This window comes from Aestuariivivens insulae, assembly GCF_022662195.1.
Lineage (GTDB): Bacteria > Bacteroidota > Bacteroidia > Flavobacteriales > Flavobacteriaceae > Aestuariivivens > Aestuariivivens insulae.
Genome location: NZ_JAKMCS010000005.1, coordinates 230,687 through 288,357 on the forward strand (window position 1 = coordinate 230,687; position 57,671 = coordinate 288,357).

A 57,671-nucleotide genomic window follows, 5' to 3' on the forward strand; every position below is an offset into this window, starting at 1 on the left:
TAAAAACAAAAAAGAATCAGCCTTAGAGGAAACTCAAGAGCTAGTGTCTATTGTTAACTCCAGTTACCCTAAAAACATCTCTAAAGTATTAGAGGCACATGGTGGATTGGATCTTTGGAATAGTATGCAATCCCTTAAGTTTACTAAAGGAGAAGAGGTAACAAACGTTAATTTAAAAAGCAGAAAAAGTTTAATTGAGACCCCAAATCATCTTATTGGATTTAACGGAAAAGAGGTTTGGACTAAGGAAAAGGATACGGTTAAGTATAAGGGTAATGCAAAGTTTTATTATAACTTAATGTTTTATTTTTATGCCATGCCCTTCGTATTGGCAGACGATGGAATAATCTATAAAGAAGCAAAACCCTTAACATTTGAAGGCAAAACGTATCCCGGAATTAAAGTTGCTTATAAACAGGGGATAGGCGAGTCGCCAGACGATGAATACATATTGTTCTATGACCAGGAAACCAATAAAATGGCTTGGTTGGCCTATACGGTAACCTATTTTTCTAAAGCAAAAAGCAAATCATTACATTTTATAAACTATCGTGAATGGCAAACAGTAAGCGGGTTGCTATTGCCCCAATCATTAGTATGGTATAATACCGAAAATAACCAGCCTACGACACAGCGAAGTGAGGTATTGTTTACTCATGTTAATGTATCCAAAGAAAGAGATGATGACACCATTTTTGAAATTCCAGAGGGAGCGGTTGTTGTGGAATAGTTAAATGGGATGGTTTTCTAAATAATTAACCAAAAGAGCCACTACATAGCTATAACTTTCCATACCTTTAGATTGATTGTTGGCCTTTAAAAAGTTGCCATAAAACATTTTGAATATGGGCTCCAAAGGATTTTCATGAGCTTCCCAAAACTCCCGGCTTTCTTTATAGTTGTTCAAAATACCTTGGTTTACATCGGCAACCATATCTTCAAAAAGACATTCATCGCGCCTATAAATTTCGTTAAGGCAAAACCGTAAGCCAAAGGTATAGCCACAATATTTAAAATAGATATCGTTATGGTTAGAAGCCGCCATAAAACCGATAAAATTAGCTTCGTTTTCGGCAGCATACCCTAGTTGGTGTGCCGTTTCGTGGGAGGCCGTTGTAGGAAACAAAAAAGCCGGGATAATACCATCAACCTGGGCTTCGTTGGTAAACGGATTTAAATAACCGCTAAAGCCCATATAAGTAAGTGGATAGCTGTATAATGATTTTTTTATGCTCTTGGCATCGTATTCCAAATGCGGAAAAGTCCTTTTTAAATGTTCATAGCCTTGAGGGACTAAAGATAGAATTTCGTTTTTCGTGTATGGTAAATCAACTTTTAGAGTATCATTTTTTACAATGCTTAGGTGTAGGCTGTTTGTTTTTTCAATCAGCTTTTCGGTAATAAGTATTAACTGTTCCGTTGTATAATCGGCATTCAAATTTAAGTTCTTATGAAGCGGTAAACGGTAATAGTTAAAGCCCCATAATATATGGAAGGCAAAATAAAAAACCGATACGGCGGCAAACACGTCAACAAACCAACTCTTGGTATCTTTTCTTAGTCGTTTGCGGTTTTTGTAAAGCCAACGTAAAGCATATATAGCGGTAATAGTATAAACCATATCACCAAACGAAAATGGCAACCAACCTAAAATATATCGAAAGCATTTTGAAATTATTGGGTAAACTCCGTTGCTGTAATATTGCTCTACAAATTCAGGGAAGTGCGATAGTAGCTTGATAAAAATGTACTGTGGAATGATTCCTAAGGCTATAAGTAGTTTTGTGTTTTTCAGCATGAATCAAAAGTACATGAATTTTTTCATTTGAAAATTCATAAAATCAAAATGAAAAAATTATTTGGACTAACGAAGTGGTTACTGAAGTAAAACTAAATTTTGTATTTTGAGACTCAAAATTTAGTTTTTACAGAAGAAAAATAGGAAAATGTTTTGCAATTTTTTAGACCTGCCAGGTTTTTAAAACCTGGCAGGTCTTGTTATATTTGTCTTCTAATATAAAAATAGATGAATTCAGAAATAAGACAACTCGAGCCTAAAGCAGTATGGAATAAATTTGCCGATTTAAATGCTGTGCCAAGAGCTTCAAAAAAAGAAGAACGGGTAATCGCTTTTATGAAAGCTTTTGGTGAAGATTTAGGATTGGAAACCATAGTAGACGAAGTTGGAAATGTGATTATAAAAAAGCCAGCCACTAAGGGCATGGAAAATAAAACCACGGTGGTGATGCAGTCACATTTAGATATGGTGCACCAAAAAAATAATGATACTGTTTTTGATTTTGATACCCAGGGTATTGAAATGTTTGTAGAGGGTGATTGGGTAAAAGCAAAAGGTACTACACTAGGAGCCGATAATGGCTTAGGTGTAGCGACCATAATGGCTGTTTTGGAAAGCAAGGACATACCACACCCAGCTATTGAAGCCTTGTTTACTATTGATGAAGAAACGGGTATGACAGGAGCTATGGGCCTAAAAGGAGATGTGTTGTCGGGGGGTATTTTACTCAATTTAGATACCGAGGAAGATGATGAAATAGGAGTAGGTTGTGCCGGTGGTATAGATGTAACGGCAACAAGAATTTATAAGGAAGAAGAAACCCCGGAATTTAAAATAGGTTTTCAAATAACGGTTAAAGGCTTGCAAGGTGGACATTCTGGTATGCAAATCCATGAAGGTTTAGGGAATGCCAATAAAATTATGAATCGCTTATTGTTTGATGGTTTTGAAAACTATGGATTACGTATTTCTGAAATTGATGGCGGAGGCTTGCGCAACGCCATTCCTAGGGAGAGTAAAGCAATTGTTGCCATTGATGCTATTCATGAAAACGCCTTTTTAATGGAAATAGCTTTATTGTCCAATGTCATTAAAACGGAATTTAAAACCACGGAACCTAACTTAACTATTGATGTTACTAAATGTGATACGCCAAAGGCTATAATGGATTTGGGGGTTCAAGAAGGAATAACTAGAGCGCTCTATGCAGCATTTAATGGTGTTTATCGTATGAGTGCAGATATCCCCAATTTGGTAGAGACTTCAAATAATATTGCGCGGGTATCGATTAAGGAAGGTCAGATTAATATCGCGTGTTTAACACGTTCCTCTGTAGAAAGTTCTAAGATGGACTTGGCAAATACGCTTCGTGCAACCTTCGAATTAACAGGGTGTGAAGTGGAATTTTCTGGAAGTTATCCAGGGTGGCAACCTAATATGGATTCGTCCATTTTAAAGGTTATGGCCAAGCTTTATGAGGATATGAATGAAGAAAAGCCTCATGTTGCTGCATGTCATGCAGGTTTGGAATGTGGCATTTTAGGGCAGAATTATCCTAATATGGATATGATTAGTTTTGGACCCAATATTAAAGGAGCGCACTCCCCAGATGAACGGGCCCAAATCTCTTCGGTACAAAAGTTTTGGACATTTGTATTAGAAATATTGAAGCAAATTCCGGAAAATTAATCGACTCATAAAAAACATTTTGTCGATAAAATTTGCTTTTTGTCGATGTTTTTGTATATTTGACTAGCATTTTATGCAAAAAGCATTTTTTTGAATGAAACATAAAGTAAGCACCCCAATCTGCCTCTAAAAAGAAACATTCATAATAATGCTTTTTTTATTAAAACTCAATTTTGAAAAGCCTTTGGCGCATTCAAAATTGGTAGTTGAACTAATCCCACTGTTGAATGGTTTTTTATATTAACATCATTTTTAAAAATAAAATAAGAATTTAGGGGATTGCTTCTCTACACTGAATTTTCCTGATACTTATTAGGACAGAATTTTATTTGAAGTTGACGTTTATTCTATCGATTAGGTTAGATATTATTCGGCTTTCCTTAATTTTACAGTTGTACACTTTTTGAGGTGCATTTTTTATTACTTTAATACAGGTATTAATACTATAATCTAAAATTTGAAATTATAATAAAGTGATCGGAAGGGAAACCGCCTGGCCATTCGGAAATTATTTTGGTAGATATATTTTTGAGACCTTTGCCCTTATAATATAGTTGATCGATTCTTTCCCCTGCTGTATGTGTGAAACCTGGATAAAGACTAATATCAGGGTATAAGCTACGGTACGCATCAGTGAAACCGTTTTGAAGTAGTTTTTTAGAGGCAGGACTATCCCCTCCATCAGTATGTGGAACATTATTAAAATCGCCACCAAAGAAAACAGGAACACTATCGGAGTGTTTGAACCTGTCTTTATGGAAATCGTATACGTTAGCAAAAGCACTCATACCGTACCAATTGGACATTACATAGATATCCTGTGTACTACTTATGGTAAGTTTTGCTCCAATATTCATAAATGAAGCATTTTTTGGCACAAAAACTTCTTTTATAGGATATTTACTGATAATAGAGATGTTAGATTCCTGAAAACAGTAGTCCCAATCAGATACTTCTACTAGGTAATAGCCCAGTTCGGCAGCAATGAAGTCACCTGACGAATAGGTTTCTTGTAATAGTATTACGTCGATGTTTAATTTTTTGATCATTTCAACAACTCTCATTCGTGAATCCCAAAGATCTTTTTTAAGCGTAAAATGTTTGCCACCGTGCCAAATATTCCAATCACCAATACATAAAGATTTTAGTTTTTTGGGATGTTTAATAGATTTTGTTTTTTTGAACTTTGTATATTCATTAAAAACTTCTTCAGCGTCAAGAGCTTTTGAGATAATGGACAGGTCGTCCATTGCAAATGTAGATGGGTAAAGTCGGGTTAGTTGAGTAAACAATTGTGCAGCATCTTTATTTATTTTGACTGTTCCGTTATCTAAATAATAAATGGAACTTATGGGTTTTAGGTTTGTTAATATTAGATTTTGGAAAACAGTATATGGATTTTTGAGTAATACTTTTCTTATTTCTTTTAAAGAATCAATTTTTGTTTTGGATACTTCTAAGCCTTTGTCTCGTGTACGTATTAATTCATTGGGGTCAACTATAAAGTCGATAAACTCATTGTTTTCTAACTTTTCAATATTTAAACTATTAAAGGCATCAACCAATTTTTGCAATTGGATGCCTCCAGCCTTAATTTGCGGTAAAATATTGGTGTTGTACTCAAAGCTGTTGCCTTTCGAACCTATGACCAATGGGTTGTTGTTAGAGAAGTCGAAATCTACTTTGTATATGGCTTTGTTTTGCCCATCGTAATATAAACGAAATTCATTTAACCTATTACTATAAGTCATTGTTAATAGATGCCATTTACCATCACATAGGGGCAATTTATTTCCGTTTTCCCTTTCATAGTTTAATCTTCTGGTGCCCGATCCCACGTTCCAAGCAAACGTTCCTCCAGAGGTATATAGTACCCATCCTTTATTCTTTTGTGAAGATATGCTCTTATCTGTAAATTGTTTTTGGGACAATAAAACCATAGGTTGTTTGGATAGAGTTTGAACCCAAAACTGAACGGTAAAATCTTTAGAATAATCAATTATAGAACGGTTTAATGTTAAATAGTGGAATCCTCTGTCGGGTTTAAAGACTAGGGCTTTACCGTTTATGCCTTCTGTAAAATGGTATTCATCGCCTTTAAATTCGTATTTATTACTATTTGTATTGTCGTCAAAGTAAAACTGAATAGAAGCATTGGAGAGGGGTGTGCTTTGGGCAATGGAAAACATTGACCAAAATAGGATTAAGGCCAGAATAAATTTTTTAAAAAAAATCATGATCATTCTATAAAATGTAGTCCCAAATATAGCATATTAAATTAATTTTCTTGTAGAGAAATTAGTTTAGAAAACTTAAGGAACAGGATCGTAACCCGATCCACCCCAAGGATGACAGCTAAAAATACGCTTTAGAGCCAACCAGCCTCCTTTAAATAGGCCATGCTTTTGTAATGCTTCTTTTGAATAATGGGAGCAGGTAGGCGTAAATCTACATGTAGCAGGTGTTAGCGGTGATATCAAGGTTTGATACACCTTAATTAAAAACAAAAACGGAGCTATGAGTAGTTTTTTCATGTTTTTGTCATTCCTGCGTGTTGCCCTGAGCTTGTCGAAGGGAAGGCAGGAATCTATTTATAGTTTCAAAGTGGATTCCGCATCAAGTGCGGAATGGCAAGATGTTCTAATTAACAGAAAATGTTGTCCCGTCTTTACCATCTTTAAGCTGAATGCCCACTTCGGCCAATTCATCTCTAATCTTATCAGATAAAGCAAAGTCTTTATTGGCTCTGGCTTCTTGTCTTAATTTGATTAAGACTTCCACAGCACCCGATAATTTATCACTTCCCGTAGCTGTTTCGGTAACATTTACCAAACCGAGAACATCAAAAATAAAAGTGTTCATTGTTTGCTTTAACAACTCTAAATCTTCAGAGGAAATGGTTTCGGTTCCTTCCTTTATTTGATTGATATACTTTACTGCTTCAAATAAATGGGCGATTAGAATGGGTGAATTGAAATCATCATTCATGGCATCATAGCATTTTTGCTGCCATGCATTGATGTCTAATGATGAGGTGTTCGAAGCTTTTAGGCTCTCCAAAACTCCTAAAGCATCCATAAGTCTGTTAAAGCCTTTTTCAGCAGCTAATAATCCATCATTCGTAAAGTCTAAAATGCTTCTGTAATGGGCCTGTAACATAAAAAAGCGGGCAACACTAGGAGAAAAAGCCTTAGTGATATGAGGGTTCTCTCCAGTGAAAATTTCACCAGGTAAAATATAATTGCCTGTAGATTTAGCCATTTTTTTACCATTCATAATCAACATATTGGCATGCATCCAATAGTTTACAGGTGTTTGTCCTTTGGCTGCTTCGTTTTGGGCTATTTCACACTCGTGGTGCGGGAATTTTAAATCCATTCCGCCTCCATGAATATCGAAGTGTTCTCCTAGGTATTTGGTGCTCATGGCGGTGCACTCTAAATGCCATCCAGGGAATCCGTCGCTCCATGGTGAAGGCCAGCGCATAATATGTTGCGGTTCGGCACGTTTCCAAAGTGCAAAATCCTGCGGATTTTTTTTGTCACTTTGCCCATCCAATTCACGTGTGTTATGTATTAAATCCTCTAGCTTACGCTTACTTAACTTTCCGTAGTCATTGGTCTCGTTAAATTTATGCACATCAAAATAAACCGAGCCATTAACCTCGTAAGCAAAACCGTTATCTATGATATTTTTAATTAATTCTATTTGTTCAATAATATGTCCCGTAGCTGTAGGTTCTATGCTAGGGGGTAAAAAATTAAAGGCGTTAAGGATGTTATGGAAGTCTACTGTGTACCGTTGTACCACTTCCATAGGTTCTATTTCTTCCAATCTTGCTTTTTTGGCAATACGGTCTTCGCCTACGTCTGCATCGTTTTCCAAATGCCCGGCATCGGTTATATTACGTACATAGCGTACTTTATATCCCAAGTGTTTCAAGTATCTAAAAATAACATCAAAAGACATAAAAGTCCGTACATTGCCCAAATGTACATTACTATAAACTGTGGGTCCACAAACATACATGCCTATATGCCCTTTATTGATGGGTTCGAAGGTTTCTTTTTGTCCTGTTAATGAATTGTATATTCTTATGCCTTGTGATTGGTATAGTTGCATGGGGTGTAAGGTTGTTTGTTAATGAGTCGTTGGTTTTATTTTAATACAACTAAACGACTTAACATCAAACATAATTAAAACTTAGTATCCAGTTTAATATAATCTAAAAACTCTCGTCTTGTAGCCTTGTCTTTAAAGCGTCCGCCAAACTCCGATGTTACGGTGCTACTTTCAATATCTCTAATGCCTCTTGAGTTTACGCATAAATGTTTGGCATCGATAACACAAGCCACGTCTTTAGTTTCTAAAACGTCCTGCAATTCCCTAACAATTTGAATGGTTAAGCGCTCTTGTACTTGTGGACGCTTTGCAAAATAATCTACAATACGGTTCATTTTGGAAAGTCCCACAACGGTGCCGTTTGAGATATAAGCAATGTGCGCCTTTCCAACGATGGGTAAAAGGTGGTGTTCGCAAGTTGAATACACTGTAATGTTCTTTTCAACGAGCATTTCACCATATTTGTATTTGTTTTCAAATGTGGAGGCGCTAGGTTTTTTATTGGGATCCAGGCCACCAAATATTTCCTTAACAAACATTTTGGCTACACGCATGGGCGTCCCTTTTAAACTATCGTCGCTAAGATCTAATCCTAAGGTTTCCATAATGTGGCGTACATCGTCTTTTATAATGTCGATTTTCTCTTCTTTCGACAGTTTAAACGCATCGCTACGCATAGGTGTATCTTGAGATGTGCCAATATGATCGTTACCTAAAGCATCAAACTCTTCGAAGTCATTATTAATTTTCATCTGTAAGAAATCAAATTTTAGTCTGCAAAGATAAACATTTCCCTTTTTTAATGCTTAGTCTTTATCTAACAATTAACTATTGGGCCATTAGTCTCTTCTATACAGTATAAATTAGAAGAAAAATGAGCTTGAACATTATATTGGTTCAAGCTCATTGATTATGGAGATTTAAGGCGTTTATATATTAAAACTTAAAGAAAGCGATACGTTAGAATTGGTTCTATCTATTGAAGCGCTATCGATTAGACCTACATTGTAAAGTGGGGTTTCGAAGCTTCTGTTGGCTTGATCGAAAGTGAGGTCTAATTTGGTATTGCCAAAATTATAACCTAAGCCTAAGGAAAAACCATTTAAATCGCCTACAGTTACACCGTCTTTATATGGGCTTTCCTCAAAACGGTAACCACCTCTAAAGCTAAATTGCTTGTATATGTATTCGGCACCTAATCTATAAGTAGCGGCACTGGTAAAGACATCGTTTGCATCGGCATTTAAATCGGTGAAGTCTGCATCCGGCTTAAATTTGGTTTTACTGTAGTCTTTTGTGGAATAATCGAAACTAATTAAGCCTTGTTGACCAAAAACATAGGCCAAACTACCAGTGATCTTTGCGGGTGTTTGTAGTTTGTATTCAGGATAGATATTTATAATATCTGAAATATATACGATGTCCTCTTCTGCCAAGTTAGAATTTATGTATTGAGTTGTTTCTTCTTCAATGGTATACCAGGTAGGAGAATCGTATGTTAAACCAACTCTAAATTCCTGACTTAATTTTAAAATACCACCTAACTGAAACGAAAACCCGCTACCTCTGGTGGATAAAGTATTGTCGAAGTCAATATATTCAATTGTGCCCCCATTGTTATTGTCTTCTAAGAGTGAAGTTTTACGATCATAATTAATAAAATGGGAATTTAAATTTAATCCTAAATATAAATTATCTTCATATTGAGTAGCGAAATTAAAAGCTACTTTACCATTATAACCTGTAGATGTGTACAAATAGTCATGGGAAAAGTTTCCTGTATTAACATTGGCTATATACTGAGTGTTATTATTATCATCAGAAACAGGGTCAAGTATATATGCTTGGTATCCTAAAAAAGCTTGTTGGTGGGCAAAGCCAAAAGCATTTCCAATCTCGTTATAGGCCTCTTCAACAAATCTGCCATTTAACGAAATATCTTGAAGTCTAATACCATCTGCATAATCATAAAAGTAACTAGCTATAGAGTTGCTAAAATTTCCATCATCATTTGTATTGGTTCCTACGGCATTCCAACTATCATCAAAATTATTGGTTCTGTCGTAAGCAATGCCAATGGAAAATTTGCGCCAAGGCGAATTGTCTTTACTGGCAAAAACAAAAGCAGCACCACCTTGATGGACATCAAAATTGGAGTTGCTGGTTGATGTAGCGCCATTAAAATAGCGGGTATCGTTATTTGTATCGGCATTAGAAAAACTAAACGAAGCATGGCTTTGGGCAAAGATGGCTGAACCGGCAGGATTAATACTCACCGCACTCATATCGCCACCAAGGGCTCCAAAAGCACCACTTAAGGCCCTAAAACGGGCTGTGCCTTGAATTTCACTTTGCGAATAGCGCAAGGCGTCACTTAGGTCTTGCGCATAAAGCACCGATAAAGAAAATAGAGCTATAAGGAATAAATTTAACTTTTTCATCTGTTTGTTTTTATTTGTTTTTAATTGGTCAGATGCAATTCGCCAACAATGATCATGGATGGTGTCAAGATCCGTTATGGCTCATTTCATGTGTTATTTTTTTAAGTAGGGATGTAACTATCTAGGTATCAAAATTAATGATATTGTTTAAAAGGATTTTAAAAATTTTATTTTGATTGTTATCGCCTTCTTCCACTGCTGCTTCTAGAGGAACCAGAACTTCCTGAGCTTCTGCTACTACTGCTGCTACTAGGGCGGGAATAAGAGCTAGAAGACCTAGAGCTGCTACTGCTGCTACGGTAACTACTGTTATTGGATGAGCTGGAACTTCTTCTGTTATAGGAAGAGTTGCTGTTGTTAGATCTGTTATAAGATGGCGACGAACGATATACCGTACTGGAGTTTCTTCTTACTGCTGAAGATGATGAGCGTCGTGTTGAGTTCGCCGAGGGCGATACCGATGAGCTTCGTCTTACTGTGCTCGAAGATGGTTTTTGACTGTTAGAGTTATACGCTCTATTTGAAGGGGTATATGCCCTACGGGATGTATTAGCGTTTGTATTTGATGATGTGGACCTACGATTTGTTAATGAGGCCACACTACTACGTCTTGAGGTGTATTTTGAATTTGTTACGCTAGAAGCACTGGATGTACGTCTATTGGTTGCATAGCTTCCGCGTCTGCTTGCACTATATGAAACCCTAGGACTATAATATCTGTTGTGGCTATAGTAGCGCGATCTGTATGGATAGTTGTAATACCCATAATATCTGTAGGGACTGTAATATGCCCAACTGTTATAATAGCTGTAATAAGGGGAGCACCAAAACGGATCGTAATAACCCCAGCTATTCCATCCCCAATTGTTCCAACTGTTCCATCCCCAATTGTTCCATCTATTCCATCTCCAACTGTTCCAGCCATAATTCCACCCCCAGTAGGAGTTCCATCCATTATCTATATAATTAATGGTAACACTGTTGCTGTCTTGTCCCCAACCGGCATAGCCTTGGTAATCGTTGGTTATGGAATCATTTTCAACAAAATTATCGCTAGTGTAAGAGTCTATATCGGTAAAGATGGCATCTTCGGCAGAAATTTGCTCGGCCTCCAGGGATTTATTCCTAAAGTAGTTTTTATAGTAATTGCTATTTGCCTGGTTTGGTATTTCAACAACAGCTTCTTCATATACTGTATGCGGTTCAGTGGTTCCGTAAATACCATCGTTATTCGCGCCAACATATTGATATGAACCACATGACGTTAAGCCAATCACTAAACCTAAAACGGCTAAAATTGGCATTTTTCTTTTTAGGTAGTTGTTAAATCGCATATCTCTAGAATTTTATTGTTGAACATAACAAAAATAGTTAGTTTTGCCAAACTATTTTATATTTATAATAGTCACAATATTTGTGCCAAAACATTTATATGAGCAAAAAACTTACAAGTAGAGCAGAGGATTACTCGAAATGGTATAACGAATTGGTGGTTAAGGCAGACTTAGCAGAGAATTCGGCAGTTAGAGGATGTATGGTTATAAAACCTTATGGATATGCCATTTGGGAAAAGATGCAGGCCGAATTGGATAGGATGTTTAAGGAAACAGGGCATCAAAATGCATATTTTCCACTGTTTGTGCCCAAAAGTTTGTTCGAAGCAGAGGAGAAAAACGCCGAAGGTTTTGCTAAGGAATGTGCCGTTGTAACGCATTATCGCTTACAAAACGATCCAGATAAACCAGGGAAGTTGCGTGTTGATCCAGAAGCCAAATTAGAGGAAGAGCTTGTGGTAAGACCAACGAGTGAAGCCATTATATGGAATACTTATAGAAATTGGATACAATCTTATAGGGATTTACCCATCTTAGTTAATCAATGGGCCAATGTGGTGCGTTGGGAGATGCGTACCCGATTGTTTTTACGTACAGCCGAGTTTTTGTGGCAAGAAGGACATACCGCCCATGCCACTAAGGCTGAGGCTATGGAAGAGGCCAGGTTAATGAATAATGTCTACGCTACATTTGTAGAAAATTTCATGGCCATTCCAGTTATTCAAGGAGTGAAAACCGAAAGCGAACGCTTTGCGGGCGCCGAAGAAACATTTTGTATTGAAGCACTAATGCAAGATGGAAAAGCGCTACAGGCTGGAACTTCCCATTTTTTAGGACAGAATTTTGCTAAAGCCTTCGATGTAAAATTTGCTACTAAAGAAGGTAAGCAAGATTATGTTTGGGCGACTTCTTGGGGCGTATCTACGCGATTGGTGGGGGCCTTAATTATGACGCATAGTGATGATAAGGGCTTGGTGTTGCCACCAACTTTAGCACCTAACCAAGTGGTAATAGTACCTATTTATAAGGGAGAAGAACAACTGGAAGCCATTACCGAAGTTGTAAATGGTGTCGTTAAGGATTTACGTAGTAAAAATATTTCTGTTAAATATGACGATAGGGATACGCTAAGGCCAGGGGCTAAGTTTGCCCAGCATGAATTGCAAGGAGTGCCTTTACGTATTGCCATTGGACCAAAGGATTTGGAAAACGGTACGGTAGAATTGGCCAGACGGGATACCTTGACAAAAGAAGTGGTGGCTTTAGAGGCCTTAAATGAAAAAGTAGAGGGTTTGTTGGCCGAAATACAAGAATCTTTATTTAATAAAGCTAAGGCGTTTAGAAACAGTCATATTACAGAAGTGGATACCTTTGAAGATTTTAAGACTGTATTGGAAACCAAAACAGGTTTTATTTCTGCACATTGGGATGGCACTAATGAAACTGAAGAAAAAATAAAAGAATTAACCAAAGCGACTATACGCTGTATTCCGTTGGAAATGAAAGCAGAAGAAGGCGTTTGTGTGTATAGTGGAAAACCTTCTAAAGGCAGGGTGTTATTTGCAAAAGCGTACTAAAAGTAATTTTTTTCAAAAAAAAATATTTTGTGCTTGCAGCATTTAAAAATAGTTGTATTTTTGCATCCGCAATGGAAACGTTGCCAAGTTAATTGAAAAAGTTTTTAAAAGATATTTGCAGATTTAAAATTAAACTTTAAATTTGCGCACTCAAAAAACAATGGCCCGTTCGTCTATCGGCTAGGACGCCAGGTTTTCATCCTGGTAAGAGGGGTTCGATTCCCCTACGGGCTACAATATTTTAATAAGAAAAAATAAAATGGCAAATCATAAGTCAGCATTAAAAAGAATTAGAAGTAACGAAGCAAAACGCTTAACTAATAGATATCAGCATAAAACTACACGTAATGCTATTAAGAAATTACGTGAGTTAACTGATAAAAAAGAAGCAGAAGCTTTATTCCCTTCTGTAGTTTCAATGTTAGACAAGTTAGCTAAGAAAAATGTTATTCATGCTAATAAAGCAGCAAACTTAAAATCTGGTTTAGCTAAGCATGTAGCGGCGCTTTAATAAGAGCTTAAATAAAATTTAAAAGCCTTTCAGAAATGAAAGGCTTTTTTTATGGTTTTTGATTGTCGAATTTATATTAAAGGAATTGTATTTTCAAAAACTAAAATTGAAGTATGAAGCATAGTATAATGATATTATTTTTTTTGTTCTATTTTGAGTTTATGATGCCACAAGCCCCTAATATGGTGGTGGATGTTATTGAAGAGGGGTTTATTTATGAACGGGCTATTTTTCCACAGTGCCATGCTCCTACATTAGTGGAGTTAAATAATGGGCATATTATGGATCATGCCCAAATGTTGTGTTTAAGCATAAATTTGGGTCAGTCTGAAAAGGAAGAACTCGGTGTTTTTTACGCCTCTAAATTGAGTCCTGAAGGCCTTGATCTTTGCATTGAAAGATTCAGGTTCAAAACAGGTAGTTGTGTTTACTGGCTAAAGCATGTATTAACCCAATAAGAAGAAATGGGTGTTCTCGATTTATTGCCCTTAACAGTGCCTTGATAGTTTTGGTCATGGCATTAAAATTCAATGGTAATGTTAGTGCTTCTATTTATAAAACAGTTCACAATCGAATTTGGTTAAAGCCTTGTATTTATAATATTATTAAAGGCAGACCCAAATGTATAGGTAACTCCCATAGCAAAGCCTAAATCTAAATCGGTGGCTATTTGTTTTTGTTTGAGAAGAACATCTTCTAAAGAAGCGTCGCCAGCAGGTAAATTTATTTGATCGTTAATAAACTCTAAGTTGCTGGAAAACCTAACAGAAAACCCTTTTATTATGCGAACAGATAGGCTATTATAAACTTGTAGTCTGTTTTTAGCAAAATGTTTTAAAAAGCTAGAGGCTCTAACCCTGGAGTAGATATTGCCCCATGGTTGTCTGTATCTTGCTTGAATGTCAAAGGAATGGTTAAATATGGTTTCGTTATCCTCGCCAAAAATGGTTGTTTCCAGATAATTGTTATAAAGGCATCCTATTTTGTAAGCAAAAACAATTTCCTTTTTTAATACTTCGCTATATGGATAGATATTGTATTCTATCGCTGGTGAAATCCCCATAGCCAAATCTATGTTGGTATAGGTATCGTGCCTAGCGCTTACAAATATCCCTGTAGACCAATGGTCTGAAAGACTGCGAACCACACTCGCAGATCCCCATATTCTATCTCTGTTACTTGTAAATTCTTCGTTATCCCGTATAAACTTACTATTGGTTTGGCTCATTTGCATATCTGCTCGTATACGCCACTTTTCCGTTACGCGGTCACTTTCTAAGCCAACTTTGTACTCAAATCTTTTACGGCTGGATTCTTTGTTGTATTTTGCATCTCCGTAAACCTCAAATATCCAGTTTTTCCAAGGGTCTTCAGTTTTAGTTTCATCGTTTACAGTTTCCCCTTTTATTTTATAAACGATTCTGTCTGCCAAGTCGGATTCAACAATAAACTTGATTAATCCCTTTTTTATCAGTGAAACCAATTTTTGGCGTACCTCATCGGCAGTCATATTAGGGTTTGAGTCAAAAGACAAAGTCTCGGTAATATTGCTAAATGAAGAACTGCCATTAAATTCAAGTTTATAAGTTCTTCCGCCACTACCATTTATTATATCGTATATAAATAGCTGTACATTGGCTAAGCCCTGGTCACGAACGTGATTAATATGTTTAACTTCCTGTCTAATGTAATTCTTGTCACAATTGCAGCCTACGTATAGTTTTATTGATTCTTTATCCTGGGATTGCCCTGTTAAGTTTAGTGGGATAAAAAAAATAAAGATTATAAAAAAGCGAACAAAATTGGGTGCTAACATGAAAACATACTTTTTAGTATTAACTGTAAATATATGTTTCCTAAAGGAAAAGGAAAACTCTTGTGGCTATACAACATTGATTTGTAGACGAATGTGTTATTTGTGTTGCATAAAAAAAGCTTTAGCAAATAATGGCTAAAGCTTTTTATAGAATTAGAATTAGAATTAGTTATATGGTTTATCCGTTCATAGAAATTAAAAACTCTTCGTTGTTTCTGGTTTGCTTAAAGCGGTCGTTAATAAATTCCATAGCTTCAACAGGGTTCATATCGGCTAAATACTTACGCATCACCCACATACGTTGAATGGTGTTTTCGTCTAAAAGTAAATCATCACGACGCGTACTTGAAGAAGTTAAGTCGATAGCAGGGAAAATTCTACGGTTAGATATTTTTCTATCCAACTGTAGCTCCATGTTACCAGTTCCTTTAAATTCTTCAAAAATAACTTCATCCATTTTCGATCCGGTTTCGGTAAGTGCCGTTGCAATAATGGAAAGCGAACCGCCATTTTCAATATTTCTGGCAGCTCCAAAGAAACGTTTTGGTTTATGTAGTGCATTAGCATCAACACCACCACTTAATATTTTACCTGAAGCAGGTTGTACAGTGTTATATGCCCTTGCTAAACGGGTAATAGAATCCAATAAGATTACAACATCGTGTCCGCATTCTACCAAACGCTTGGCTTTTTCAAGAACGATATCGGCAATTTTAACATGCTCGTGGGCTTCTTTATCGAAAGTAGAAGAAATTACTTCGCCTCTAACGTTACGTTGCATATCGGTTACCTCTTCTGGGCGTTCGTCAATTAATAAAATCATGAGGTAAACTTCAGGATGGTTAGCAGCAATAGCATTGGCTACATCCTTTAGCAACATAGTTTTACCTGTTTTAGGCTGGGAAACAATCATACCACGTTGTCCTTTTCCAATAGGGGAAAACAAGTCCATAATTCTAGTAGAAATGGTACTTTGTTTTTCTGCAATATTGAATTTTTCCTTTGGAAATAATGGTGTTAAATGTTCAAAGGCAACGCGGTCGCGAACTACCTCTGGTTTTTGCCCATTAATTTTGGTTACCTTTATTAAAGGGAAATATTTTTCACCTTCTTTGGGTGGACGTACTTGACCTAGAACAGTATCTCCTTTTTTTAATCCAAATAATCTAATTTGCGATTGCGATACATAAATATCGTCTGGAGAAGATAAATAGTTATAGTCTGAGGAGCGTAAAAAACCATAACCATCTTGCATGATGTCTAAAACCCCTTCGCTTTCAATAATGGCATCAAACTCATAATCTGGTTCTCGGTAACGGTTTCTGTTGTCTTTGTTGCCGTTATTTTGGTTGCCCTTCTGACTCTTGTTTTGACCTTTATGTTGTTGACTTTGCTCTCTTTTTTGGGGAGGTTGCTGTTGCTGTTGTTTGTCTTTAGGAGCCTTGGCGTTCTCTTCCTTACTCTTATTGTCTTCAGCGCCCTTATTTGGGGTAGCTTCTTTTTGTGCTACTTGCTTTTGTTGAGGTTTAGGAGTGGCTTCTTTTTGAACGGCTTCTTTTTGAACGGCTTGTTTTTGTTGAGGTTTAGGAGCGCCTTCTTTTTGAATGCGCTTTCTTGGTTTTCTAGCAGCAAGCTTTTCTTTTGGTTCTTGAGAAGTCTTAGTGATTTCTTTTGCTGTTTCAGGATTAGCTGCTTGTACATCGAGGATTTGATATACTAAATCTAATTTTTTGAGAGAACGGTACTTAGGAACGTTTAATTTTTTTGCAATCTCTTGTAAATCAGAGAGCTTTTTCTCCTTTAATTGTGAAATTTCAAACATTGATGTTTAATTGAATATTTTTTTACTTTTAATTTTGGGTTATTCTGAAAAAAATGAATTTTTATTCTGAAGAATTAACAATCTGCAATTGTGATTGTTGTGTATTATTATTGCAATTATACAACTTTATTTTAATTTTTACAGCCTAAATTATAAAAGAAACTATTATTTTTGCGTTCCATAATTAAAATTATATGTTACAACGCATACAATCCATATATCTTTTAGCCGTAGCTATAGTATCTGCTGGGGTAATTTTTATATGTCCTTTATTCCAAATTGAAGGAAAAGATGGGCAATGGGTTTATGCAACAGACAATCTTGTGTATTTGAGTTTGTTTTTAGGGTCTGCGTTGTTAGCATTAACTTCAATTTTTAGGTATAAAAACAGGAAGTCTCAATTTGTATTGGGGCGACTTAACATCATATTAAACTTTTTTTTACTAGGATTTTTCGTGTATCTATCTCTAAACGTATCTGGAGAAACTGTAGTTTCAGAGAAAGGTATTGGGATGTTTCTTCCTATTATTTCTATCGTATTTTTGGTTTTAGCCAATAGAGCCATTAAAAAGGATGAAGATCTTGTAAAATCTGTAGATCGATTGCGATAAACCTATCATCTTAGTAGTATTAGTGCGTGAAACCCTGACGAATTCGTCAGGGTTTTTTTGTTACCGTTTATTAAACTCAACAACTTCCAAATTATCAATTCTGTTACCATCTATGGTAAAGCGTAGCATGGTACGTGTTTTATGGAAGCCGTGTTTACCAACCGCTCCGGGATTCATGTGCAACAGGTTTAATTTTTTATCGGGCATTACTTTAAGGATGTGCGAATGGCCACAGATAAACAGTTTGGGCGGGTTATTTCTAATAGCGTCACGTACCCTAACATTGTAGGCTCCTGGGTAGCCCCCAATATGGGTTATCCAAACATCAACTTGTTCACACTTAAAACGATTGTGTTCTGGGAATTCCTGTCTTACGTTAGTGTTATCAATATTGCCATATACGCCTTTTAATGGTTTTAGGGCCTTAATGGCATCAGTTACTTTTAAATCCCCAATATCGCCGGCATGCCAAACTTCATCGGCCTGTTTTACATATTTTAAAATATCGTTATCGATATAGCTATGCGTATCTGAAAGTAATAGTATTTTGGTCATTTATGCCGAATTTGTTTCAGTGTCTTTTTAATATATAATTAAGAGTCGTGTTTGTGCAAGAATCACAAAACTATCTATCTTTGTTGTTTAAACAAAAGTATAAAAAGCGTTTGAGGTATTTTATTGAATTGTCTTATAATGGTAGGGCGTATCATGGGTGGCAAAATCAGCCCAATGCCATTTCGGTTCAGGAAGTTATAGAGAAGGCCCTGTCCACACTGTTGGGAGAGCCTGTTGCAATTGTTGGCGCAGGACGAACAGATGCTGGGGTACATGCCAAACAACTATTCGCCCATTTTGATTCTGAAGTTGCTTTTGATGAAAGTAATCTAGTATATAAGCTCAATTCTTTTTTGCCCAACGATATAGCCATTCATGATCTATTTAGAGTAAAACCCCATGCCCATGCACGGTTTGATGCGTTAAGCAGAACATATTTGTATCGAATAGCCTTAAGGAAAGATGCCTTTACATTTAATAATGCCTATTATGTAAAGCAAGCTTTGGATGTAGCAAAGATGCAAGAAGCTTCAAAAGTGTTATTCGGGTATAAGGATTTTCAATGTTTCTCGAAGAGTAATACCGATGTAAAAACGTATCATTGTACCATGATGCAATGCGACTGGAATTTAGAAGGAGGGGAGCTGCAACTAACAATTAAGGCCGATAGGTTTTTAAGAAATATGGTTAGGGCCATTGTGGGAACTATGATTAATATAGGTTGTGGAAAATTGGAAACTGAAGATTTGCACCGTATTATTGAATCTAAAAGTAGGAGTGAAGCAGGGTTTTCGGTACCTGCCCATGCTTTGTATTTAGTAGAGGTAGCCTATCCAAATGATATAAAATTATAAATGAACGAGAAAAAAGAAAATATTTTCGATTTTAAACTTTTTAAGCGCTTGTTTCAATATATCAAGCCTTATAAATTAGTCTTTTCAAGCTTGGTATTTTTGGTTGTTTTTTTGGCATTGTTTAGTGCTTTAACACCAAAAATAACAGAGTATGCCATCGATAATAGTATAGCTACGAAAGAGGAAAAGGATTTTATGTTCTATATTATGCTTATGCTGGTGGTCTTGTTCCTGCAAACAATTTTTCAGTTGTTGTTTATTTATTATGCTTCTTGGTTGGGACAAAACCTGGTTGTAGATGTTCGGGTAAAGTTATTTGACCATTTGCTTAAATTTAAAATGAAGTATTACGACAACTCCTCGGTAGGTGTGCTTATTACCCGGGCTGTTACAGATATGGAGCGTATTGCCGATATTTTTGGACAAGGTCTGTTTATGATTATTAGGGATTTACTCACTATGGTCGTGGTGTTTAGTTTTATGGTTTATTCTAACTTAAAGCTAAGCTTAATAGTCTTTATCATGCTTCCTGTATTGATTTATGCAACGCGTGTTTTCCAAAAATATATGAAGAAGGCGTTTGAGGAAGTACGTACCGAAGTGTCTAATTTAAATTCTTTTGTACAAGAGCGCTTAACGGGAATGAAAATCCTTCAGCTTTTTACCCGGGAAGCCATAGAATATAAAAAATTTCAAGCTATAAATGAACGCCATAAAAAAGGCTGGTTAAAAACAGTTTGGTACAATTCTATATTTTTTCCTATTGCCGATTTGGCTTCATCGGTAACCGTAGGCTTGGTGGCTTGGTATGGCGGATTGAACGTGGTATTGGAAGGTAGTGTAAGCCAAGGGGTGCTTATTGCGTTTATTATGTATATTCCTATGTTATTTAGGCCTTTACGGCAAATAGCCGATAAGTTCAATACCTTACAAATGGGGATGGTGGCTGCCAATAGGGTGTTTAAAGTATTGGATACCACATCACAGATTGATGATAGCGGCACTTATATAGCGCAACACTTTAAGGGAAATATAAAGTTTAATAACGTTCATTTTAGCTACGTGGAAGACGAAGAGGTCCTAAAAGGGGTTTCTTTTGCTGTGAATGCTGGTGAGACCGTGGCTATTGTTGGTGCAACAGGAGCAGGGAAATCAACTATTATTAATTTATTGAACCGGTTTTATGAAATCAAAGATGGGTATATTGCCATAGATAATATCAATATAAAAGATGTCACCTTGGCGTCTTTGCGTACACAAATAGCGGTAGTATTACAAGATGTGTTCTTATTTGCCGATACCATTTTAAATAACATTACGCTTAACCATCCAGAGATTACAGAAGCTGAGGTTATAGAAGCAGCAAAGGCTATTGGTGTTCATGAGTTTATAAGTAGCTTACCAGGAGGCTATCATTATAACGTTAAGGAACGCGGGGCTATGTTGTCTTCTGGGCAACGACAGTTAATCTCATTTTTAAGGGCTTATGTTACCAACCCTAGTATTTTGGTGCTGGATGAAGCAACTTCTTCGGTCGATTCGTATTCCGAGCAACTTATCCAAAATGCAACCGATAAAATAACCAAGGGAAGAACCTCTATTGTTATTGCCCACCGTTTGGCAACAGTAAAAAAAGCCGATAAGATTTTGGTTATGGAATCGGGCAAACTTGTAGAACAAGGCACCCATAAGGAGTTGCTTAAAAAGAAAGATGGGTATTATAAAAACCTTTACGAAGTGCAGTTTTTGCAAAAAGAAGAGGTGTTTTAACAGGTACTCGATAGATATTAATTTTTTACAGATATTTTTTAGGGCAAATGGCAAGCCACCGCGCTATACGCTATAGTTTTATAAAATATTCAAGGTTTTTCAACTACTATAATTATTAGCCATCTTGGTTCTTGATTCTTTGAGTCTTAGCTCCCTTGCTAGATATTTTAAAAAAGCTGCCGCTCCTATCGCTTTTGCGGGTTTAGTCGTTAGAGATTAGTATGCTTTTAGTATTTTCAATTGCTTCAGCCAATTTGTTTAACCATAAATCGAAGCCGTTAAGATGCTATGATATCCTTAAAAAATTCAGGGCCCTTGAGTAATATTAAAATGCCAGCAAAGACTAAAATAACAAGTATATATATAACTATAAAAACAATAAAAAACCACAGGGTTCTTAAAATAATACCAATTAGGCTAAGGTTATACAGTCTTCTTAAACAATATGCCGAAAAAATAACTTGGAAGGGTAAATTTATGTAGGCTAGCTTGCCCAAGGAAATACCCAAGAAGGCCCCAGTAATATTCAATGCGGTACTTATTATGGCAAGTTGGGATAATATGTACATGAAAATGACTAAATGCTCGGTATAATTGTATTCTTTCCTATTAAAAAAAACCAATCTGGACATTAATGCATAAACAGGAACAAAAAGCATCATTAATAGCGAGCTATGTTCTTGAACCAATTTATAAGTGCTATTGGCCAGAAAATGGTTGCCATTGCCCAAATATAAGTTTGAAATGTCTACAACATTGGGAAAATAAGTATTCAAAAAAAACCATTCCAATCCCGTTATGGTTAAGGCTAACGCAAAGAAACTAATAACGTTAACGTATTTTTTCCTCACTCCATTAATATAGCCACCAATAACAGCTTCTGGTTTTTTAAAAAGCGTTATAAACGTTTGAAAGAACGTATTGTCGTAGTTAAAAAAAGTTGCAGTGAAATACTCAAACAGATTTCTAAGGGTTAACCGCTTTCTAATGACCTTGCCCCCACATTTATAGCAGTAATCGCATTCTGCATTTAACGTGGTATTGCAATTTTTACAGGTCATTACACCAAATCACTTTTAATTAGGTTAATTAACTCATTGGTATCTTCAAAAACCACAAACTCACCATCTTTAAAATAAGAAATATGTCCGGTTTCCTCACTAACTACCAGGGCAACGGCATCGGTTTTTTCGGTAATACCAATAGCTGCCCTATGGCGCAGGCCAAAACGTTGCGGAATGTTTTTTTCGTTATTTACTGGAAGGATAACCCGAGTCGCTTTTACAATATTATTGCTAACTATAATGGCGCCATCATGTAAGGGGCTATTTTTAAAAAAGATACTTTCAATAATGGGTTGGGTGACCTTAATATTCATTTCGTCTCCAGAAGAGGATAAAAAATCAAGGTTGTTATTGCGTTCAAAAACCACTAAAGCTCCAGTTTTAGACATGGACATTTTGTTACAGGCAGAAACAATGGCATCGACATCAGTAGTATTGGTGGCTTCAGTTTTTAAGAATTTAAATTGCTTTATAAATTTGCCCCGCTTTCCAAAATTGGTAGAGCCTACCATAAGCAGAAACTTCCTTATTTCCGGCTGAAAAACAACAATTAAAGCAATAATACCAACCTTCATAAAACCACCAAAAATACCCGTTAACAGTTCCATGTTAAGAAAATCGGTTAATCGCCAGGCACCATATATAATAATGATTCCTATAAAAATATTAATGGCAACCGTACCTTTAACCAGTTTGTATAAATAGTAGAGTAGTAGGGCGACCAGTATAACGTCTATAACGTCTACAACAGTAAATTTTAAAAGGTCTTTAAAGATGTCCAAAGGCTTGTGGTTTTGGTAAATTTAGTAAAAAAGGGTTAATAAATGAATTCGTTATTAGAAACGAATAAAGAATCGTTTTCTGCGTTTAAAAATAATGACTTAAAAGTGATATAATCCTGAAAAGATAAGTTTGGACTAAATGAAAATTTTAAGTTTAATTTTCCAGAACTGGTAAGACCTTTTAATTCAATCAATAAATCGTCAATCCTTTTGTAATTTTCAATAACTACAGAGTCTAAAGATGTGGTTTCTAATTCAATTCTTTCAAGAGAATATAGTTTAACTAGACAGTTAAAAGTAACTAATGAAAAATCTTTTCTTGTACTGTTTACTATATTATTTTTAAATGTCACATCCGTAAACTCCACAAATCCCAAACTGTTCCTGCTGGTATCGTGGCAGGTGAAGTAGTTTTTGGCATTGACATTTTTATGACCTGCATTTTGCTTTTTCTCTTGCAAGAATTTTATATGAGGAATAACCTGCTTTAAGGTTAATCGCTTATCAACATTAATTAGCCAGTTGGTGGTACTGATCAGGTTTTTTCTGTTAAGCTCCACACTATCGGGTTGGGTTTCATCATAAAATAAATAAGCGGCAGAAACATCATTGATTTCCGTGATTTCAGAATGACCGATTTCTGGTAATTGAACGGCCTTTTTATTTCCGCAGGAAAACATAAATAGGGTAATTGCTAGCAAAAAAATAGATTTCATATAACTTCTAACTTCTAACTTCTAATTGTTCAACAAGCTTAATACATTCCATGGCCTCCTTTACATCGTGTACACGTAAAATAGAGGCGCCTTTTTGCAAGGCTACAGTATTTAAAACCGTAGTACCATTCAGTGCTTCTTGCGCCGAAGTGTTTAAAGCCTTGTAAATCATCGATTTTCTGGAAACGCCTACCAACAGCGGTTTTTCAATCATGTTGAACAGTTCCAGTTGGTTCAATAATTCAAAATTTTGCTCTAGGGTTTTGGCAAAACCAAATCCAGGATCAATAATTACATCTATAATGCCTAGGGCTGTAGCGGCAGCAATGCGCTCGGAGAAATAAAACAAAATATCTTTTACCAAATTGTTGTAGTGGGTATGTTGCTGCATGGTTTGGGGCGTACCACGCATATGCATCATAATGTAGGGTACCTGCAAATTAGCTAGAGTTGGTAGCATGTTTTCATCTAACTTTCCCGCAGAAATATCATTTACTAAGGCCGCTCCAGCTTCAATGCATTGTTTGGCAACTGTACTTCTAAAGGTGTCGATAGATAACAGGGTATTAGGAAACTTGTTTAAAATTGACTTAACAATAGGCAGTATGCGCTTTAGTTCTTCCGCTTCGCTTACAAAATCGGCGCCAGGGCGTGAGCTATAAGCACCAATATCAACAAAGGAAGCGCCTTCATTGAGCATTTTTTCAACTTGGCCCAAAATAGTTTTTTCGTTTTTATAGGCACCACCATCGTAAAACGAATCGGGAGTAACGTTTAAAATACCCATCACCTTGGGAGATGATAAATCTACGAGCTGTCCTTTACAGTTAATTGTCATACATTTTAAAATTAGCTACAAAAACACGAGTGTTTTTTCAAAATAGATGTAAAAAATTATATTCAAAAATAAGGATTAGTGAGTTCGTAGCAACAATAAAGAAAACTTTAAACCGTAAACTTTGAACTTTCTAATAATTTATGCGAAATTTACCCCAAATTGAATTTTATTTATGCAAGATACCTCAAAACAATACGACGCTGTTATAGAGACATGTAAAAATTTATTTATTAAGAAAATGAGTGACTATGGTAGTGCGTGGCGTATACTAAGGTTACCATCTTTAACCGATCAAATTTTTATTAAGGCACAGCGCATACGCGGTTTGCAGCAAAATGGTGTTAGAAAAGTAGACGAAGGTGAAGTAAGCGAGTTTATAGGCATTATAAATTACTGCGTTATGGCGTTGATACAGTTAGAAAAGGGCGTTGTAGAGCAACCAGATTTATCGACAGAGGAAGCCACGACATTGTATGAAGAGCAAATAGCGATTACCAAAAAATTAATGGAGGATAAAAACCACGATTATGGTGAGGCGTGGCGCGATATGCGGGTAAGTAGTTTAACCGATTTAATTTTACAAAAGCTTTTACGCGTTAAGCAGATTGAAAATAATAAAGGCAAAACATTGGTGAGTGAAGGTATTGATGCCAATTATCAAGACATGATAAATTATGCGGTTTTTGCTTTGATACATCTAAATGAAACATAGTTAAACCACCCGATAAGGTCATATGCTATTTTGCATATTGTAGCGTTTCCGGGGTTGGTCGCTGAGGTTCTCGAAGCGACGTTTATGATATAACAAGGTGACTTCGAGAGCCTCAGTCACCAAAAGGATTAAAAGTTTTATGAAAATTTTTATTACAATATCACGATTAATAGTAGGAAGTCTATTTATAGTTTCCGGGCTTATAAAATGTAACGATTCAATAGGGTTTTCTTATAAGCTCAACGATTATTTTGCCGCCGATGTATTAAACCTAGAGTTTCTAATACCTTATTCCTTGATGCTTGCGGTAATGATATGTGTGGTTGAGATTGTACTTGGTATAGCAGTACTATTTGGATTTAAGAGCAAGCTCACTTCAACATTGATATTATTGATGATGTTGTTTTTTACATGGTTAACATGGTATACGTCTAGCTGTTTGCACGAACAGGAAGTGATGGCAAAACTGGGCGAAGAGTTTACTAAAAACTGTGTAACCGATTGTGGTTGTTTTGGGGATGCTCTAAAACTAGAACCTATCGAATCGTTTTATAAGGATTTGTTTTTACTGTTGTTTACAGTTCCATTGTTCTTTGCCAGTTTTAAAGGGATGATACCTGTTAATACGCCCAAACAGGATAAGTTTTATATGGCAACATCCCTAGCGTTAATTTTAGGTTTTGGGGTTTTGGTTATTGGCTGGTGGTTTACCGTATTGTTTTCAATTGTTACATTTTTGGTTGTTTATTTACTAAAAAGTAAAATAAGCAATCAATGGGTATTATTGTTAATGCCTTATGTGTTGGCCTTAGGATTTACCTGGTACTGTTTACAGCATTTACCTTTAAAGGATTTTAGACCCTATAAAGTGGGAGCCAATATTCCTGAAGGTATGGCCATTCCCGAAGATGCACCAAAAGCAGTAATTGAATATACTTGGAAGTTTAATGTGGATGGCAATGAAAAAGTAGTTGTAACAGATGGTAGCTACCCAAATATTGAAGGTGAGTTTGTGGGGGTAGAAACTCAGGTGGTTAAAGAAGGGTATGAACCGCCTATCCACGATTTTTCTATTGAAACAGATAGTACTAACCTAACGGATGAGTACATGCAAACAGAAAAATTGCTAATGGTGGTATGCTACAGTTTGCAGTCGGCCGAAGATGGTGGTTTAGATAAACTAAAAGACATATCCAATGAAGCTTCAAAAGCAGGCTATACGGTAATTGGTGTAACGGCTTCCGGAGATGATGACAAAAAGGCTTTAAAAGAGAGGTATAAATTGAATTTTGACTTTTATATCTGTGATGAAAAAGCTTTAAAAACGGTTGTGCGTTCCAATCCGGGCTTTGTAGTATTAAATAATGGAACCATAACACAAAAAGCACATTGGAACGATGCCGAAGGTTTAGAGTTTTAGTTTTCAGTAGGCAGCGTCCTTTAAAACCAAGAAAAACAACAAAAACATAAATGATATAGCTTATTGAACACTGAACACTAAACACTGAACACTAAACACTGAACACTGATACAATATCTATTAAATAAAATCACTTATGCCTTACTCACACTATGGGGAGTGGTCACCGTTATATTCTTTTTGTTTAATGTGCTTCCGGGAGATCCGGCACAAATGATGCTGGGGCAGAATGAAGACAGTGAACAACTGGCATTGGTAAAGCAAAAATATGGATTCGATAAGTCTGCAACTACCCAATATTTATATTATTTAAACGATTTATCACCGCTTTCTTTTCATTCCCAAAAACCAGAAGATTATACATTTTTAAATAAGGACAAGTATAATGCGATAGCCTTGTTTTCAATAGGAAGTATCACTACGGCTTTAAAAACACCATACCTTCGCGAATCATTTACCAAGCAAGGTAAAAAAGTAACACAAGTATTGGCTGAGACTTTACCTAATACTTTTGTTTTGGCGATTACAGCGATTATTATAGCGATAATTGTAGGGTTATTGCTGGGCATTGTTTCGGCATTATTTAAAGATAGGTGGTTAGATAAAACCATTCAGGTTATAAGTACTTTGGGCATGAGCGTACCCTCGTTTTTTAGTGCCATTTTATTTGCTTGGGTATTTGGATTTGTTTTGCACAAATACACGAACTTGGAAATGACGGGTAGTTTGTTCGAATTGGACGATTTTGGCGAGACCATGCATGTCAAATGGAAAAATTTAATATTGCCTGCTATCGTTTTGGGGATTCGTCCGTTAGCGGTAGTCATTCAATTGATGCGGAATTCCCTGTTGGAGGTTTTTAACCAGGATTTCATCCGTACGGCCAGGGCAAAGGGACTAAGTGAATTCCAAATCATAAGGCGCCATGCGGTAAAAAATGCTTTAAACCCCGTAGTAACTGCCATTTCTGGATGGTTCGCTTCCATGTTGGCAGGTGCCGTTTTTGTAGAGTACATTTTTGGGTGGAACGGTTTGGGAAAGGAAATTGTAAACGCCCTCAATACATTGGATTTACCAGTGATTATGGGAGCTGTTTTGGTCATTGCCACATTGTTTGTAATGATTAATATTTTAGTCGACTTAATATACGTTTGGTTAGATCCAAAGGTTAAGTTGCAATAAAGAAATAATTAAATAGATGAAATGAGCCATAACAGATTTAGGTACCAGTCGAGATGATTGTTGGCGAATTGCACCTGCCTGCCGGCAAGGCTGGTCTGACCAATTAAAAAGAAGTAAAAATAAGCAGATGAAAAAAATGAATTACCTACTAGTGTTATTAATCAGTATTTTCAGTTGTAATATAGATAAGGCCCCTAAGCATTTTAGTGAAGGCGCCCTAAATGATACATTTACGACTTTGCAAGGCGAAAGTATTGATTTTAAGACCATATTAGAGAAACACAAAGGCAAGACCATTGTCATAGACATATGGGCCTCATGGTGTAGGGATTGTATTATAGGCATGCCCAAGGTTAAGGAGTTACAATCCAAGCATAAAGATGTAGTTTTTGTCTTTTTATCGCTAGATAGAGGAGTGGTTGCTTGGAAGCGTGGTATTGAAAAATATAAGGTAAAAGGCGAGCACTATTATATGCCTTCCGGAAAAAAATGTCCTTTTGCAGATTTTGTAAAAATAGACTGGATTCCAAGATATATGGTAATAAATAAAGCAGGAAAGATAGAATTATTTAATGCCATAAAAGCCGATGATAATAAGTTGGTAAAGGCTCTAAAAAAGTAGTATTTTTGACAACCATACCAGTTCTCATTTAGAATTGCCCAAAATAAAAGTAGCAATTTTTAGTCTAGGCGAAAAAGTGCAAATTTTAGCGAGTCAATTTAAGTTAGAAATGGTAATAAAATCACAATAAAACCTTTAAAGCGTTTAACAACAGTCTTATGAGAAAACAAATTGTTGCCGGAAACTGGAAAATGAATAACGATTTGGCGGAAACCCTAGCGTTATTAACCGATTTACAAAAACAAACCCAAACGTCGAATGCAGAAGTTATGGTGGCACCCGCCTTCACTAACCTTTATAAAGCTTTCGAAGCGTTAAAGGATTCTAACATAGAAGTTATAGCACAAAACATGCATTATGCAGAAAATGGAGCTTATACAGGAGAGATTAGTGCCAGTATGCTAAAAAGTATTGGTATAAACACCGTTATTTTAGGACATAGCGAACGTCGTGAATATTTTAATGAAACCGACGAATCTCTTGCCAAAAAGGTGGATGCCGCTCTAGAAAAAGGTATGCGCATTATTTTTTGTTTTGGCGAAGAATTGGCCGATAGAAAATCTGGAAATGAAGGAACAGTTGTAGAAAACCAAATTAAGAATGCTCTTTTTCATTTGAGTGCTGCGGCTTTTCAAAACATTATTTTAGCTTACGAACCCGTTTGGGCGATAGGTACAGGGGAAACTGCAAGTCCAGAGCAAGCACAAGATATGCATGCTTTTATAAGAAAAACACTTGCCAATAAGTATGGGGCAGACATAGCAGAAGAAGTTTCTATTTTATATGGCGGAAGCTGTAAGCCAGGAAATGCCCAGGAAATATTTTCAAAACCAGATGTAGATGGTGGGTTAATTGGAGGAGCTTCATTGAAAGCAGAAGATTTCTATGCAATAGTTAATGCATTTTAATTATTAAAACGTTTTTTTGGCGTTACCCTGACCGTAAGCGTCAGGGTCGCGCTTTCCATTATATCTTTTTTATGGGAGTTTAAGAGGCCAATAGTCTTGGGTGGATAGGATTTTAAGAATATTTAAAACCATAAAAAAGGATGCCATTCCAATCGCTAACGCAAGCAAAATCTAAATAATTAAGTATACCATGTCAAACATTATATACATTGGCTACCAATTTAAAGTAAGTCCATTACAGCCGGCAGTAGAAATTCTTATAGCCGAATTGGGTTATGCTGGTTTTGAAAGTTTTGTGGAAACAGACGAAGGTGTTACGGCATATATTCAAAAGGAAGAATGGTATGAAACAATCTTGGATGATGTTCAAATTTTAAAATCCGATGAATTTGAGATTACCTATACCTTCGAAGACATAGAGCAAACCAATTGGAATGCCGAGTGGGAAAAAAACTTTAATCCCATAGTAGTAGATAATGTCTGTACAGTTCGAGCGCCTTTTCACGATAAACCCAATACGACATACGATATTGTTATAGAGCCTAAAATGAGTTTTGGTACAGGGCACCATGAAACTACCCACATGATGATTCAACATATACTAAAAAACGATTTTACCAATAAATCGGTGTTGGATATGGGGTGCGGTACAGGGGTCTTGGCCATTTTGGCCGAAATAAAAGGCGCTAAACCTATAGATGCGGTCGATTACGATAATTGGTGTTACTTAAACAGTCTAGAGAATGTGGAGCGTAACGATTGCAAGTATATTACTGTAATAGAAGGTGATGCATCGGTTTTAAAGAATAAGAAATACGATATCATAATAGCCAATATCAATAGAAACATCCTGCTTCAGGATATGGCTACTTATACAACTAGCCTAAATCCTAATGGTATGTTGTTTTTAAGCGGATTTTACAATGATGATATTCCGATAATACAAAAAGAATGCGAAAAGCATTTGTTAAAATTTGAAGAAAAGTTGGAACGAAACCAATGGGTATCGTTAAAATTTTTAAATTAGTATACGTAAATTGCTAAAATAGGGATTAGATTATGGGCTCAAAAGAAAAAGCATTAGAAGAATTATTGCTTGAAGAAGAGGTGGTTACGCAAAATGAAATTGTGTTGTACAATGACGAAGTTAATACTTTCGATCATGTTATTGAAACCTTAATTTATGCATGCGACCATACCGCGGAGCAAGCAGAACAATGCTCTATAATAGTGCATTATAAAGGAAAGTGTACGGTAAAAACAGGACTGTACGACGATTTAAAACCACGTTGCACCATGCTCTTGGATGCTGGATTAAGTGCAGAAATTATATAAAAAAAGCTCTGGAATTCCAGAGCTTTTTTTATATAGTAAAATTAATGTTCTTATTTTTTAGCCTTCCCGTAAAAAATTTACTAAAATATTACTTTGAATTAAAGTCGCTTTAAGCATAATTACAATGTAGTAGGGCAAACATAATCGGTTTTAGGCAAATTGGTATTTTTTAATGCCGCATAGCCACCTGCGATATCAATAACATCAAAACCTCTGGCTTTTAAGATAGATGCCGCTATAACAGAGCGGTAACCACCTGCACAATGTACATAATAGGTTTGGTCCTTGCTTATCGCATTCATATGGTTGTTAATATAATCTAAGGCAAAGTGCTGGATGTGTTCGCCTTTTAAATGTTCAGAGTTGTATTCACCATCTTTTCTAACATCCAAAGTGGTTGTTTTGACCTTTGCTATCCGTTTTTCATAGTCATCAGCAGAAATGGATTCAATCTGTTCAATGTCTTTACCGGCCTTTTTCCAGGCTTCAATGCCACCTTCTAAATAGCCAAGGGTATTGTCGTATCCTACACGCGATAAACGGGTTACCGCTTCCTTAGCTTTTCCTTCCGGCGCTACCAATAAAATAGGTTGTTTTAAATCGGTAATCAAGGCGCCGACCCAAGGAGCAAAACCACCATGTAACCCAATAAAAATTGAATTGGGTATATGGGATGCTACATAGTCGCTTTCATGCCTAACATCTAAAACTAGGGCGTTTTCTTGATTGGCAATGGCTTCGAACATTTCAGGGTCTAAAGGCGTGTCTCCTTTTTTAAGTACGTTTTCAAACTCATCGTATCCAGATTTGTTCATCATAGCGTTTTTGGCAAAGTATTGAGGGGGAGGGGCAATGCCATCGAGAACCTCTTCAATAAACTCGTCTCGTGTCATGTCTGCTCTTAAGGCGTAGTTTGTTTTCTTTTGGTCTCCTAAAATACCAACAGTTTCTTTACTTAAATTTTTGCCACAGGCAGAGCCTGCACCGTGGGCTGGATATACAACAACATCATCTGGTAAGGACATAATTTTATTACGTAACGAATCATATAACATGCCAGCTAAATCTTCTTTGGTCAAATTAGACTTTATGGCCAAATCGGGGCGGCCAACATCGCCTAAAAACAAAGTGTCTCCCGAGAATATGGCATGTTCCTTACCGGTTTCATCCAATAGAAGAAAGGTAGACGATTCTAAAGTATGTCCGGGCGTATGCAAAACCTTAATGCTTACATTGCCCAATTTAAAGATTTCGTTGTCTTTGGCCTCATGGATGTTGTAATCGGTTTTTGCTCCCGGACCGTAAACAATTGTAGCTCCTGTTTTTTTTGCTAAATCGACATGTCCAGATACAAAATCGGCATGGAAATGGGTTTCAAAGATATATTTAATTTTGGCATTCTCCCTGTTTGCCTTATCCACATACTGTTGTGTTTCCCTTAAGGGGTCAACAATAGCAACTTCGCCATTAGATTCGATATAATAAGCTCCTTGAGCCAGACATCCAGTATATATTTGTTCTATTTTCATGTGTTAATTTTTATTGTTTTATCAGTCACACTTCTCTTTAATTCAGTCTAGTGAAGGCATGTGATTATTCAACTTCTAATTATTTTAAAGGTATTTATAAACCTTCAATTTAGCCAATAACCTTACTATATGGTATCAAGATTTGTTTAGGCTTATTTCACAATTAAAATGTCTATAATTTTGTTACAAAAGAAAGCTTTTGAATATTTTTTGGCAAAAATAATCGACTCCAATTATTTGTTTTGTGACTTATATTACATAGCATTTATTACATAGCATTTAGCTTAGTTCTTTGTATATAATATAAATAGCCATTAATAATGTAAAAACACCAAAGCTCTTTTTTAGTTTTTCCGCACTTATAAATTTAGAAAGAAAAACGCCTAAAACAATGCCTAAAATTGAAATTAAAGTAAATGTTAACAAGAACACCCATTCTATATCAAGGGCTTGTATATCGCCTATAAATCCTATTAAGGAATTAATGGTAACAATAACCAAAGAAGTGCCTACAGCCTTTTTCATAGGGATATTAGCCCAAAGGACTAATGCGGGAACATATAAAAAGCCACCACCAGCGCCAATTATACCCGTAATGGTTCCAATAATAATACCTTGAACAAACGTTTTGTAATAAGCTTGTTTTTCTTCAGGAGCTTTATTATTGGTTGTTTTTTTTATCATTGAAACAGAAGCCAATAGCATGATAATGGAAAAAAATATCATAATGGCAATATCTTTTGTTATGGTATAATTACCAATATTAAAAAGGGCTTCAGGTATATTATGGACCAGATACCTTCTAGATAAATAAACGGCCAAAAACGAAGGAAAGGAAAAGGCCAGTCCCAATTTTAAATCAACAAGGCCTTTTTTATATTTTTGGTAAGTTCCTACTAGGGATGTTGTGCCTACAACAAATAGTGAGTAAGCTGTGGCAACAACAGGATTATAACCTAATAAATAAACTAGAAGAGGAACGGTTAATATAGAGCCACCACCACCTATAAGACCTAAAACCAATCCTACAATAAGGGCGCCTATATAACCTAACAGGTGGTTGCTATCCATTTAATGTGGCAATTTATCTTTTAAAATACCATATAGAAAAGTCCCCAATATAGCTGCAGCTATAACAATTAGCATAGTGTAAACTCCCGTTCCCAGTAATATATACATAGGGCCAGGGCAGGCTCCAATAAGCGCCCATCCCAATCCAAAAATACAACCGCCAAGAATGGTATTAATTAAACCGTCTTCTTTTCTAGGAACATAAATATCTGCTCCCTTTATATTCTTTATATGACTGCGTTTTGAAATTTGTAAAAACAAGATGCCCGAAGCTATAGCCGTTCCAATAATACCATACATATGAAATGATTGGAACCTGAACATTTCATAAATGCGGTACCAAGAAACTGCTTCTGATTTTACTAAAACAATACCAAAGAAGATACCAACCAGTAAAAATTTTATTTGTTTCATTTTTTTGTTCTTAAAAGATTAGGGGTAATATAAAGTTAGCCATAAGCAAGCCGCCAATAAAAAAACCAATAACAGCAATTAGCGATGGTTTTTGTAGGCTACTAAGCCCTGAAATGGCGTGACCCGAGGTACAACCTCCAGCATAACGAGTACCAAAGCCCACCAAAAAACCACCTACAATTAATAATATGAGCCCCTTGGCAGAACCAGCCGCTTCAACTCCAAATATTTCGTTAGGGACTAATGTGGCGCCAGAATTGGTAAAGCCCATCTCTTTAAGCTCTTTAATTGTATTTGGGTTTAAGTCTGTTATACTATCATTGGAAAGGTAGTGTGTTGCAATGTATCCGCCAATAATAGCACCAACCACAACTATTAAGTTCCATGACTTCTCCTTCCAATCGAATTTAAAAAAGTTGGAAAACTTACCAGCTCCTCCAATAGTACATAATGTTTTTAGGTTCGAGGACATGCCAAAGGTCTTTCCAAAATAAAGCAGTAAAGCCATGACAAGGGCTATTAAGGGGCCAGAAACATACCATGGCCAAGGGTTAAAAATAGATTCCATTTATGTTTTAGTGTTTAGAGTGTACGAATATAATTGTATGTGTTTTTTGTTTTGTTACAAAGTTTACTAAACCCTTACAAGAGTTCAATTTTATTTCTACTTAATTTTATTTTTTCTTCGTTTTCCAATTGTTTTAGCAATCTGGAAATTACTACACGCGAGGTATGCAGATCCTCGGCTATGTCTTGATGTTTTATATTAATCGTATTGGAGTCGTGCAACTTTGTTTTTTCTTTTAAATATTTGGTAAGGCGTTCGTCCATTTTCATAAAGGCGATATTGTCTATAGCGTCTAACATTTCATCAAAACGAATCTGGTAGCTTTCCAAGATAAAAGTCCTCCAGCTTTCATTATTGTGAAACCATTGTAGCATATTTTCAACCGGAACCATAACGAGATCTGAATCTTTTTCTGCAACGGCCCGTATTTTACTTTTTGAAGCTCCCATACAACACGTTAAGGACATGGTGCAGGTTTCTCCAGCTTCTAAAAAATAAATAAGCAGCTCATTTCCATGGTCATCTTCCCTTAAAATTTTAATATTGCCTGAAAGTAGGAGTGGAATAAACTTGAGCGGTTGGTTAATATCTATAATGATGTCATTGGTTTTAAATGATTTAAAAATACCTTTTTGGGCAATTTCATTGATGAGGTTTTCATCTAAAATATGACTGTACTTTTCTAGTAATAATGTTTTATTCATATTCAAAAATAATGATTTGAAAATTGAATTGAATAATTTGGTGAAGTTTTAATAAAAATACTATATTTGCACCCTCGAAACGGCCTCGTGGCGCAACTGAATAGCGCATCTGATTACGGCTCAGAAGGTTACAGGTTTGAATCCTGTCGAGGTCACGAATAAATAGTTCAATTTGAAAAAACGCTCAAGCTTACTTGAGCGTTTTTTTGTTTGAAATATTTTAAAAGCGGAGCTTTTTAGGGATCATGCCCAAATGTTGTGTTTATGCATAAATTTGGGTCAGTCTGAAAAGGAAGAACTCGGTGTTTTTTACGCCTCTAAATTGAGTCCTGAAGGCCTTGATCTTTGCATTGAAAGATTCAGCCGATGCATTTGTGCTTCTGTTAATAAAGTAATTGAGTATTGACCTGTAATTTAAGCTTATTGTATTGGCGATAGTATTGAAAGCCCTAAACCCTGTTTGTTCCACATCTAAACAAGACATATTACAACATTAAAACAATTAATTTTTTGTAAGATATTTTACTTTCCATCCAAAGAGAAAAATCTAAGTTTTTGTTAAAAAAACGATGCTTAAATAAAAATTTGTAATTTTGTTTTAATGTTAAAGCAATTGTTACATAGAATAATGTCTGTTTTTATGGCTGTAGTGGTACTATGCTCTACTATGTCATTTACCATAAACATGCACTATTGTGGCGATACTTTAGTAGAAACAGCGGTCTTCCATAAGGCAAAAGGTTGTGGCATGGAGATGCAAATGCCATCAAGTGCTCAATGTTCCGTTGAAAAAAATAATTGTTGTAGCGACAAAAAAATAGTTGTTGAAGGGCAAGACGAATTACAACTAAAGATTGATAAGGTATCTTTTGAACAAAAGCTATTTATTGCTTCATTCATTTATACTTATGTAAACCTTTTTGAAGGCTTAGATAAAAACGTAACGGCTTACGAAGACTATAGGCCGCCTCTCGTTATCAGGCAGATCTACAAGCTTGATGAGACTTACTTAATTTGATTTTAAATATTAGACTGTATTATCCTATGGCCATGCGTTATTAGGATTATTCCTTGTATGTGGTGTTTTCTTAATGCCAATGTCTAACTGTTTAATAATCAAAGTATATGCTAAATCGAAGCATTAAATTTTTAATAGAAAACAAACTTGTTGCCGTATTGTTGCTCGTTCTTTTTATAGGCTGGGGAACTATAAATGCACCTTTTAATTGGGATATAGGTTTTTTGCCAAACGATCCAGTGGCAGTCGATGCCATTCCTGATATTGGTGAAAACCAACAAATCGTATTTACAACATGGGAAGGTCGCTCGCCGCAAGATATCGAGGATCAGATTACCTACCCTTTAACATCATCCCTATTGGGAATTTCTGGTGTAAAAACCATTAGAAGTTCATCGATGTTTGGATTTTCCAGTATCTATGTCATTTTTGAAGAAGGTGTTGATTTTTATTGGAGTCGGAGCCGAATTCTTGAAAAGCTAAATTCTTTACCCGATAATGTATTGCCAGAGAATGTAAAACCTTCTTTGGGGCCCGATGCTACTGGATTGGGACAAATATTTTGGTATACGCTTGAAGGGCGCGATGAAAAAGGCCAGGTTACCGGAGGCTGGGATTTACATGAATTAAGAAGCATACAAGATTACTATGTAAAATATGCACTATCGGCAGCTAGTGGTGTTTCAGAAGTAGCTTCAATTGGGGGGTATGTTCAAGAGTATCAAATAGATGTCAATCCAGAATTGATGCGCCAATATAATATTGGTCTTAGTCAAATTGTAAAAGCGGTAAAGGAAAGCAATGCGGACATTGGAGCACAAACCATTGAAATTAACCAAGCCGAGTACTTGGTTAGGGGATTAGGGTATATTAAATCTGTTTCAGACATTGAAAATGCGGTAGTAGCATCAGAAGATTTTACGGCTATAAAAGTCAATGACATCGCCAATGTATCCTTGGCACCAAAGGCAAGGCGTGGTATTTTGGATAAGGAAGGCGCAGAAGTTGTAGGCGGTGTAGTCGTTTCCCGTTATGGAGCGAATCCGTTGGAGGTCATCAATAATGTCAAGGCAAAGATTAATGAGATTAGTACTGGCTTACCCTCAAAAACCTTAAAGGATGGTAGAACCTCACAGCTTACCATAGTGCCTTTTTATGATAGAACAGAGCTTATTAAAGAAACCTTGGGCACGTTAAATGAGGCCTTAACATTAGAAATACTCATTACCATTTTGGTTATTATCGTAATGGTATTTAACCTACGGGCCTCTATACTTATATCAGGGTTGCTTCCTGTGGCCGTATTGATGGTATTCATTGCAATGAAAGCCTTTGGTGTAGATGCGAACATCGTGGCGCTTTCGGGAATAGCTATTGCCATTGGAACCATGGTAGATGTTGGTGTTATTCTTTCAGAAAACATTATTAGGCATTTGGATGATAATGATAGTGTCATTCCAACAGAGCGAGTGACGAGCGACGAGGAATCCCATAATGAGATGCTTCACAATGTTCAGAATGACAAGTTGCCAATAAACACAGTGGTTTATAACGCCACCAAAGAAGTCTCGGGAGCCATCATTACAGCGGTAATGACAACCATTATTAGTTTTATTCCAGTATTCACGATGATAGGTGCAGAAGGCAAGCTCTTTAGACCGTTGGCCTTTACAAAAACATTTGCGCTAGTTGCCTCCATACTGGTTGCGCTATTTTTAATACCTCCCTTTGCCGCTTATCTATTTAGAAAGCGCCCCGTTAAACTACAGTTTAATTATGTTTTAAACGGACTGTTAATCTTGTTGGGAATGGTAACCCTTTTCTTTGGAAACTGGCTAGGACTTATTCTTGTTGGTTTTGGAGTGGCATCGATTTTAAAGCTAAGAGGTCGTATAGACGAAAAGCAGTTGAACATAACTAGAATTGTCATTTCAGTATTAACCATTGTATTCCTATTAGCTGAATATTGGAGGCCATTAGGCGTTGATAAGAGTATTTTTTGGAACCTCATTTTTGTCGGTTTTATTTGTTTTGGGCTTTTAGGCGTGTTTACTTTATTTAGAAAATACTACACCCGTATTTTAACATGGGCCTTGGCTAATAAGTTATTATTTCTATCCATTCCAACGGTTATTGTGGTTTGTGGGTTTTTAATTATGAAAAACTCTGGTAAAGAATTCATGCCCGCCTTAAATGAAGGGTCTTTTCTTTTAATGCCAACATCCTTACCACATTCGGGAGTAGAGGAGAATAAACGTGTTTTACAGCAATTGGATATGGCCGTGGCCAGTATCCCTGAAATTGAAACCGTTGTAGGAAAAGCAGGTAGGGTGGAATCGTCTTTAGATCCTGCACCATTGTCGATGTATGAAAACGTCATTCAGTATAAACCTGAATATATGCTTAATGAGCAAGGCGAGCGCCAACGGTATAAAGTTAATGATGAAGGGTTGTTTGAATTAAAGGACGGAACTGTAATCGCGAATCCAAATTCTTCTGTCAGTTCGAGCGCAGTCGAGAACAAAGAAGGTACTATCATGACTAAGCTACATGTTTCGGGGCATCAACTCATCCCCGACGATGATGGTGAGTTTTACCGCAATTGGCGGCCAGAAATACAATCGCCAAATGATATTTGGAACGAAATTGTAAAGGTGACCAAATTGCCAGGCGTAACATCGGCTCCAAAATTACAGCCTATTGAAACCCGTTTGATTATGTTACAAACTGGAATGCGAGCGCCAATGGGCATTAAGGTAAAAGGACAGGATTTAAAACAGATTGAAGCCTTTGGAGTCCAGTTGGAATCTATTTTAAAACAAGTTGAAGGCGTAAAGACCGAAGCCGTTTTTGCCGATAGGATTGTTGGTAAGCCCTATTTGTTGATAGACATAGATAGAGATAAAATAGCACGTTATGGCGTTTCCATAAAGGAGGTTCAGGATGTTTTAAAAGTGGCCGTGGGCGGTATGGTGCTAACGCAGACCGTTGAAGGCCGTGAGCGTTATGGGGTACGTGTGCGTTATCCAAGGGAATTACGTGATAATCCTACCGATTTGGAGAATATTTACATTCCTGTGGCTAAAGGAAGCCCAGTACCACTAAGTGAATTAGCAACTATAAAATACGAGCAAGGAGCGCAGGTCATTAAAAGTGAGGACACCTTTTTAATAGGGTATGTGTTGTTCGATAAACTTAACGACTATGCCGAAGTGAACGTTGTTGAAAATGCCCAAGCATTAATACAATCAAAAATAGATGAAGGTGAACTGGTAGTGCCTAAAGGTATCAGTTATCAGTTTACGGGAACCTATGAAAACCAGATTCGGGCAGAAAAGACCTTGTCTGTGGTAGTGCCATTGGCTTTAATGATCATTTTTCTGATATTGTATTTTCAATTCCGTTCCGTGGCGACCTCTTTAATGGTGTTTACTGGAATTGCAGTAGCTTTTGCTGGTGGATTTTTAATGATTTGGTTATACGGTCAAGATTGGTTTTTAAACTTTAATTTCTTTGGAGAAAATCTGCGCGATTTATTCCAGATGCACCCCATTAATTTAAGTGTTGCCGTATGGGTAGGGTTTATTGCACTTTTTGGAATTGCAACAGACGATGGTGTTGTTATGGCAACCTATTTAACACAAACATTCAGCAGGAATACACCTAAAACCAAACAGGAAGTTAGGGCTTCAGTTGTCGAAGCTGGCATAAAACGAATTCGTCCTTGTTTAATGACCACAGCTACGACCATATTGGCTCTATTACCTGTATTGACATCAACGGGGAGAGGAAGTGATATTATGATTCCTATGGCTATCCCGAGTTTTGGAGGTATGCTCATCGCATTAATAACATTATTTATAGTGCCGGTGCTATATAGCTGGAAAGCTGAGATGAAAGTTGGAAGCTAGAAGCTGGAAGTTAGAAGTTGGAAGTTTAGAGGTTAGACGTTGGTTAAAGTTTGAATGAAAAAATTAAAGTTATGATAAAATCGCATAGAGATTTAAATGTACATAAGGAAGCATTTTCTCTCGCAATGGATATTTTTTGGTGCACGAGAAAATTTCCTAAAGATGAAATTTATTCACTTACCTCACAAATTGTTAGGTCATCACGTTCGGTCTCTTCAAACATTAGTGAAGGTTGGGGCAAAAGAATGTATGAAGCTGTATTCAAACAACAATTAGATAATGTATTGGGATCTAATACGGAAACCCAAGATTGGCTTGATTATTCTCATGCTTGTAATTATATAAGTCAAGAAGAACATCTTCAATTTTCTGAGCGAAATGATAAAGTAGGTAAAATGATAACAAAATTATATCAAAACTGGAAAAGTTATGAATAACGTTAAGAAATCCCATTTTCAATCTCAAGTATCGAGTTTCAAGCATCGAGCTTCAAGCTACCAGCATCAAATAGTCTTGGTTCTTTGTTCTATATTCTTTGTTTTTAAAGGGAATGCCCAACAACTGGAAACACTTATCGACGAAGCATTAAAAAATAATCCAGAAATTCAATCCTTTGAGATAAAACACCAAGTGGCTAGCGAAAAAGTGAATGAAGTCAATACAATTCCCAATACCGAATTTGGAGTTGGTTATTTTGTTAGCGAACCAGAAACAAGAACCGGGGCACAACGCTTTAAGATTTCGGCAAAACAAATGTTGCCGTGGTTTGGCACCATTACATCAAGAGAGCAGTATGTAACGTCGTTGGCCGATGCAAAATATGAAGATATTGTGATTGCCAAAAGAAAACTGGTAGCTTCAGTATCACAATCTTATTATAGCCTCTATGCGAATAAGGCTAAGCAAAACGTATTGACCAATAACATTAAGCTATTGGAAACTTACGAAACGATGGCTTTAACGTCAGTTGAGGTAGGCAGAGCATCGGCTGTAGATGTGTTGCGTTTGCAAATGCGCCATAATGATTTAGAGCAATTAAAAGCGGTTTTGCAACAACAATTTTTAGCTGAACAAACCCATTTAAATAATTTACTAAACAGAGGAAATGATATTGCTGTTACCGTGGTTGATGATTTAACAATACCAACAGAAGAATTTGATGTAAATGCTGAAAGTTTAAATCTGCATCCAGAATTGTTAAAGTATGATAAACTATTCAAATCCATAGAACAATCGGAGTTATTAAATCAAAAGGAAGGCAGTCCAATGATTGGTTTTGGATTGGATTATATCAATGTTGAGAAACGACCAAATGTGAATTTCAGTGAAAACGGAAAGGATATACTAATGCCAATGGTTTCGGTATCCATTCCCATTTTCAACAAAAAATACAAATCCATTACTAAGCAGAATCGATTGCAGCAACAAGAACTTGTAGTTCAAAAAGAGGAGCGCTTAAATACTTTGGAAACCCTTTTGGATAAAGCGGTAAATGAACGTGTTTCAGCAAGAATAAGCTATGCAACCCAAGTTAAAAACTTAAAACAAGCAAAAGATGCAGAAGACATTCTTATTAAAAGTTATGAAACAGGAACTATTGACTTTAAGGATGTTTTGGACATACAGGAATTGCAATTAAAGTTTCAGATGAACCAAATAGAGTCCATTAAAACCTACTATTGGCAGAGTGCCATTATTAATTATTTAACAAATTAAAATTCAATCAATAATAAATCAAAAATCAAATTAAAAATGAAGAAAGTAAAAACAATTTTAGGAATTCTAGTGTTAGGTGTAATGCTAACCGTGGTATCATGTAAAGATGCAAAAAAAGAAGAAGCTACAACCAAAACAGAACAAGCGGAGAAGAAAGAATACGCTTCGGCTTATGTGTGTCCAATGCACTGTGAAGGAAGTGGCAGTGATGCAGCAGGTGAGTGCCCCAAATGTGGTATGGCCTATGTAGAAAATAAAAACCATAATAAAAATGGTCACGAACACTGATTGTAAGAAATAAAAAAATAATCAAGATTAAAAATTAAAACAATGAAACGCGTAAAGTTAACAACATCAATTATGCTAATGGCTTTTTTAAGCTTATCAGCAATGTCTTGTAAAGAAGTAAAAAAAGAAAATGGGCAAGAGAACGCCATGCATTCGGAAATGGACCACAATGAAATGGACCAGACCAATCCTATGGAGCATTCCAACATACAGATTTCGGGTGCCCAAAGCGTACTGAAAGATTATATGGTTCTTAAAGATGCTTTAGTGGCAACCAATAAGGAAGAAGCAGCTATAGCAGGTAAGCAACTTAAAGTTACATTAAAAAGTTTTGATGTTAGCGGATATGCTTCAGAAAAGCAAGAAGAGTTGAATGGTATTATTTCAGATGCCGAAAAACAAGCGGAACTTATCGAGAAAAGTGATATAGACCAGCAACGTAAACATTTCAAAACTTTGAGCAAAAACATTATGGATATGATTGTTATAACAGGAACTCAAACAACTTTATATCAACAATTTTGCCCAATGTATGATGGTGGTGGTGCTTGGTTAAGTATGAGCAAGGATATTAAAAACCCTTACTATGGCAGTAAAATGTTGGCCTGTGGGATGGTGCAGAAAGAGATAAATTAAGCCCTATTGTGTATTTTGATAAAACTAGTTTCAAAATGTCAGTTCGAGTGTACCGACGTTTACAGTCGGTATGTATCGAGAACAATTTCAAAGACTAAAATTCTTGTTCTCGATAAAGATTTTATTCATTTCAATCGTAAAATTCATTCGAACCCGCCTGCTGGACGGGTAGGTTGACAGAATTTTATCAAAATGCATAACGGGTTAATTAAAAGAAGTTTAAAAACTCATAACCATTGCTTTTATAAGCATGTTATGTGTTTATGTAGTAGTGTAGCGAAATATAATCAGTGGAGAGTGTTTAAATTAGCTTTAAAATAGTACGAATTAATTGTTTGAAAATATGGTGCGTACAGTCTTTATAAAAAACATGGTTTGCAATCGTTGTAAAATGACGGTTTTGAATTTGATGACCGAAGAAGGTTTTGAAGTTGAATCTATACAGCTAGGAAAAGTAAAGGTAAAAGAAAGCCAAAGCAATGATTATGAAAAACTTGAAAAGCGGTTGAACGATTTAGGTTTTGAACTTATTAAAGACACCACAAAAGTATTGGTCGAGCAAATTAAAGTAGCACTAATACAAAAGATTGAAAAAGGAGATACCGATGTTTTGCTTTCTGAACTCGCTAAAGATATGGGGAAAAATTATTCCGTCTTGAGTAAAACATTCAGCAAATCTGAAGGCATTACGATTGAAAAATACCTTATCAATCTTAAAATTGAAAAGGCAAAGGAATACATCCAATTAAATGAACTAAACTTTTCAGAAATAGCATATAGTTTAAATTATAAGAACAGCAGTCATTTGGCAAAACAATTTAAAATGGTAACGGGAATGTCTATGACCGACTACAAAAGCTTGCAAATTGATGATAGAAAAGCATTGGACAAAATTGTATAAACATTAATAATAGTTATAAAAATAAAGCATAATGATAAAGTATAGTTTTGGAGCTTAATCTTAACTTTATAAAAGAATGAAACCGACATAATTACAATAATCATTAAACACAGCACAGAAAGATTATTTTAATTATTTAAGGTTACATCTAACTATTTAAAAAAATACAATGAACAGATGAAACATACGTATCATATATCGGGAATGACCTGTAACGGTTGTCGAGGGCATGTAGAAGCGACACTATCAAAAGTTGAAGGTGTTTCAAGTGCTATGGTCAATTTAGAAAAGGCAGAAGCAGTTATTGAAATGACAGGACATATTCCTTTGAAGAGATTTCAGGATGCCTTAAAAAATGATGGCGGTAGATATGGTATACATAGTCCAGGAGAACGTCATCATATAAAAGAAGAGCAAAAGGTAGCAAAACCAAAAGGAGAAGGGAACGGAATCTTTTACTGCCCCATGCATTGCGAAGGGGACAAAACCTATAATAAACCAGGAGATTGCCCCGTTTGCGGAATGGATTTAGTGGAAGAACAGAACCTATCGGTTACATCAACAGAAAAATGGACATGTCCAATGCATCCAGAAGTGGTAAAGGACGAAGCAGGTTCCTGTCCCATCTGTGGAATGGATTTGGTACCCATGCAGCCAACCCTTTCAGCAGAAATAAAGGCCTATAACAAGCTATTGAAAAAGTTTTGGATTGCGGTAACATTTACTTTGCCTATTTTTTTAATAGCTATGAGCGAAATGCTCAGTAACAACCCATTATATGATGTCATGGAACAAAACTATTGGAATTGGATTCAGTTTGGGTTGTCTATTCCAGTGGTGTTCTATGCGACCTGGTTATTTTTTGAACGTGCCTATAAAAGCATAAAAACGTGGAACCTCAATATGTTTACACTTATAGGCATTGGAGCGGGAGTAGCCTGGGGGTTTAGTGTTATAGGTATGCTGTTTCCCAATGTGTTCCCAGAACAATTTAAAACCGAATCTGGCGCAGTTCACGTTTATTTTGAAGCGGCAACAGTTATTTTAACCTTGGTGCTATTAGGGCAATTGTTAGAGGCGCGGGCACATAGTAAAACCAATTCGGCAGTAAAAGCATTGTTGGAGTTGGCTCCCAATAAAGCCATCAAAATTGTAAATAATGAAGACGTAGAAGTAAGCATAGACCACATAGAACTAAATGATATTTTAAAAGTCAAGCCAGGAGATAAAATTCCTGTAGATGGCATTATAATAGATGGCATTACCAGTATTGATGAATCCATGATTACTGGAGAGCCCATTCCGGTCAATAAATCGGTAAATGATAAAGTGAGTAGTGGTACAATTAACGGGAACCAAGTCTTTTTAATGAAAGCCGAAAAAGTAGGTAGCGACACGTTGCTGTCACAAATCATTCGTATGGTTAATGATGCCAGTAGGAGTCGGGCACCCATTCAGAAGTTGGCAGATAAAGTGTCCAGTTACTTTGTCCCTATTGTAGTTAGTATTTCTATATTAACTTTTGTTGTTTGGTCTATTTGGGGGCCAGAACCAGCTTATGTCTATGCCTTGGTTAATGCAATAGCGGTATTAATTATAGCCTGTCCTTGTGCTTTGGGATTGGCTACACCAATGTCGGTAATGGTAGGAGTGGGTAAAGGCGCCCAAAATGGCGTGCTGATAAAAAATGCTGAAGCACTCGAGAAAATGAATCAAGTCGATACGCTAATTGTTGATAAAACCGGTACCTTAACTGAAGGGAAACCAGCCGTAGAGAAAGTAGGCAGCTTTAGCGAACATTATCAGGAAGATGAGGTATTACAATATATTGTGTCATTAAACACCAATAGTGAACACCCATTGGCAGAGGCTATTGTTAAGTATGGACAAGAGCAGGGAACTACAATTTTAAAATCAGATAGCTTTAGTGCCGTAACCGGAAAAGGTGTGGAAGCTCTCATCAACAATAAAAAAGTAGCCTTGGGAAATCCAGAAATGATGACTTATGCCAATGCCAAGATAACTTCAGAAATGCATGATGAAGCAAAGCACTATCAAAAACAAGGTAAAACCGTGTCTTTTTTGGCTGTTGATAACATGGTGGTAGGTTATGTGGTTATAGGAGATAAAATTAAGGCAACTAGTTTAAGAGCTGTTGCTGCATTGCAAAGTAAAGATATAGCCGTAATCATGCTTACGGGAGACAATTACGATACGGCTAAAACTGTGGCTTCAGAATTAAAATTGGCAGATTTTAAAGCAGGTATGCTACCAGAAGACAAACTAAAAGAAGTTGAAAAATTGCAGAACCAAGGAAAGATAGTTGCCATGGCTGGGGACGGTATTAACGATGCACCGGCTTTGGCGAAAAGTGATGTCGGGATTGCCATGGGAACAGGAACCGATGTGGCTATAGAAAGTGCGATGATTACTTTGGTAAAAGGCGATTTGCAAGGTATTGTTAAAGCACGGCATTTAAGTAATGCAGTGATGAAGAACATTAAGCAGAATTTATTTTTTGCACTCATTTATAATACATTAGGAGTGCCAATAGCAGCAGGTGTTTTATTCCCGTTTTTTGGCATTTTATTATCACCCATGATAGCGGCATTGGCCATGAGCTTTAGTTCGGTATCTGTTATTGGGAATGCATTACGTTTAAGAAGGATTAATATTTAAAAATGGTAAATAGACATACAGCATTAAAAATTAGGAAAACCCATCGCTATTTGGGATTGTTTTTGGGCATTCAGTTTTTGTTTTGGACCATGAGCGGTCTCTATTTTAGTTGGACAAACATCAATGACATTCATGGCGACCATTTTAAGAACTTAGAGCACCACCCCAAATCTTTCGATAGCTTGATAAGCCCTTCTCAGCTTAATAATTCAGAAGGCATAAAAAGCATTGCATTAAGGGAATTGAACAACATCCCTTATTATTGGGTAAACAATAAGCAATTATACAATGCCATTACTGGTGAATTGAAACAAGGTATTTCAAAAGAAGAAGCCTTGTACGTTGCCAAACAGCATATGAGGGACGATTTAAAAGTGACCGCTATAGAGCAAATAAATCAAGTTGATAAGCATCACGAGTATCGTGAAAGACTATTGCCGGCCTATGTTATTTCGTATGATAACGACGAAGCCTTAAAGGCCTATGTATCTGTAAAAGATGGTAGGTTTCAAACGGTGAGACATCGTAGTTGGCGCTGGTTCGATTTTTTGTGGATGACACATACTATGGATTATGAAGGCAGGGATAATTTCAATACGATAGTATTAAGAGCTTTTTCTCTATTGGGACTCATTACTGTGTTGAGCGGATTTTTATTATGGTTTACAAGTTCGCTAACCATTAGGAAGTTAATAAAAACGAAAAAATAAAAGACATGAAGAAATATCTAATTTATGTAGTTGTACTGGTTATTGGTATCGTATTGGGATGGATACTTTTTGGAAAGACATCCAATAAAGATGAACAACATAACCATTCCGAAACAGGAGATAGCAAGCAGTTATGGACTTGCTCCATGCATCCACAGATCATGCAACCCGAACCAGGCGATTGTCCCATTTGTGGTATGGATCTAATTCCAGCCGAAGCAGGAGCAGATGGATTATCGGCAGACCAGTTTAAATTAACAACCAATGCAATGGCTTTGGCCAATATTCAAACTACGGTAGTTGGTAACGGACTTGTAGAGGGAAATAACACTAATTTATCGGGTAAGATTGTTGAAAATGAAGAGGCCAATGCAGTACAGGTTAGTTACTTTTCAGGAAGAATAGAGCGGTTAAATGTTAGTTTTACGGGCGAAGAGGTTCGTAAAGGACAATTGTTGGCAACGATCTATTCGCCAGAGTTGTATGCAGCACAGCAAGAACTTATTACAGCCACGTCTTTAAAAGCATCGCAACCCGAATTGTATAAAGCGGTACGAAATAAACTTAAGCTTTGGAAACTGTCGGAGGCTCAAATCAATCAGATAGAATCTACTGGAAAGGTAAAGGAAAATCTTCCGGTATATGCTACTGTATCAGGTACTGTTACAGAGAAATTAGTAGAACAAGGCGATTATATTAAATCTGGGCAACCTTTATTAAAAATAGCCAATCTAAATACGGTCTGGGCTAATTTTGATGTGTATGAGAATCAGATAAATCACTTTAAAAAAGGACAAGACGTTACCTTATCGACTAATGCTTATCCGAATAAAGAATTTAAAGGCAAAGTAGATTTTATAGACCCTATTTTAAATACCAAAACAAGAACGGTGACTTTACGTGTGGTTTTAAATAACAAAAATGGCGAACTGAAACCAGGCATGTTTGTTGCAGCAAAGGTTGATGCTATAAAAAGGGGGGGCAACGATGTGTTAAAGGTACCATCTTCAGCTGTTCTTTGGACGGGAGAGCGCTCGGTAGTATACTTAAAAGCAAACCCGAACGAGCCAGTTTTTGAAATGCGTGAAGTAACATTAGGAAGCCGTGTAGGCGACTACTATGAAGTAGTTGAAGGCCTTAGCAGTGGGGATGAAATTGTAACCCACGGTACGTTTACCGTAGATGCTTCGGCCCAATTACAGGGCAAAAAGTCAATGATGAACAAAGAAGGAGGTAAAACGATGACAGGACATGAAGGACATACGATGACGGAGGGCGAAGGTCATGACATGAGTAATATGGTGGAAAAGCTCGATTTTAGTACTACAGTAGAACAATCGTTTTATGGCGTTATTGATGCCTATATCGAATTAAAAGATGCTTTTGTTAAATCGGACGCACCATTGGCGGCAACAAAGAGTGCATTATTTAGAAAAGCTTTAGAGAATATGCCTGTTAGCCAAAGAGAACAAACACATAATTATTGGTCCATGTTGCATAAGATTTCTATGGGCATCAATGAAGATGCAGATTTAGAGCACCAGCGCAAGCAATTTCAATTACTTTCAAGTAAGCTTATAGAAATGGTAAAAAGCTTTAACAAGGTTAATCATAAACTATTCGTTCAGTATTGTCCTATGGCAGGGAATAATGAAGGTGCGTTTTGGCTAAGCAAGGAAGAACAGATATTAAACCCTTATTTTGGTGATGCTATGCTTAAATGTGGCAGTGTGAAACAGGTAATAGAATAGTTTGAAGAATTTGTTTTAATCTTAATGGGGATTATTAAATTTGCAGCTTAATTTATAAAACTAAAAGGATACCATGTCGAAACTACATGCACTAAAAGGAAAAATACAGCATTATGCTTGGGGAGGAAAAACGTTTATTCCTAATTTGTTGGGAATGGCCCCTAATGATGAAAAATGTGCAGAATATTGGTTGGGAGCACACGATAATGCCCCGTCTACCATTGATACCTTATCGGGAGCGAAACCTCTTAATGCCTATTTAAAGTCTAATCTTATAGAGGTTTTGGGCGAGGATGTAGCTAAGTCATTTGGTAGATTGCCTTTTTTATTTAAAGTACTTGATGTGCACGATATGTTATCCATTCAAGTACATCCTACAAAAGTTGAAGCTGAAAAAGGCTTTAAAAAGGAAAATGAGTTGGGCATACCCATTACAGCACCCCACAGAAATTATAAGGACGATAACCATAAACCAGAAATAATGGTAGCGCTTAGCGAGTTTTGGTTGTTGCATGGTTTTTTGTCTAAAGAGAAATTAACCAAAAGATTACAGGACGTTCCTGAGCTGAATCATTTAGAGCCTATTTTTAGTGCTGGAGGGTACCTAGGCTTGTATAAGAAAGTCATGGAACAAACCGCCGAGGAATGCAATGCCACATTGCAGCCATTAATTGATCGCATTTTACCCTTGTACACTTCTGGGAAACTGGAAAAATCCAGCCCAGATTATTGGGCAGCCAAAGCTGTTGCTATGGCTAATGATAAAGACAATCTCGATAAGGGTATTTATTCCATTTACTTTTTTAACATCGTAAAAGCCAATAAGGGAGAAGCGGTTTTTCAGGATGCGGGAATTCCCCATGCCTACCTGGAAGGGCAGAACATGGAACTAATGGCAAATTCAGATAATGTGTTGCGTGGTGGTCTAACACCTAAACATGTAGATGTACCGGAATTACTTAAGCATGTTGCTTTTGAAGAGACGATTCCCAATGTCATGGATGGAACTTTGCAAGAAGATGGTATAGAGCGTATTTATAAAACCCCAGCTCCAGATTTTGAACTGAGTAAATTAGAGTTGACTAAACCTAATACTTATCATAATGTTGCAAATTCTGCGCAAATAGTAATCGTTATAGATGGTGAAGCGGAAGTTTCCGAAGCAGATAAAACAATAACGTTAACTAAAGGAGAGGCTGTTTTTATTGAAGCTAATTGTAGTTATACTATAAATGCAGTAGAGGCAACAGCTACTATTTATAAGGCAACAGCGCCATAAGTTAATTGGGTTATCTAATTAGGACACAGATACTAAATAAGTCAAAGTCGCAGTGTTCAGTAGGCAGTAAGCATTTTGCGTCTGGACAAGAAAGGATGAAGCAGAAAGTCGGAGACGGGAGGAGCGAAGCAATTAAGTAATTAACGTGAATAATGTTTAAAAGCCCTAATGTCACTTCGAGTGAAATTCTGAAAGAATTTAGTATCGAGAAGCTTGTCACTTCGAGTGGTTTTACGAAACGCTGTGGAGTAAAACTGACATAAATTCCTCATCTATATATTCAAGTTAATTAATAACATTTGTTTATTCGTGGCAGTCAAAGGTCGCAGCGTTCAGTAGGCAGTAAGTGGCAATCTTTGCGACTTGGTGAGAAGGGATGAAGGCGGATAAGCAAATAATTAAAACCAATATTCGTGAATTCGTGGCCAAAAAAACGTATAGCTCATAAATGGCCCACACAACTAATAGTAGGGACAACTAATCCAATGCATTTCGGGTAACATACCAACGCCAGCCAATGATGGCCAATTGCAGTTTAGTAGCTTTCGATAAATCTAAATTTCTTTTTGAATAACTAGGAAGTATCGCTTTATTAACTTTTGCCAGAACTTTAAAGACTTGCTTTTTCATTTTAAAACCATCCATTTAAAAGTAAAAATAGTAAAACTTATTCTAGACTAAGCTTTACTTTTTTGGTTTTTAGATAATAACCGATAGTATGAAGTCGATTATTATTTCAGCAAGTGTTATCATAATGTTTGGATTTAAAGGTTAATAAAATATACTTTGTTTTACAATTGAGTTTTCAATATATATTTTAAGATGGCCTTAATCCAAAGGTTTTAAAGGAAATAGATGAAATTGAATACGGATATGTAAGTGTAAAAATTATTTATATTTTAATTTGAAATTTATTATCTACAAATGAGTTTTAAATTGTAATATAAATGTTAGTGTGCTGTTATGAAGTGAAACAATTGTAGGCTATTTTTAAAGGTGTTTTATAAATCCTAGAGAGAGATTTCGTGTAAAAGGACAAAATTTATTGGTTTCATCTTTTTGTGAAAGGTTAAGGCATAAAAAAAGACACTCTTTTAGTAGTGCCTTAAAATCAATTTTTGTATTTGTATTAGTCTTTTTTGGTTGTAATTTCTACAACGCCTTTTTCCCCTTTTTTTCCGTATTTTTTTGTGTCATTTTTGTCTTTTAAAATAGTTACGGATTCTATGGTATTAACATCCAAATCTTCAACGGTTTTGTTTTTTTCTTCTTTGCCATCAATAATTAAAAGCGCTTTTTTAACTTCCTTTTTAGTGGGGTCGTTTTTTAGGGTAACATTTATGGTGTTTTCATCTTTAACTGTAATTGATTTTGTAATACAACCTATATCTGAAAAGACAAGTATTTCGTCTGCACTGACTCTTATTGAATAATTACCTTTAAAATCTGAAGTAGCGCCACTTGAAGTACCTTTAACCAAAATATTGGCGCCAGGTAGGCCTAAACCTTCTTCGTTGGTTACTTTTCCAGAAACAGAGAATCCTTCTTGATTATCCTTTGAATTAAAAGCTTTTCCAACAACAAACTTGGTTTCCCAATTTTTTTTGGTGCTAATTAAAATAGCGCCATCCTTTGCTTTCTTACCATAGAGAGCAGTTGCATTATCGTCTCTTAAGACACTAATAGAATGTACTTTATATGGTGTCATACTTTCTATCTGCTTTTTAGAAACTTCTTTGCCATCTACAATGTATATAGGATTGCTACCTCCAGGTGATAAGAAAAACACGCCATTGGAAGCTGTTGTTGCAATATTTTCTTTTGTGTTAAACTGTATAGGTTCGTTAAATGATATGTTGTGTTTGTTAAAATAAATAGTGTCTGCAGATATTGTTTTGTCTCCTTGATGAAACAATAATGTGTCAGCTTTGATGACGTAAGAATAGGAGTTTGTTTTATTACTTGAATCTTCTGGTTTCCCAAAGCCAAAGTCCTTTTGATTCCTATAGCAGGTAAATGGTTTAATGGGACCATCGTTGTAAGTTAAAACTGTTTTGCTATCGCCAACTTTTATTTCAGATGTGATATTAATGATTTCATCATTAGAATTTCGAATAACCTTACTAAATTTTAAGATTAAGCCATGTTTTTTCGCTTTTTTTATAACCTTTTCTAAATCATCATCTGCAAAGTCTTTCGTAATGGTCACGCTAAAAGGGGCAATGGGATTTTGGGAAACAATTTGTTTTGTATTATTTCTTGATTGGGTTTGGGTTTGCTTTTTAGGTGTTAAGATTTGTATGTTACTATTTTTTCGGTTCAACATGTTTTTATAGTTCTCTTCATCTTCTGCAATAAAAATACCGCCACCTACCAATGTGCCAAAATATACTTCCTTAAAAGGGGCCTCACTGTTATAATTCCCAGTGCCGTGGTTTTTTATTTCAAATTCTAAATTTACAATTTCATTATCACTATTTCTTTGGTGAACGTATGAAAAGGTACCGCCATTTTTTATGATTTCCGATGCAATAGATTTCAATTCAGCATCAGTAGTCTGTTTCGTTATAATATAAGTATCTGCTATTTTTTGATTGACTTCACTGTTCTCCGGAACTTTGGCTATATAAACTTCTTTAGTATTAAACCCCATTAAGAACAGTGCCAAAAAGGGGAGGACTAGTGCATGCTTAAATAGGTTGCGCTTTTTTGATTTTGATTTGTGTAACATAACGATTCGTTTTTTGATTAATGATGAATAAAAATTATTGGTCAGTGCCATTTTAAAATTGGGGACACTGGTTTTTAATAACAGTTCCTGGTAGCTTTTTTTGTTATTGGTATTGTTTTGAGCTTTGTTGTCGGCTATAAACTCTAAGTTTTGTTGTAGATCTTTTTTATAAAACCAAATCACAGGATTAAACCAAAAGGCAATGGCAGTGAGTTGTGAAATAATAATATCTAAAGTATGGTATTGATTTACATGGACTTTTTCATGCGATATGATATGTTGAAGCTCTTCTTTATTAAACTTATTAGGGTTATAAACGACCCATCTAAAAAATGAAAATGGCAGGATGTTATTAGTGGCTTCAACAAAGGTGTAGCTTTGTTGTTTGTACTTTTTGCTTTTTACAATTAAACTAAGTAAGGATGTAAGTTGTATGCAAAATCTAAAAGTAAAAATGATTGCCCCAATTATATAAATACCTAAAATATAATGCCAGACCGTTATTGGGTTTTCTGGAGCTTCAACGGAGGTAATGGGACTATTATATATTAAGCTTTCAATTGGAGTCGGGGTGTATTCAACATAGATAGGTATAACTACAAAGGGCAGAACAGTAGCCGTTATTAAACCAGTTAACAAAAACCATCGGTTGCTTTCAAAAAAGGTATCGCGCTGTAAAAATAGCTTGTAACAACTATAAAAAATAACAATAACCAAACTTGCTTTTAATAGATATTCCATAACCAACTACTCTTTGTTTTCAATAAGGTTTATGATTTCCTTTAGTTCCTCTACGCTTATTTTTTCCTCTTTGGCAAAAAATGACACCACATTTTTATAGGAGTTGTTAAAGTAATGTTCAATAGCCGTATTCATAAATTTTTTGCGATAAGCCTCTTTACTAACAATAGGATAGTACTGATGGGTTTTACCATAGGCATTATAGCTAACATAGCCTTTATCCTCTAAATGGCGAATTATGGTTGATAAAGTATTGTAATGTGGTTTATCTTCTTTTATTTCGGCGAGAACATCTTTTACAAAAGCTTTTTCAAGCTTCCACAAAATGTGCATCACCTCTTCTTCTTTATTTGTTAGTTTTTGCATGTTTATATTGTTTGAAACAAACTTATAACTATTTTTATAGTTATACAACTAAAAAATAAGTTTTATAACGAAAGATTTAGTTTATATATTAAAAAAGAGGCTATAAAGCCCCTTATATTTAAAGGTATGAAATGGTTTTAATATTATTTCTTTGTTACAGCTACAATAGCGCCATCCTTGGCTTTGTCACCATAAATACTAACAGCTATTTTTGAGTTTAGAACTTCTACATCGGCGAGCTTGTCGGCTTTTGCCAAACGGTTTAGTGTTTCAAAATCATTTTCTTCACCATCAATTATAATAAGCTTATCCAAATTAGGGTTGTCTAAAAATTGATATTTGCCTTGTTGGTTAGAATTGTTGTCCTGGAGCCCTTGTCGCATTCGTTCCATCAATTTTTGAATATCGGCCTGTTCTTTTAAAAACAGGCTATCATTACTGTTTCCAAAGAAATCCTGAAAGTTGAATCCCTTAAAATTTTGTCCAAAAAGAGAATCGGCAGGGAATCCTAAGGTTATATTAGGGAAGTTAAAAGCAGACATCATATCGTTTGGTTTGTCCCCTTGATTAATAAACAGGGAACCATCTTTTAGGCCAAAGGTTAATTTAGAAATGGGCTGACTACTGGAAAATTCACTAATGGTCTGCGAACCGGTACCATCTTCTAAAGCAATGCGAATGCTTGTTAGTTCCCCACTTTCGTTTCTTCTAATTTTTGAAAAAGTAGCTGTTATACCATGTTCCTCCAGCATGGCTTTAATCTCCTTTAAATTGGTATCGGTGGTTTTGTTATCGATTGTAATGATAACGTCGTCCAATTGGGGGCTGATAACATCAGTTGTATTAGCAAAGTTGTTCTGGGGGATAAGGATTATTACCAAAAGAAGTAATAGGCTAAATCCAACTTTTATAGCAGGTATTGTTTTCATCATGCTTAATAATTTGATTTGCTATTATCAAAATTAAAATGTAATTGATTAGCATGGAAAACTTTAACCAAACTTTATAATGGAATGTTAACAAGTGTAAAATTTATATGGGTTATTTTGAAAAGGGAAATATGAGCTGTAACTAAATTGTGGTTTAAGAACTAACATAAAGTAGAATTTAGTGCGAACAAAAACTGTTAACTTATAACTCTTAACTTTTAACTTTCAGTTATATTCGCAAAAAATATATGTATGAGTTTACTTTGGGTTATTCTTGGTTTTGCACTATTGGTAATAGGAGGTGAGTATCTGGTACGTTCTTCTGTGGCACTGTCGTTTAAATTCAATATTTCTAAAATGGTTATAGGGATGACGGTGGTGTCCTTTGCGACTTCGGCTCCAGAGCTGTTGGTGAGCTTGCAAGCTGCATTAAAAGGCTCTCCAGCTATAGCCATTAATAATGTTGTGGGTTCTAACATCGCTAATATAGGTTTGGTGTTGGGGATTACGGCTTTGGTAGGTTCTATAGTTGTTGATAAATCTTTTTACAAAGTCAATTGGCCAGCAATGATGGTATTTTCGATAGGCGTGTATTACTTTTTAAGTAATGATAGCGTTCTAACGGCTTTGGAAGGCGCTGTATTATTCATCGCACTTGTGTTGTTTTTACTGTATCTTATTAAAGGCGTAAAATCAAGTAAGGCCGTAGAAGATGTTGATACGACCTTAGCAACAGTTTCCAATTTTAAAATCTTTATTTGGTTGGTAATTGGAGGAGTGGCCTTGTATTTTGGTAGTGAGTGGTTGGTAAATGGAGCCAAGGAAATAGCTTTATCCATTGGTGTTAGTGAAGCGGTAATAGGAGTGTCTTTAATAGCCATTGGAACGAGTGTACCAGAACTGGCTGCGTCGGTCATTGCAGCTGCCAAAAAGGAGAAGGCTATTTCTTTGGGGAATTTAATAGGGTCGAATATTTTTAATATTGGTTCTGTTTTGGGGCTAACAGCCATGGTAAAACCTATTCCTGTTACCGAACCGAAAATCCTAACCAATGATATCATTTGGATGCTTGGGTTTGCTGCGATATTATTACCGATGGTGTTTGTTAAGCAGAAGTTCCAGATAAGCAGGGCTAAAGGGTTTTTATTAGTATTTGCTTATGGCCTGTTTATATTCTTGGTGTTTACAGCAAAGTAGTTTAAAGGTTAGTTTTACTAGCATTTTATAGTCCAGAAAAAGACATAATAAAGAAGGCTGCCATTTGGCAGCCTTCTTTATTATAAACAAAATATATATTGTTAATCTTATACTTCAGCAGAATTTATTGTAGCTTTTACTTCAGCAGTTTTAACAGTTTTTACAATTCTACCGGCAATTTTGTATGGGTCACCATTAGAAGCAGGACGTCTGTCTTCTAACCAACCTTTCCAGCCTTTTTCAACAGTAATAATTGGAATTCTTATAGATGCCCCTCTATCTGAAACACCATAAGAGAAGTCTGTGATAGCGGCAGTTTCGTGTAAACCAGTTAAACGTTGGTCGTTAAATTCTCCGTATACTTCAATGTGCTCTTTGGTAACAGGTCTAAAAGCTTCACAAATTTGCTCGTAAACTTCTTTAGATCCACATGTTCTTAATGTCGTGTTAGAGAAGTTGGCGTGCATACCAGAACCATTCCAATCTCCTTTTACAGGTTTTGGGTGGTATTCAATATAGTAACCATACTTTTCAGTTAATCTGTCCAATAAATATCTGGCAACCCAAATTTCATCACCTGCTTTTTTAGCTCCTTTAGCAAATAATTGGAATTCCCATTGTCCACTGGCAACTTCTTGGTTAATACCTTCAAAGTTAAGACCGGCTTCAATACATAAATTTGCATGTTCTTCAACAAAATCTCTTCCATGGGTGTTTTTTCCGCCAACTGAACAGTAGTACATACCTTGTGGTCCAGGATATCCGCCAATAGGGAAACCTAATGGTAACTGTGTATGGGTATCCATGATAAAATATTCTTGTTCAAAACCAAACCAGAAATCATTATCGTCATCATCAATAGTAGCTCTTGCATTAGACTCATGTGGTGTTCCGTCTGCATTTAAAACTTCAGTCATAACCAACCACCCATTAATACGAGCTGGGTCAGGATATATTGCTACGGGTTTTAAAATACAATCTGAAGAACCTCCTTCTGCTTGTTTCGTTGAAGAACCGTCGAAAGACCAATTTCCAATTTCTTCTAACGTTCCTTTAAAATTTTCATGTTCCTCTACCTTGGTTTTACTTCTTAAGTTTTGAGTTGGTTTGTAACCATCCAACCAAAGGTATTCTAATTTGATTTTTGCCATAATGAATATATTATATAGATAATAATTTTAATTACACAAATATAGAATTTTATATAAATACTTTATATTTTATGGGGGTATTTTAATAAATGACAAGGTTATTTTTATTTAACCCCTATTTTTTTAAGGTATAATTTAAAAAAAGTATATTTTTAGATGTAAATATTGAAAGATTGTTAACAACAAATTTTCAGGATTAAGAAGGATTATTGTCTTTTGAACCTTATTTTTGTTAAAATTTTATTGCTCAACTTATTAAAATTGTTTTAGAATGTCAACACTAAGATTTCATGCAATTAAAGAATCTTTAACGCATAGCCCTAAGGAAGTGCAAGAAAAAGATAGACGCTCCAGCTTGTTTGGTAGAAATGTTTTTAATGAACAAGCCATGCAACAATATCTTACTAAAGATGCCTTTGAAGGGGTTATGAACGCGATATGGCACGGAAAAAAAATAGAAAGGACCATAGCCGATCAGGTAGCTTCATCTATGAAAGATTGGGCACTATCTAAGGGGGTAACACATTATACGCATTGGTTTCAGCCATTAACAGGAGTTACTGCAGAAAAGCATGATGCTTTTTTTGAGACAACGGGCTCAGGAACCGCTATAGAAAAGTTTGGGGGGTCTCAATTGGTACAGCAAGAACCGGATGCTTCAAGTTTTCCGAGTGGTGGCATACGTAATACATTTGAAGCCCGGGGTTATACGGCATGGGATCCTACATCGCCTGCATTTATATATGGTACCACACTTTGTATTCCTACCATATTTGTAGCGTATACAGGGGAAGCACTGGATTATAAAACGCCTTTGTTAAGGGCCTTACAGGCCGTAGATGCAGCTGCCACAGATGTTTGTAAATATTTTGATAAAAACGTTAAAAAGGTATCGTCTTCTT

At 36.0% G+C, this 57,671-nt stretch carries 53 protein-coding genes and 2 tRNA genes (2 of these 55 running past the window's edge); 30 read left to right on the top strand and 25 right to left on the bottom strand.

Features of this window, described 5'->3' with window-relative positions; genetic code table 11:
* Positions 1-730: the 3' portion of a DUF6503 family protein gene (locus tag MR062_RS08370; RefSeq protein ID WP_242203696.1), read on the top strand. Its footprint begins 50 nt before the window's first position; only the last 730 of its 780 coding nucleotides appear in the window; its start codon lies beyond the left edge, outside the window; it ends in the stop codon at positions 728-730.
* Here the strand turns inward: MR062_RS08370 and MR062_RS08375 are convergent, their stop codons facing one another.
* Entirely contained in the window at positions 731-1,798 is a 1,068-nt protein-coding gene (locus MR062_RS08375; protein ID WP_242203697.1) for a DUF3810 domain-containing protein, read from the bottom strand. It abuts the gene before it with no gap.
* Positions 1,799-2,026: 228 nt separating this feature from the next.
* On the opposite strand from MR062_RS08375, the gene MR062_RS08380 reads away from it, so the two are divergent.
* Complete coding sequence (locus MR062_RS08380; RefSeq protein WP_242203698.1) at positions 2,027-3,487, top strand: aminoacyl-histidine dipeptidase; 1,461 nt, start codon at positions 2,027-2,029, stop codon at positions 3,485-3,487.
* 443 nt (positions 3,488-3,930) lie between these two features.
* Here MR062_RS08380 and MR062_RS08385 read toward each other — a convergent pair whose 3' ends face one another.
* The 6 genes from MR062_RS08385 to MR062_RS08410 form a co-directional block, all read right to left on the bottom strand.
* Positions 3,931-5,724: an endonuclease/exonuclease/phosphatase family protein gene (locus tag MR062_RS08385; RefSeq protein ID WP_242203699.1), complete on the bottom strand. Its 1,794-nt coding sequence runs from the start codon at positions 5,722-5,724 to the stop codon at positions 3,931-3,933.
* A gap of 75 nt (positions 5,725-5,799) precedes the next feature.
* Positions 5,800-6,021: a membrane protein insertion efficiency factor YidD gene (yidD, locus tag MR062_RS08390; protein WP_242203700.1), complete on the bottom strand. Its 222-nt coding sequence runs from the start codon at positions 6,019-6,021 to the stop codon at positions 5,800-5,802.
* 106 nt (positions 6,022-6,127) lie between these two features.
* On the bottom strand, positions 6,128-7,609 hold the full coding sequence (gene cysS / locus MR062_RS08395) for a cysteine--tRNA ligase (RefSeq protein ID WP_242203701.1): 1,482 nt from the start codon (positions 7,607-7,609) through the stop codon (positions 6,128-6,130).
* Between the two features lie 74 nt (positions 7,610-7,683).
* Positions 7,684-8,361 carry a GTP cyclohydrolase I FolE gene (folE, locus tag MR062_RS08400; RefSeq protein ID WP_242203702.1) on the bottom strand — a complete coding sequence of 226 codons (678 nt, stop codon included), beginning with the start codon at positions 8,359-8,361 and terminating at the stop codon, positions 7,684-7,686.
* 177 nt (positions 8,362-8,538) lie between these two features.
* A complete protein-coding gene (locus tag MR062_RS08405; RefSeq protein ID WP_242203703.1) occupies positions 8,539-10,050 on the bottom strand; it encodes an outer membrane protein transport protein in 1,512 nt (503 codons plus the stop codon).
* A 179-nt stretch (positions 10,051-10,229) separates the two neighbouring features.
* Positions 10,230-11,384: a hypothetical protein gene (locus tag MR062_RS08410; RefSeq protein WP_242203704.1), complete on the bottom strand. Its 1,155-nt coding sequence runs from the start codon at positions 11,382-11,384 to the stop codon at positions 10,230-10,232.
* 98 nt (positions 11,385-11,482) lie between these two features.
* On the opposite strand from MR062_RS08410, the gene proS reads away from it, so the two are divergent.
* The 4 genes from proS to MR062_RS17790 all read left to right on the top strand — a co-directional run bounded on the left by proS (position 11,483) and on the right by MR062_RS17790 (position 13,930).
* Entirely contained in the window at positions 11,483-12,961 is a 1,479-nt protein-coding gene (gene proS, locus MR062_RS08415) for a proline--tRNA ligase (protein WP_242203705.1), read from the top strand.
* 162 nt (positions 12,962-13,123) lie between these two features.
* Positions 13,124-13,195: transfer RNA gene (locus MR062_RS08420), tRNA-Glu, on the top strand.
* Positions 13,196-13,220: 25 nt separating this feature from the next.
* Positions 13,221-13,472 carry a 30S ribosomal protein S20 gene (gene rpsT, locus MR062_RS08425; protein WP_242203706.1) on the top strand — a complete coding sequence of 84 codons (252 nt, stop codon included), beginning with the start codon at positions 13,221-13,223 and terminating at the stop codon, positions 13,470-13,472.
* Between the two features lie 113 nt (positions 13,473-13,585).
* Positions 13,586-13,930: a hypothetical protein gene (locus tag MR062_RS17790; protein ID WP_242203707.1), complete on the top strand. Its 345-nt coding sequence runs from the start codon at positions 13,586-13,588 to the stop codon at positions 13,928-13,930.
* Between the two features lie 122 nt (positions 13,931-14,052).
* Here MR062_RS17790 and MR062_RS08435 read toward each other — a convergent pair whose 3' ends face one another.
* Positions 14,053-15,288: a hypothetical protein gene (locus tag MR062_RS08435; protein ID WP_242203708.1), complete on the bottom strand. Its 1,236-nt coding sequence runs from the start codon at positions 15,286-15,288 to the stop codon at positions 14,053-14,055.
* Positions 15,289-15,466: 178 nt separating this feature from the next.
* Positions 15,467-17,110, bottom strand: coding sequence for a transcription termination factor Rho (gene rho, locus MR062_RS08440; RefSeq protein ID WP_242203709.1), 1,644 nt, complete (start codon positions 17,108-17,110; stop codon positions 15,467-15,469).
* Positions 17,111-17,304: 194 nt separating this feature from the next.
* Between rho and MR062_RS08445 the strand changes: the two genes are divergently transcribed.
* The gene (locus MR062_RS08445; protein ID WP_242203710.1) at positions 17,305-17,721 is read left to right on the top strand and encodes a DUF4293 domain-containing protein; all 417 of its coding nucleotides are present in this window, start codon (positions 17,305-17,307) and stop codon (positions 17,719-17,721) included.
* Between the two features lie 60 nt (positions 17,722-17,781).
* On the opposite strand, the gene MR062_RS08450 is transcribed toward MR062_RS08445, so the two are convergent.
* A complete protein-coding gene (locus tag MR062_RS08450) occupies positions 17,782-18,276 on the bottom strand; it encodes a metallophosphoesterase family protein (protein WP_242203711.1) in 495 nt (164 codons plus the stop codon).
* A 110-nt stretch (positions 18,277-18,386) separates the two neighbouring features.
* Here MR062_RS08450 and truA point away from each other — a divergent pair, with 110 nt between their 5' ends.
* Positions 18,387-19,130, top strand: a complete 744-nt coding sequence (gene truA / locus MR062_RS08455; RefSeq protein ID WP_242203774.1) for a tRNA pseudouridine(38-40) synthase TruA — start codon at positions 18,387-18,389, stop codon at positions 19,128-19,130.
* Positions 19,131-20,900, top strand: coding sequence for an ABC transporter ATP-binding protein (locus MR062_RS08460; protein ID WP_242203712.1), 1,770 nt, complete (start codon positions 19,131-19,133; stop codon positions 20,898-20,900).
* Positions 20,901-21,178: 278 nt separating this feature from the next.
* Here the strand turns inward: MR062_RS08460 and MR062_RS08465 are convergent, their stop codons facing one another.
* From MR062_RS08465 to folP, 4 genes are read right to left on the bottom strand one after another with little or no spacing between them, the layout of a single operon-like run.
* Positions 21,179-21,961 (bottom strand): DUF3667 domain-containing protein, encoded by a 783-nt coding sequence (locus tag MR062_RS08465; RefSeq protein ID WP_242203713.1) that lies wholly within the window; start codon positions 21,959-21,961, stop codon positions 21,179-21,181.
* Positions 21,961-22,746, bottom strand: a complete 786-nt coding sequence (locus MR062_RS08470; RefSeq protein WP_242203714.1) for a diadenylate cyclase — start codon at positions 22,744-22,746, stop codon at positions 21,961-21,963. The genes MR062_RS08465 and MR062_RS08470 overlap by 1 nt, the downstream gene beginning before the upstream one ends.
* A 35-nt stretch (positions 22,747-22,781) precedes the next feature.
* Positions 22,782-23,462 (bottom strand): hypothetical protein, encoded by a 681-nt coding sequence (locus MR062_RS08475; protein ID WP_242203715.1) that lies wholly within the window; start codon positions 23,460-23,462, stop codon positions 22,782-22,784.
* Positions 23,463-23,469: 7 nt separating this feature from the next.
* Positions 23,470-24,300 (bottom strand): dihydropteroate synthase, encoded by an 831-nt coding sequence (folP, locus tag MR062_RS08480; RefSeq protein WP_242203716.1) that lies wholly within the window; start codon positions 24,298-24,300, stop codon positions 23,470-23,472.
* Between the two features lie 172 nt (positions 24,301-24,472).
* On the opposite strand from folP, the gene MR062_RS08485 reads away from it, so the two are divergent.
* The 7 genes from MR062_RS08485 to MR062_RS08515 all read left to right on the top strand — a co-directional run bounded on the left by MR062_RS08485 (position 24,473) and on the right by MR062_RS08515 (position 30,479).
* Positions 24,473-25,012 carry a DUF1599 domain-containing protein gene (locus MR062_RS08485; RefSeq protein WP_242203717.1) on the top strand — a complete coding sequence of 180 codons (540 nt, stop codon included), beginning with the start codon at positions 24,473-24,475 and terminating at the stop codon, positions 25,010-25,012.
* Between the two features lie 139 nt (positions 25,013-25,151).
* Positions 25,152-26,432, top strand: a complete 1,281-nt coding sequence (locus tag MR062_RS08490; RefSeq protein ID WP_242203718.1) for a DoxX family protein — start codon at positions 25,152-25,154, stop codon at positions 26,430-26,432.
* Positions 26,433-26,537: 105 nt separating this feature from the next.
* On the top strand, positions 26,538-27,614 hold the full coding sequence (locus MR062_RS08495; RefSeq protein ID WP_242203775.1) for an ABC transporter permease: 1,077 nt from the start codon (positions 26,538-26,540) through the stop codon (positions 27,612-27,614).
* 136 nt (positions 27,615-27,750) lie between these two features.
* Positions 27,751-28,236, top strand: a complete 486-nt coding sequence (locus MR062_RS08500; RefSeq protein ID WP_242203719.1) for a TlpA family protein disulfide reductase — start codon at positions 27,751-27,753, stop codon at positions 28,234-28,236.
* Between the two features lie 158 nt (positions 28,237-28,394).
* Positions 28,395-29,144, top strand: coding sequence for a triose-phosphate isomerase (gene tpiA, locus MR062_RS08505; RefSeq protein ID WP_242203720.1), 750 nt, complete (start codon positions 28,395-28,397; stop codon positions 29,142-29,144).
* Between the two features lie 190 nt (positions 29,145-29,334).
* Complete coding sequence (prmA, locus tag MR062_RS08510; RefSeq protein ID WP_242203721.1) at positions 29,335-30,171, top strand: 50S ribosomal protein L11 methyltransferase; 837 nt, start codon at positions 29,335-29,337, stop codon at positions 30,169-30,171.
* Between the two features lie 32 nt (positions 30,172-30,203).
* Positions 30,204-30,479: an ATP-dependent Clp protease adaptor ClpS gene (locus MR062_RS08515; protein WP_242203722.1), complete on the top strand. Its 276-nt coding sequence runs from the start codon at positions 30,204-30,206 to the stop codon at positions 30,477-30,479.
* Positions 30,480-30,598: 119 nt separating this feature from the next.
* Here the strand turns inward: MR062_RS08515 and MR062_RS08520 are convergent, their stop codons facing one another.
* The 5 genes from MR062_RS08520 to MR062_RS08540 form a co-directional block, all read right to left on the bottom strand.
* The gene (locus MR062_RS08520; RefSeq protein ID WP_242203723.1) at positions 30,599-32,008 is read right to left on the bottom strand and encodes an MBL fold metallo-hydrolase; all 1,410 of its coding nucleotides are present in this window, start codon (positions 32,006-32,008) and stop codon (positions 30,599-30,601) included.
* Positions 32,009-32,287: 279 nt separating this feature from the next.
* The gene (locus MR062_RS08525; protein WP_242203724.1) at positions 32,288-33,079 is read right to left on the bottom strand and encodes a sulfite exporter TauE/SafE family protein; all 792 of its coding nucleotides are present in this window, start codon (positions 33,077-33,079) and stop codon (positions 32,288-32,290) included.
* Complete coding sequence (locus MR062_RS08530) at positions 33,080-33,493, bottom strand: DUF6691 family protein (RefSeq protein ID WP_242203725.1); 414 nt, start codon at positions 33,491-33,493, stop codon at positions 33,080-33,082.
* A 10-nt stretch (positions 33,494-33,503) separates the two neighbouring features.
* On the bottom strand, positions 33,504-34,061 hold the full coding sequence (locus MR062_RS08535) for a YeeE/YedE family protein (protein ID WP_242203726.1): 558 nt from the start codon (positions 34,059-34,061) through the stop codon (positions 33,504-33,506).
* A 74-nt stretch (positions 34,062-34,135) separates the two neighbouring features.
* On the bottom strand, positions 34,136-34,765 hold the full coding sequence (locus tag MR062_RS08540) for a Crp/Fnr family transcriptional regulator (RefSeq protein ID WP_242203727.1): 630 nt from the start codon (positions 34,763-34,765) through the stop codon (positions 34,136-34,138).
* Positions 34,766-34,846: 81 nt separating this feature from the next.
* Here MR062_RS08540 and MR062_RS08545 point away from each other — a divergent pair.
* Positions 34,847-34,920 (top strand) — tRNA-Arg (locus tag MR062_RS08545).
* A gap of 107 nt (positions 34,921-35,027) precedes the next feature.
* Here the strand turns inward: MR062_RS08545 and MR062_RS08550 are convergent.
* The gene (locus tag MR062_RS08550; RefSeq protein WP_242203728.1) at positions 35,028-35,249 is read right to left on the bottom strand and encodes a transposase; all 222 of its coding nucleotides are present in this window, start codon (positions 35,247-35,249) and stop codon (positions 35,028-35,030) included.
* 117 nt (positions 35,250-35,366) lie between these two features.
* On the opposite strand from MR062_RS08550, the gene MR062_RS08555 reads away from it, so the two are divergent.
* From MR062_RS08555 to manA, 11 genes are all read left to right on the top strand, one after another.
* Positions 35,367-35,783, top strand: a complete 417-nt coding sequence (locus tag MR062_RS08555) for an HYC_CC_PP family protein (RefSeq protein WP_449500925.1) — start codon at positions 35,367-35,369, stop codon at positions 35,781-35,783.
* 107 nt (positions 35,784-35,890) lie between these two features.
* Complete coding sequence (locus tag MR062_RS08560; protein ID WP_242203729.1) at positions 35,891-39,694, top strand: efflux RND transporter permease subunit; 3,804 nt, start codon at positions 35,891-35,893, stop codon at positions 39,692-39,694.
* Between the two features lie 71 nt (positions 39,695-39,765).
* The gene (locus MR062_RS08565) at positions 39,766-40,131 is read left to right on the top strand and encodes a four helix bundle protein (RefSeq protein ID WP_242203730.1); all 366 of its coding nucleotides are present in this window, start codon (positions 39,766-39,768) and stop codon (positions 40,129-40,131) included.
* Complete coding sequence (locus tag MR062_RS08570; RefSeq protein WP_242203731.1) at positions 40,124-41,410, top strand: TolC family protein; 1,287 nt, start codon at positions 40,124-40,126, stop codon at positions 41,408-41,410. Before MR062_RS08565 ends, MR062_RS08570 begins: the two co-directional genes overlap by 8 nt.
* A gap of 36 nt (positions 41,411-41,446) precedes the next feature.
* Entirely contained in the window at positions 41,447-41,698 is a 252-nt protein-coding gene (locus tag MR062_RS08575) for a heavy metal-binding domain-containing protein (RefSeq protein WP_242203732.1), read from the top strand.
* Between the two features lie 42 nt (positions 41,699-41,740).
* Positions 41,741-42,334, top strand: a complete 594-nt coding sequence (locus MR062_RS08580) for a DUF3347 domain-containing protein (RefSeq protein WP_242203733.1) — start codon at positions 41,741-41,743, stop codon at positions 42,332-42,334.
* Positions 42,335-42,725: 391 nt separating this feature from the next.
* A complete protein-coding gene (locus MR062_RS08585) occupies positions 42,726-43,235 on the top strand; it encodes a helix-turn-helix domain-containing protein (RefSeq protein ID WP_242203734.1) in 510 nt (169 codons plus the stop codon).
* Between the two features lie 177 nt (positions 43,236-43,412).
* Entirely contained in the window at positions 43,413-45,914 is a 2,502-nt protein-coding gene (locus tag MR062_RS08590) for a heavy metal translocating P-type ATPase (RefSeq protein ID WP_242203735.1), read from the top strand.
* A 2-nt stretch (positions 45,915-45,916) separates the two neighbouring features.
* Complete coding sequence (locus MR062_RS08595) at positions 45,917-46,624, top strand: PepSY domain-containing protein (protein WP_242203736.1); 708 nt, start codon at positions 45,917-45,919, stop codon at positions 46,622-46,624.
* A gap of 5 nt (positions 46,625-46,629) precedes the next feature.
* Positions 46,630-48,375, top strand: coding sequence for an efflux RND transporter periplasmic adaptor subunit (locus tag MR062_RS08600; RefSeq protein WP_242203737.1), 1,746 nt, complete (start codon positions 46,630-46,632; stop codon positions 48,373-48,375).
* Positions 48,376-48,448: 73 nt separating this feature from the next.
* Positions 48,449-49,654: a mannose-6-phosphate isomerase, class I gene (gene manA / locus MR062_RS08605; RefSeq protein ID WP_242203738.1), complete on the top strand. Its 1,206-nt coding sequence runs from the start codon at positions 48,449-48,451 to the stop codon at positions 49,652-49,654.
* Positions 49,655-50,131: 477 nt separating this feature from the next.
* Here the strand turns inward: manA and MR062_RS08610 are convergent, their stop codons facing one another.
* The 4 genes from MR062_RS08610 to MR062_RS08625 all read right to left on the bottom strand — a co-directional run bounded on the left by MR062_RS08610 (position 50,132) and on the right by MR062_RS08625 (position 54,424).
* Positions 50,132-50,284: an SsrA-binding protein gene (locus tag MR062_RS08610; RefSeq protein WP_242203739.1), complete on the bottom strand. Its 153-nt coding sequence runs from the start codon at positions 50,282-50,284 to the stop codon at positions 50,132-50,134.
* A 499-nt stretch (positions 50,285-50,783) separates the two neighbouring features.
* Positions 50,784-53,126, bottom strand: a complete 2,343-nt coding sequence (locus MR062_RS08615; RefSeq protein ID WP_242203740.1) for a M56 family metallopeptidase — start codon at positions 53,124-53,126, stop codon at positions 50,784-50,786.
* Between the two features lie 6 nt (positions 53,127-53,132).
* Entirely contained in the window at positions 53,133-53,492 is a 360-nt protein-coding gene (locus tag MR062_RS08620) for a BlaI/MecI/CopY family transcriptional regulator (RefSeq protein ID WP_242203741.1), read from the bottom strand.
* 143 nt (positions 53,493-53,635) lie between these two features.
* Positions 53,636-54,424 (bottom strand): hypothetical protein, encoded by a 789-nt coding sequence (locus MR062_RS08625; RefSeq protein ID WP_242203742.1) that lies wholly within the window; start codon positions 54,422-54,424, stop codon positions 53,636-53,638.
* A gap of 249 nt (positions 54,425-54,673) precedes the next feature.
* Between MR062_RS08625 and MR062_RS08630 the strand changes: the two genes are divergently transcribed.
* Positions 54,674-55,618: a calcium/sodium antiporter gene (locus tag MR062_RS08630; RefSeq protein WP_242203743.1), complete on the top strand. Its 945-nt coding sequence runs from the start codon at positions 54,674-54,676 to the stop codon at positions 55,616-55,618.
* A gap of 107 nt (positions 55,619-55,725) precedes the next feature.
* Here the strand turns inward: MR062_RS08630 and MR062_RS08635 are convergent, their stop codons facing one another.
* Complete coding sequence (locus MR062_RS08635) at positions 55,726-56,769, bottom strand: glutamine synthetase beta-grasp domain-containing protein (protein WP_242203744.1); 1,044 nt, start codon at positions 56,767-56,769, stop codon at positions 55,726-55,728.
* Positions 56,770-57,040: 271 nt separating this feature from the next.
* On the opposite strand from MR062_RS08635, the gene MR062_RS08640 reads away from it, so the two are divergent.
* Positions 57,041-57,671, top strand: the 5' end (the start) of a protein-coding gene (locus MR062_RS08640; RefSeq protein WP_242203745.1) for a glutamine synthetase III family protein. It continues 1,556 nt past the right edge of the window; 631 of the gene's 2,187 nt are visible here — the first part of the coding sequence; its start codon is at positions 57,041-57,043; its stop codon lies off the right edge, out of view.

Bases quoted from the DNA above. Each gene is read 5' to 3' on its own strand.
- MR062_RS08560 (WP_242203729.1), top strand. From the start codon at position 35,891: ATGCTAAATCGAAGCATTAAATTTTTAATAGAAAACAAACTTGTTGCC.
- MR062_RS17790 (WP_242203707.1), top strand. From the start codon at position 13,586: ATGAAGCATAGTATAATGATATTATTTTTTTTGTTCTATTTTGAGTTT.
- MR062_RS08405 (WP_242203703.1), bottom strand. From the start codon at position 10,050: ATGAAAAAGTTAAATTTATTCCTTATAGCTCTATTTTCTTTATCGGTG.
- MR062_RS08550 (WP_242203728.1), bottom strand. From the start codon at position 35,249: ATGTCTTGTTTAGATGTGGAACAAACAGGGTTTAGGGCTTTCAATACT.
- MR062_RS08500 (WP_242203719.1), top strand. From the start codon at position 27,751: ATGAATTACCTACTAGTGTTATTAATCAGTATTTTCAGTTGTAATATA.
- proS (WP_242203705.1), top strand. From the start codon at position 11,483: ATGAGCAAAAAACTTACAAGTAGAGCAGAGGATTACTCGAAATGGTAT.
- MR062_RS08625 (WP_242203742.1), bottom strand. From the start codon at position 54,424: ATGATGAAAACAATACCTGCTATAAAAGTTGGATTTAGCCTATTACTT.
- MR062_RS08515 (WP_242203722.1), top strand. From the start codon at position 30,204: ATGGGCTCAAAAGAAAAAGCATTAGAAGAATTATTGCTTGAAGAAGAG.
- MR062_RS08590 (WP_242203735.1), top strand. From the start codon at position 43,413: ATGAAACATACGTATCATATATCGGGAATGACCTGTAACGGTTGTCGA.
- MR062_RS08555 (WP_449500925.1), top strand. From the start codon at position 35,367: ATGTTAAAGCAATTGTTACATAGAATAATGTCTGTTTTTATGGCTGTA.
- rpsT (WP_242203706.1), top strand. From the start codon at position 13,221: ATGGCAAATCATAAGTCAGCATTAAAAAGAATTAGAAGTAACGAAGCA.
- folE (WP_242203702.1), bottom strand. From the start codon at position 8,361: ATGAAAATTAATAATGACTTCGAAGAGTTTGATGCTTTAGGTAACGAT.
- cysS (WP_242203701.1), bottom strand. From the start codon at position 7,609: ATGCAACTATACCAATCACAAGGCATAAGAATATACAATTCATTAACA.
- MR062_RS08380 (WP_242203698.1), top strand. From the start codon at position 2,027: ATGAATTCAGAAATAAGACAACTCGAGCCTAAAGCAGTATGGAATAAA.
- MR062_RS08465 (WP_242203713.1), bottom strand. From the start codon at position 21,961: ATGACCTGTAAAAATTGCAATACCACGTTAAATGCAGAATGCGATTAC.
- MR062_RS08450 (WP_242203711.1), bottom strand. From the start codon at position 18,276: ATGACCAAAATACTATTACTTTCAGATACGCATAGCTATATCGATAAC.
- MR062_RS08460 (WP_242203712.1), top strand. From the start codon at position 19,131: ATGAACGAGAAAAAAGAAAATATTTTCGATTTTAAACTTTTTAAGCGC.
- MR062_RS08435 (WP_242203708.1), bottom strand. From the start codon at position 15,288: ATGTTAGCACCCAATTTTGTTCGCTTTTTTATAATCTTTATTTTTTTT.
- MR062_RS08570 (WP_242203731.1), top strand. From the start codon at position 40,124: ATGAATAACGTTAAGAAATCCCATTTTCAATCTCAAGTATCGAGTTTC.
- MR062_RS08610 (WP_242203739.1), bottom strand. From the start codon at position 50,284: ATGAAAAAGCAAGTCTTTAAAGTTCTGGCAAAAGTTAATAAAGCGATA.
- MR062_RS08490 (WP_242203718.1), top strand. From the start codon at position 25,152: ATGAAAATTTTTATTACAATATCACGATTAATAGTAGGAAGTCTATTT.
- MR062_RS08620 (WP_242203741.1), bottom strand. From the start codon at position 53,492: ATGCAAAAACTAACAAATAAAGAAGAAGAGGTGATGCACATTTTGTGG.
- MR062_RS08595 (WP_242203736.1), top strand. From the start codon at position 45,917: ATGGTAAATAGACATACAGCATTAAAAATTAGGAAAACCCATCGCTAT.
- MR062_RS08410 (WP_242203704.1), bottom strand. From the start codon at position 11,384: ATGCGATTTAACAACTACCTAAAAAGAAAAATGCCAATTTTAGCCGTT.
- MR062_RS08540 (WP_242203727.1), bottom strand. From the start codon at position 34,765: ATGAATAAAACATTATTACTAGAAAAGTACAGTCATATTTTAGATGAA.
- MR062_RS08385 (WP_242203699.1), bottom strand. From the start codon at position 5,724: ATGATTTTTTTTAAAAAATTTATTCTGGCCTTAATCCTATTTTGGTCA.
- prmA (WP_242203721.1), top strand. From the start codon at position 29,335: ATGTCAAACATTATATACATTGGCTACCAATTTAAAGTAAGTCCATTA.
- MR062_RS08580 (WP_242203733.1), top strand. From the start codon at position 41,741: ATGAAACGCGTAAAGTTAACAACATCAATTATGCTAATGGCTTTTTTA.
- folP (WP_242203716.1), bottom strand. From the start codon at position 24,300: ATGACAATTAACTGTAAAGGACAGCTCGTAGATTTATCATCTCCCAAG.
- MR062_RS08525 (WP_242203724.1), bottom strand. From the start codon at position 33,079: ATGGATAGCAACCACCTGTTAGGTTATATAGGCGCCCTTATTGTAGGA.
- MR062_RS08375 (WP_242203697.1), bottom strand. From the start codon at position 1,798: ATGCTGAAAAACACAAAACTACTTATAGCCTTAGGAATCATTCCACAG.
- MR062_RS08575 (WP_242203732.1), top strand. From the start codon at position 41,447: ATGAAGAAAGTAAAAACAATTTTAGGAATTCTAGTGTTAGGTGTAATG.
- MR062_RS08565 (WP_242203730.1), top strand. From the start codon at position 39,766: ATGATAAAATCGCATAGAGATTTAAATGTACATAAGGAAGCATTTTCT.
- MR062_RS08600 (WP_242203737.1), top strand. From the start codon at position 46,630: ATGAAGAAATATCTAATTTATGTAGTTGTACTGGTTATTGGTATCGTA.
- tpiA (WP_242203720.1), top strand. From the start codon at position 28,395: ATGAGAAAACAAATTGTTGCCGGAAACTGGAAAATGAATAACGATTTG.
- MR062_RS08485 (WP_242203717.1), top strand. From the start codon at position 24,473: ATGCAAGATACCTCAAAACAATACGACGCTGTTATAGAGACATGTAAA.
- yidD (WP_242203700.1), bottom strand. From the start codon at position 6,021: ATGAAAAAACTACTCATAGCTCCGTTTTTGTTTTTAATTAAGGTGTAT.
- MR062_RS08535 (WP_242203726.1), bottom strand. From the start codon at position 34,061: ATGGAATCTATTTTTAACCCTTGGCCATGGTATGTTTCTGGCCCCTTA.
- MR062_RS08530 (WP_242203725.1), bottom strand. From the start codon at position 33,493: ATGAAACAAATAAAATTTTTACTGGTTGGTATCTTCTTTGGTATTGTT.
- manA (WP_242203738.1), top strand. From the start codon at position 48,449: ATGTCGAAACTACATGCACTAAAAGGAAAAATACAGCATTATGCTTGG.
- MR062_RS08585 (WP_242203734.1), top strand. From the start codon at position 42,726: ATGACGGTTTTGAATTTGATGACCGAAGAAGGTTTTGAAGTTGAATCT.
- MR062_RS08630 (WP_242203743.1), top strand. From the start codon at position 54,674: ATGAGTTTACTTTGGGTTATTCTTGGTTTTGCACTATTGGTAATAGGA.
- rho (WP_242203709.1), bottom strand. From the start codon at position 17,110: ATGTTTGAAATTTCACAATTAAAGGAGAAAAAGCTCTCTGATTTACAA.
- MR062_RS08445 (WP_242203710.1), top strand. From the start codon at position 17,305: ATGTTACAACGCATACAATCCATATATCTTTTAGCCGTAGCTATAGTA.
- MR062_RS08520 (WP_242203723.1), bottom strand. From the start codon at position 32,008: ATGAAAATAGAACAAATATATACTGGATGTCTGGCTCAAGGAGCTTAT.
- MR062_RS08615 (WP_242203740.1), bottom strand. From the start codon at position 53,126: ATGGAATATCTATTAAAAGCAAGTTTGGTTATTGTTATTTTTTATAGT.
- MR062_RS08635 (WP_242203744.1), bottom strand. From the start codon at position 56,769: ATGGCAAAAATCAAATTAGAATACCTTTGGTTGGATGGTTACAAACCA.
- MR062_RS08475 (WP_242203715.1), bottom strand. From the start codon at position 23,462: ATGAAATCTATTTTTTTGCTAGCAATTACCCTATTTATGTTTTCCTGC.